This is a genomic window from Romboutsia sedimentorum, assembly GCF_030131845.1.
GTDB lineage: Bacteria > Bacillota > Clostridia > Peptostreptococcales > Peptostreptococcaceae > Romboutsia_D > Romboutsia_D sedimentorum.
This window is the reverse complement of record NZ_JASKYM010000007.1, coordinates 1-57,671: the sequence shown is the minus strand read 5'-3', so window position 1 is coordinate 57,671 and position 57,671 is coordinate 1. Positions and strand designations below refer to the sequence as shown.

Below are 57,671 nucleotides of genomic sequence, written 5' to 3'. Positions count from 1 at the left end.
GGTCTTGGTATAGCAGCTTTAGTAATATCTATAGGATATGCAATAGGAATATTTGCATGTGGTATGTTTACTAACTGGAATGAAGTATTATCATCAGATACTGTTAATATGGCAAATGTAGCTTATGTAGTGGTTCAAAACTTAGGATTCCAAATAGGGCAAGCGTTAAATATGTCTCAAGATGCAGCTATAACAATGGGTGCATGGTTTGCTAGATTTGCTGGTTTATCAATGTTTGCTGCATTAACTGGTGCATTCTTTACATTAGCATATTCTCCACTTAAAACATTAATACAAGGTTCTCCAAAAGAAGTTTGGCCAGGAAAAATGGGAGAAATAAAAAATGGAATGCCTTTAAATGCTATGAAAGTGCAAGCTGTAATAGTTTCACTTATGATAGGAGGAATAGCACTTGGTGGTGATAACGCAAAGGAATTCTTTAAATTATTAGTTCTTATGACTAATGTTGCTATGACAATACCATATATGTTCTTATCAGCAGCGTTCCCTATATTTAAGAAAAAACAATTAGCAGGGAAATTAGAAACACCATTTATGGTATATAAATCTCAAAAACTATCTACTATTGTAGCTATAATAGTTACTTTATTTATAGGATTTGCAAATGTATTTACTATAATAGAGCCAGCTTTAAATGGAGATGTGCCTCAAACTATAAAACTAGCGGCAGGACCAATTGTATTCGGTTCAATAGCTTTAATATTATACACAATATATGAAAACAAATATGTAAATAAAAAAGATACAAAACAAAACATTGGTGCATAAGAATATTAAGTATTCACCATTTATATAAAGAAAGAACCATTTTTATGAAAATAAAAATGGTTCTTTTTTATTCCTAGTTATGAATATGGCACTAGATATAGCTTAGAATTATAATATTAAAAATACTAAAAAAGATTAAAAAATAAACATTAAATTAAAAATAACTATTTTTGTTCGTGTAAAAGTAGTTATTTTTTTTATTTGCTTTAAAAAAGAAACTTTTTTAGGCATAATTTAATATTGTTTTAATTTATTTTAATGAATAAATTAAAATTGTACTTGTAAAAATACGTATATTAATATACAATTTAATTATAAAGTTCGTAAATATAAAAAAATAAAAATAATTTTAAAATTTAAATATATGAAAATAAGGAGGCAAAATATGAAAATTGCAGTAATTATGGGATCTAAGTCAGATTATCCTAAACTAGAGTCAGGAATAGAACTTTTAGAAACGTTCGGAATTGAAGTCGTAGCTAGAGCATTATCGGCACACAGAACACCAAATCAATTAAGTGCTTTTATAAAAGAAATAGAACAAGACACAGATGTAATAATAGCAGCAGCAGGAAAAGCCGCACATTTACCAGGTGTTATAGCAGCGCAAACATTAATACCAGTAGTAGGGTTACCTATAAAATCATCAACATTAGATGGATTAGATTCACTTCTTTCAATAGTTCAAATGCCACCAGGCATACCAGTAGCAACTGTAACAATAGATTCGGGACTAAATGCAGCACTAATGGCAAGTCAAATAATGAGTATTAAATATCCAAAAATAAAAGAACATTTAATAGCGTACAGAAAAGAAATGGAAGAAAAAGTAATAGAAGATGATAAAAACTTAAGGGGGTAATAATTATGTTACTATATGAAGGAAAAGCTAAGCAAGTATATTCTACAGAGAAAGAAAACGAGTATATCGTATATTTTAAAGACGATGCAACAGCGTTTAATGGAGAAAAGAAAGCACAAATATCTTCAAAAGGTATATTAAATAATAAAATATCTACAATAATGTTTGAAATGTTACACGAAAAACAAATAAAAACACATTTCATAAAAAGCTTATCAGAAAGAAAGATGCTAGTTAAAAAAGTTGAGATATTACCACTAGAAGTAATAGTGAGAAACATAACAGCGGGGTCATTTTGTAAAAGAGTAGGAATAGAAGAAGGTATAGTTTTAGATGAACCTATATTTGAAATCTGTTACAAAAATGATGATTACGGAGATCCAATGTTAAATGATGACCATGCAGTAGCTATGAAATTAGCAAATAGAGATGAATTACAATTCTTAAGAAATGAAACCCTAAAAATAAATGATTTAATGAAAGAATTTTTCCTAAAAATGAATTTAAAGTTAGTAGATTTTAAATTAGAATTTGGAAAAGATAGCAAAGGAAATATAATCTTAGCAGATGAAATATCTCCAGACACTTGTAGACTTTGGGACGTTGATACTAATGAAAAGCTAGATAAAGATAGATTTAGAAGGAATTTAGGAGATCTTGTAGCAGGATACGAAGAAGTTCTTGCTAGAATGAATAATAAGTAAGGGGGATTTTTATGTGCGGGATTGTAGGCATTTATTCAGATAAAGATATGTCAAAAGAATTATATTACTCTTTATACTCTATACAACATAGAGGTCAAGAAAGTTGCGGAATGGCTATATCAGATGGTGAAAACATAAACTACAAAAAAGATATGGGCTTAGTTGGAGACGTATTTAAAGAAAATGAATTATCATCTTTAAAAGGAAATATGGGAATCGGGCATGTTAGATACTCTACGGCTGGAGGAAGTCACTTAGCTAATTGCCAACCTTTGGTAGGAAGATGTAGAAAAAGAAAATTAGCCCTAGCTCATAATGGGAACTTAGTAAATGCAAATTACTTAAGAGATATGCTAGAAGAAGACGGATATATGTTTCAAGCAAATTCTGACACAGAAGTGATTTTATATATATTAGCTAGATATTACAAAGGTGATATCGTAGAAAGCTTAAAAATAACTATGGACTATATAAAAGGAGCATATTCTCTTGTAATAATGGGAGAAGATGAATTGGTTGCGGTTAGAGACCCTAATGGATTTAGACCTTTAATATTAGGTAAAAAAGGAAACGAGTATATTGTAGCTTCAGAAACTTGTGCAATAGATATACTTGGTGGAGAAGTTATAAGAGATGTAGAACCAGGAGAAATAATAGTTATAAAAGATGGAGAAATGAAATCTTATTTATACTCTGAAAACTACAAATCAGTTAAAAGAAGTTGTATATTTGAACATATTTACTTTGCTAGAAATGATGCAACAATAGATAATGTTAATGCATATGACTTTAGAGTTAAATGTGGAGAAATGTTGGCTAAAAATGATGACACTAAAGCAGATATAGTAGTTCCAGTTCCAGATTCGGGGTGGGCAGGAGCAATCGGATATGCTAATTTAGCAAATATACCAATTAGAGAAGGTCTTGTAAAAAACAGATACGTAGGAAGAACATTTATAAAACCAACACAAGAAGAAAGAGAAATTGGAGTTAAAATTAAATTAAATCCTCTATCAAGTGTAGTAAAAGGAAAAAGTATTGTTTTAGTAGATGATTCAATAGTTAGAGGAACTACTTCAAAACTAATAATAAAATCTTTAAGAGATGCAGGAGCGGGTGAAATTCATCTTAGAATAACATCACCTCCAGTAAAATATTCTTGCTACTATGGAATAGATACGCCACGTCGATCTAATTTAATAGCTTCAGAGAACAGCGTAGAAGAAATTAGAGAATATATAGGTTGTGACAGTTTAGAGTTTTTAGATATAGAGGCAATGATAGAAGCTACAGAAAATAAAGCTACTTTCTGTAAAGCTTGTTTTGACGGAGATTATCCAGTTAAGAAAATTGATAAGGAGGAACCACTTTCATGTTAACATACAAACAATCAGGTGTAGATATAGACGAGGGAAACAGAGCGGTAGATCTTATAAAAGGAAAAATAAAGTCTACTTACGATAACAACGTAATAGGAGATTTAGGAAACTTTAGTGGTTTATATAGCTTAAAGGATTTTGTAGGTATGCAAGAACCAGTTTTACTTTCATCTACTGATGGAGTTGGTACAAAATTAAAACTAGCTCAGATGATGGATAAACACGATACAGTAGGAATAGATTTAGTGGCAATGTGTGTAAATGATTTAATATGCCAAGGAGCTAAGCCTTTATTCTTCTTAGATTATATAGCGACAGGAAAGTTAGTTGCAGAGCAAGTAGAACAAATCGTTGGTGGCATAGCTGATGGATGTAAAATGGCAGGATGTGCATTAATAGGCGGAGAAACTGCTGAAATGCCAGGAATGTACAGTGATGATGAATATGATTTAGCAGGTTTCTCAGTTGGGATAGCAGATAGAGAAAAAATAGTTTCTGGAAAAAATGTTAAAAGTGGAGATACATTAATAGGCATTCAATCAAGTGGGATACACAGTAATGGATTCTCATTTATAAGAAAAATATTCTTAGATACTTATGATTATAAATTAGACCAATATATAGATGAACTTAAAATGACTTTAGGAGAAGCACTTTTAACTCCTACAAAAATATATATAAAATTAGTTTTAGATGTAATTAAGAATCATGAAATAAAAGCAATAGCTCATATAACTGGTGGTGGTGTTATAGAAAATATAAGTAGAGTTATACCAAAAGGTTTAGGAATAGATATAAAGAAAGATTCTTGGGAAAAACCAGCTATATTTAAAATGATAGAAAACTTCAACTCAATAGATGAAAGAGAACTTCATAAGAGTTTTAACATGGGAGTTGGATTAGTTTTAATAGTAGACAAAGAAAAAGCTCAAGATGTTGTTGATTATATAAATACTACTGATGAAAATGCTTATATCATAGGTGAAGTGGTAGACAATCATGATGGAGTAAATTTATGCTAAACATTGGAGTTTTAGTATCTGGTGGGGGGACAAATTTACAAACTATCATAGATGAAACTAAACTTGGTAAAATTCAAGGCACTATTAAAGTAGTAATTTCAAATAAAGAAAAAGCGTATGGACTGCAAAGAGCAATAGATAATGATATAAAAGCTGTTTATGAAACTGATGAAGACAATATAATAGAAATTCTTAAAGAAAACAATATAGATGTAGTAGTACTTGCAGGTTATTTAAAAATAATAAGTCCTAAATTTGTAAATGAATTTAAAAACAAAATAATAAATATTCATCCATCATTGATACCTTCGTTTTGTGGAGAAGGGTATTATGGTCAAAAGGTACATCAAGGAGTTCTTGATTATGGAGCGAAGATAACTGGAGCAACTGTACATTTTGTAGATGAGGGAGCAGATACAGGACCTATAATAATGCAAGAATGTGTATATGTTGATAATAATGATGATGTAGAATCATTATCAAAAAAAGTATTAGAAGTAGAACATAGAATTTTAAAGAAAAGTATAAAACTATTTTGTGAAAATAAATTAAGTATTCTTGGTAGGAGGGTTTTTATAAATGAGTAAAAGAGCATTGATAAGTGTTACAGATAAAAGTGGAGTGGTAGAGTTTGCTAGAGAATTAAACAATCTAGGGTATGAAGTTATATCTACAGGAAATACATTTAAGACACTAAAAGAAAATGGGATAGATGCAATAACTATTGATGAGGTTACAAAATTCCCAGAAATGCTAGACGGAAGAGTTAAGACATTAAACCCATACATACATGGAGGAATACTTTACAAAAGAGATGACAAATCTCATGTTGATACTGTAAATGAATATAAAATTGGTTCGATAGATTTAGTAGTAGTTAATTTATATGACTTTGAAGGAACTTTAAAAAGTGGGAAAGCTCACGAAATAATGATAGAAAACATAGACATCGGTGGACCATCAATGATACGTTCTGCAGCTAAAAACTATAAAGATGTATCTGTTATAGTAGATATAGCTGATTATGATATGATAATAGAAAAATTAAAAACTAATACATTAACATTAGAAGATAGAAAAAATCTAGCGTATAAAGCTTTTTCAACTACAGCGAGATACGACTCACTTATATCTACTTACTTTGCAGGTGAAGTAGGAGATAATTATCCAGACATACTTAATTTAACTTTCCAAAAAGAACAAACTTTAAGATATGGAGAAAATCCACATCAAAATGGAATTTTATATAGCCAACCAAATGCTAAAAACCCAATATTAAATTACGAACAATTAAATGGAAAAGAACTTTCTTTCAACAACTTAAATGATTTACACGGATGTTTAGAAGTAATGAGAGAATTCAAAGATAGCAAAGAAGTAGTTTCAGTAGCTATAAAACACACTAATCCATGTGGTGTTGGATTAGGAAAAGATACTTTTGAAGCATACAGCAAATGTTATGAAGCTGATAAAGTTTCAATATTTGGTGGAATAGTAGGTATAACATCTACAGTAGATGAAGAAACTGCAAAAATGATGAGTGAAATATTCTTAGAAATAGTAGTAGCTTATGATTATACACAAGAAGCATTAGAAATATTAAAGAAAAAGAAAAACTTAAGAGTATTAAAACTTGCTAAGATAGAAAAAAGCTTACAACCATATGATATGAAATATATTGATGGAAAATTATTAGTTCAAGATAAAAACAATTCATTAGTAGAGAAATGTGAAGTAGTAACTAAGGTTAGACCTAGTGAAGAGCAACTTAAAGATATGGAATTTGGTATGAAGGTAGTTAAAAATATGAAATCAAATGCTATAGCAATAGTTAAAGATGGTAAAACATTAGCATTAGGTTGTGGTCAAACTTCAAGAATTTGGGCATTAAAAAACGCTTTAGAAAATAATAAAGATAAAGATTTCAAAGGATCAGTATTAGCATCAGATGCATTCTTCCCATTCAGTGACTGTATAGAATTAGCACATGAATATAAAATAGAGGCAGTAGTTCAACCAGGTGGTTCTATAAATGATAAAGATTCAATAGAAGCTTGTGATAAATCTGAAATGTCTATGGTGGTTACAGGTATAAGACACTTCAAACACTAGGAGGCAAATTATGAAAATATTGATTATAGGTGGAGGTGGCAGAGAACATGCCATCGCTTGGAAATTAAATAACGAAATTAATGTGAAAAAAATATACTGTGCTCCAGGAAATGTGGGAATTTCACAAATAGCAGAGTGTTTAAATATAAATGATAGCGACATAGAAAAATTACTACAATTTGCAAAAAAAGAAAATATAGACTTAACTATAGTGGGACCAGAGGTTCCACTTGTTAAGGGAATTGTAGATGAATTTGAAAAACATGGTCTTAAAATATTTGGACCAAATAAAGAATGTTCAAAGTTAGAAGGAAGTAAGGCTTATTGTAAAGAGTTTATGATAAGACATGATATACCAACAGCTAAATACAAAGAATATACAAATCTAGATATTGCAATAAGTGAAATAGATAGTTTTGGATACCCGCTAGTAATAAAAGCGGATGGATTAGCAGCTGGGAAAGGTGTAGTAATACCTCAAAATAGGGAAGAAGCTATATCTACATTAAAAGAAATGATGAGCGATAAAAAATTTGGAAGCGCTGGAGATAAAATAGTTATAGAAGAATTTTTAGTTGGAGTAGAAACTTCTATATTAGCATTTGTAGATAATGACACAATAATTCCTATGGTAAGTGCAAAAGACCATAAAAAAGTATACAACAATGAACAAGGTCCAAATACAGGAGGAATGGGAACTTTCTCTCCTAGTGAAGTATATACAGATGAGTTAGCTAAAGAAATAGAACAAACTGTATTAGCTAAGACCTTAGAAGGTTTCAAAGAAGATAAATTAAATTATAAAGGTATATTGTTTGTAGGACTTATGATAACTGAATATGGACCAAAAGTACTTGAGTACAATGTAAGATTTGGAGATCCTGAAACTCAATCAGTTTTATTTAGATTAGAAACTGATTTATATAAAATAATAGAAGCTATATTAGAAAATAGATTAAAAGACATAGAAATAAAATACAAAAAAGAAGAAGCTGTTTGCGTAATGCTTACATCTGGAGGATATCCAGAAGATTACGAAAAAGGAAAAGTAATTAGTGGACTTGAAAACTTAGATAAAGATATAGTAGTATTTCACAGCGCAACTAAAGCATTGGAAAACAACCTAGTAACTAATGGTGGAAGAGTCTTAGGAATTAGTGCAAAAGGTGATAATGTAGAGGATGCAGCTAAAAAAGTATATGAAAATATTAAAAAGATAAACTTTGAAGGAATGCATTATAGAACTGATATCAAAATTGGAAACTAAATTTTCTAAAAGGGAGACAAAAAATGCTAAATACTATAAATTCAGAGTCACGTGTAAAAAGAATATTAGTAGAAAAAAGACAAGGATTTGATCTTGAAGCTACAGCTTTAAAAAAAGATTTAATAGACAGCTTACACATAAATAATATAGAAGAGATAAGAATTTTAAATAGATATGATATAGAGGGAATCGAAGAAGATGTATATAACAATGCATGTAGAACAATATTCTCAGAACCTAATTTAGATGTCGTTTATCATGAAACATTACCTGTTTCAGATAGTAATGAAACTAAAGAAAGAATATTTGCCATAGAGTACTTACCTGGTCAATATGACCAAAGAGGAGACTGGGCATGTCAATGTATTCAAATAGTAAATCAAGGCATAAGGCCTATAATAAATACAGCAAAGGTTTATATATTAAGTGGAAATATAAGTGATGAAAGCTTTGAACAAATAAAAAAATACTGTATAAATCCAGTTGATAGCAAAGAAGCTTCTTTAGAAAAGCCAGAAACTTTAAAAATGGCAACTGAAATACCAACTACAGTAAAAACATTAGATGGATTTATAGACTTAAGTATAGATGAGATGAAAGAGTTTTTAAGTAATGAAGGACTAGCTATGACATTAGGTGACTTAGAGCATGTTCAAGGTTATTTTAAAAATACTGAAAAAAGAAACCCAACTATAACAGAAATAAAAGTTTTAGATACTTACTGGTCAGATCATTGTAGACATACTACTTTTATGACAGCTATAGAAGATGTAAAAATAGAAGAAGGAAAGTATACTGATATAATTAAAGATACATATAATATGTATTTAAATTCAAGAAGTAAGGTATATGTAGATAAACAAAAAGATATATGCTTAATGGATATAGCAACTATAGCTATGAAAGAATTAAGAAAAGATGGAAAATTAGAAGACTTAGACGTAAGTGAAGAAATAAATGCATGTAGTATAAATGTAGATGTTGAAATAGATGGAAAAAAAGTAGAATACTTAGTAATGTTTAAAAATGAAACACATAATCATCCAACTGAGATAGAGCCATTTGGAGGCGCAGCTACTTGTTTAGGTGGAGCTATAAGAGATCCACTATCAGGAAGAAGCTATGTATATCAAGCAATGCGTGTTACAGGAAGTGCAGACCCTAGAACTACATTAGAAGACACACTACCTGGTAAGCTTATGCAAAGAAAGATAACTCGTGATGCAGCTAATGGATACAGTTCATATGGAAATCAAATTGGATTAACAACAGGTCAAGTTGCAGAAGTTTATGATGAAGACTTTGTTGCCAAAAGAATGGAAATAGGAGCAGTTATAGGAGCAGCACCAAAGGAAAATGTAGTTAGGGAAGTTCCAAAAGAAGGTGACATAGTAGTTCTTCTTGGAGGAAAAACAGGAAGAGATGGATGTGGAGGAGCAACTGGTTCTTCAAAAGAACATAGTGAAAAATCTTTACTTACTTGTAGTGCTGAAGTACAAAAAGGAGATGCCCCTAACGAAAGAAAAATTCAAAGATTCTTTAGAGAAAAGCAAGTAGCGGGGATGATAAAAAGATGTAATGATTTTGGAGCTGGTGGAGTTTGTGTTGCTATAGGTGAAGTTGCAGATAGTTTAGATATAAACTTAGATTTAGTACCTAAGAAATATGATGGACTTGATGGAACTGAGATTGCAATATCAGAATCACAAGAACGTATGGCAGTAGTTATAGAATCACACAACAAAGATAAATTTATAGACTTAGCAAGAGAAGAAAACTTAGAAGCAACTCATGTAGCAACAGTAACGGACACTGGATATATGAGAATGTTTTGGAATGACAAAGCTATAGGTAACTTACAAAGAGAATTTATAGAAACTAGTGGTGTTAAACAAACTACTAAAATTCATGTAGATAAAGTTGAAGAAAAAGCATGTGAAGTAGAATCTGATATTAATATAAAAGATAAATTTATAAATATGTTATCTGACTTAAATGTATGTTCACAAAAAGGATTAGTAGAAAAATTTGATAATACAATAGGTGCTAGTACTGTACTTATGCCATTTGGTGGTAAATATCAAGCAACAGCAACTCAAGGTATGGTAGCTAAAATACCTGTACTTGGTGGAGAAACTAATACTTCTACAATAATGACTTATGGATATAATCCTAAGATAGGAAAGTGGAGTCCATTCCACGGTGCATTATATGCAGTAGTAGAATCTGTGTGTAAAGCTGTGGCAATTGGGGGTAACTTTAGTAATATAAGACTTACATTACAAGAGTATTTTGAAAAGCTTGGGGATAACCCAACTAAATGGGGTAAACCATTTGCAGCTCTTTTAGGTGCATATTACGCTCAAAATAAATTAGAAATACCTGCAATAGGTGGTAAAGATAGTATGTCTGGAACATTTAAGGATATAGATGTACCACCAACATTAGTATCATTCGCTGTGGATACTGTGGATGCAAAATATGTAATTTCACCAGAGTTTAAAAATACTAATTCAACAGTTGTTATGTTATGCACAGACAGATTAGAAAATGATGTTCTAGACTTTGATATATTAAAGAAAAACCTAGATAAAGTTACTAAACTTATACACAATAAGCAAGTGTTATCAACATATGCACTAGGATTTGGTGGAGTATGTGAAGCTATAAGCAAGATGGCATTTGGTAATAAAATAGGATTTGAATTTAATAATGTAGAATGTGATTTATTTAAAGCTAATTATGGGAATATAGTAATGGAATTAGATAATAATGATTTAAGCATATTAGATGGATATAATTATATAGTGCTTGGAAAGACAACAGAAAAGCAAAGTATAGTAGTAGAAAATGAAGAAATAGCTTTAGAGCAATTATACAAAGCTCATTGTGAAACTTTAGAATCAGTATTCCCAACAAAAGCTAATGAAATTAAAGATAAAATAGAAACTATAAACTTTATAGCTCAAGGAGAAACTAAAAAATCTTCTATAAGCATAGCTAAGCCAAGAGTATTCGTACCAGCATTCCCAGGTACAAACTGTGAATATGATTGTGCAAATGCATTTAAAAAAGCTGGTGCTCAGGCTAATATAAAAGTATTTAAAAACTTAACATATAAAGATATAGAAGACTCTATAGATAGCATAGTAAAAGAGATACAAAAGTCTCAAATAATAATGTTACCAGGTGGATTTAGTGCAGGAGATGAGCCAGATGGTTCGGCTAAGTTTATTGCTACTGTATTTAGAAATCCAAAGGTAGCAGAGGCTGTACAAGAATTTTTAACTAAGCAAGATGGATTGATGCTAGGTATTTGTAATGGATTCCAAGCTCTTATAAAACTTGGATTAGTTCCATACGGTGAGATAAGGGATACAGATGAAAATGCACCAACTCTTACTTACAATAATATAGGAAGACATCAATCTAAAATTATAAAAACAAGAATAGCATCAAATAAATCTCCTTGGTTAGCTGGTACACAAGTAGGAGACACTCATAGTATAGCTATATCTCATGGAGAAGGTAAATTTGTTGCTAACAAAGAAGTTATTAAACAGTTAATCGAAAACGGCCAAATAGCTACTCAATATGTAGATTTTGATAATAATCCTACTTATGATATAGAGTTTAACCCTAATGGTTCATATTATGGAGTTGAAGGTATAACAAGTATAGATGGTAGAATATTTGGTAAGATGGGTCACTCTGAAAGAGTTGGAGAACATGTTATAAAAAATATTTTAGGTGAAAAAGATCAAAAGATATTTGAAAGCGGAATTAATTATTTTAGATAATATTAAAAGTTTATAATAATAGTGAATTGATAATATCAATTCACTATTATTTTTTAGAATGCTGAAAATTATTCCATATCAGTAGGTTCCCCAAAAAATTCATAATTTATATTTTTTTTATCTACACCGAGATTTATTAATGACTTATTTAAACTCTTCATAAATATAGGTGGGCCACAGAAGTAAAACTCACTATTTAAAGGTACGTTTTTTGATATCCAATCTTCTGTTATGTACCCTGTAAAATCATAATCTTTACCATTGATATCACCTTTAAGTGGATTACTGTAAAATACAATATTTTTAATATTACTAATTTCACTTAGTTTATCAAGGTCATATCTAAAAGCATGTTGTGTACTATTTTGAACAGCCTGTATAAAATATATCTCTCTATTGATTTTTTTATTAATTGATAATTTATATACCATAGACAGTAAAGGCGTTATCCCGATTCCACCTGAAATTAACACAATTGGATTACTTTTATTTTCTTTTAATGTAAACAATCCACATGGAGCCATAGCATCTATCTTATCTCCAATATTTAAATTCTCATGTAAATAAGTGCTTATAAGTCCATTTTGTATTTTCTTTACACTTATCCTATAGATTGATTCATTAGGAGCCATAGATAAGCTATAAGTCCTAAGTTCATCTTTATACTTTGCATCATCAGTTTTTATCTTAAAAGGCAAATACTGACCAGGTTCGTGTATTGGAAGTTTGCTATCATCTACTGATTTAAAGTAAAAAGATACTATATCATCACATTCTTTTACCCTATCAACTAATACTAATTCTTTAAACCCTATCCATTTACTATTCATTTTATACCCCCGTTAATATTTTATAATTTTCTTTTATCTATAATATGTATGTCAAAAAAATGATTTTATTTTGAAAAAGACACCGTTTATAATGATGTCTTTTTCTTACTAATTTTGGATGTACTATTTTATTGTTTGATATTTATTTTGTATGTGATTAATATAAGTAATCATTACTAGTATTAATAGTAACTATTATAATTATATTGTCAATGAATTTTTATGATTATACTTATTATATACTGCATATAGATATAATAAAAAATTTAGTATGGAAGATTGCAACTATATTTATACTTCGTGTATCTAATGTACGTAATGATGATTAATCTTCAATATTTTACTGTTACACAAATTGCAATAATATAGTATTAAAATAAAAAAATTATAAATCTAAATAAAAAATTAGCACTCGATACTTGACACTGCTAACAAAAATGTTACAATAATAATTACTAAGGGATAGTATAAAAAACTAATTTATAACAAGGAGGAGAAAATAAAATGAATCAAAAAGGAAGCATATCAATACATACTGAAAATATTTTTCCAATAATAAAGAAATGGTTGTACTCTGATAAAGATATATTCATCAGAGAACTTATAAGTAATGGGTGTGATGCAGTAAACAAACACAAAAAACTAATTTCATTAGGAGAAATACCAGGGGATAAAAACGAAGAATATAAAATAAATGTATATATAGATAAAGAAAATTCAACACTTGTATTTGAAGACAATGGTATAGGTATGAGTGAAGAAGAGGTAAATAAATATATAAATCAAGTTGCTTTCTCTGGAGCTGAAGATTTCTTCAATGAATACAAAGACAAAATGAATGAGGAAAATGATATAATAGGTCACTTTGGATTAGGATTCTATTCTTCTTTCATGGTATCTAAAAAAGTTCAAATAGATACATTATCTTATAAAGAAGATGCCAAACCAGTAAGATGGATAAGTGAAGGTGGTACAGAATACGAAATAAGTGAAAGTGATAATAAGACTACAAGAGGAACTACTATTACATTATTTTTAGAAGATGATAGTAAGGAATTTTTAGAAGAATTTACAGTAAGAAATATAATAGATAAATATTGTTCATTCTTGCCAGTAGATATTTATTTAAATAGCAATGAAGAAGTACAAAAAGAAAACGAAGAATCTGAAAGCGAAGATAATGAAGTAAAAGAAGTTACTCCTATAAATGATACAAATCCATTATGGTTAAAATCACCAAAGGATTGTACTGATGAGGAATATAAGGAATTTTACAGAAAAGTATTTAAAACATTTGATGAACCACTATTCTGGATACATTTAAATGTAGACTATCCATTTAATTTAAAAGGAATATTATACTTCCCTAAATTAAACAATGAATTTGAACTTGTAGAAGGAAAAGTTAAACTATACAACAACCAAGTATTTATAGCAGATAATATAAAAGAAGTTGTACCAGAATTTTTACTATTACTAAAAGGGGTAATAGATTGCCCAGATTTACCTTTAAATGTTTCAAGAAGTTTCTTACAAAATGATAAAGATGTAAGTAAAATATCTAAGCACATAGTTAAGAAAGTAGCAGATAAATTAAAATCATTATTTAAAAATGAAAGAGAAAATTATGAAAAATTCTGGGATGATATACAAGTATTTATTAAGTTTGGATGCTTAAAAGATGAAGGATTCTATGATAAAGTAAAAGATATAATATTATTTAAAACTATAAACTCAGAATATGTAACACTTAATGACTACTTAGAAAAATGTAAAGAAAAGCATGAAAACAAAGTATTCTATGCAAGTAATGAAGAACAACAATCTCAGTATATAAAATTATTTAAAGACTATGATTTAGATGCTGTAGTATTAGATGCTACGATAGACAACCATTTTATATCAATGATAGAATTTAAAAATCAAGGAGTTAATTTTAATAGAATAGATGCTGATTTATCAGAAGTGTTAAAGGATAAAGAAAGTAAAGAAAATACAGAAGAAAAAGCTGACATAGAAAACTTATTTAAAAACTCAGTAGGTGAGAGAATAAAGACTTACTCTGTAGAGAGCTTAAAAAGTGAAGATACATCTGCTATAATTTTAGTTTCAGAACAATCAAGAAGAATGTCTGAAATGAAATCACAATTTGTAGGAATGAATCTTGGAATGAGCTTTGAAGAAGAAAAAACTTTAGTTGTAAATGACAATAGTCCTATAATTAAAAAACTACTTTCTTTAAAAGACGATGAGAATAAAAAAGAACAAGTATCATTAATTTGTAATCAAATAGTAGACATAGCATTATTATCTAACAAAGAGCTAGATCCTACAGAGTTAGATGATTTTATAAAAAGAAATAATCAACTTATGAATATGATAATATCATTATAGAAAAATCCCCTTTTGGGGATTTTTTACTTTATAAGAAATAAAAATACTATATAATATATTTAGAGACAAAAGGATATTTAAAAGGGGTAACTATTTAGGGGGGATAAATTATGAGTTTTAAAAAAATGAGGAATAAGTGCTTAGCCATGTCACTTACCGTGGTTTTGCTTGGGGGAAATATTTTATTAGTTAATGCTAATGAAAGTATAAATAGCAATAAGGACGCTATTGAAGTAAAAAATATAAATCAGGAATCAAAGGTTAAAATAAGTGAAATAAAAAATAACATAATAATGGAAGATGAATCAAAAGAAGAAAAAGCACTAAATAGAGAATTCTTAAATGAAGTAAGTTACATAGAAGAGAAAGATGGAAAATTAAATTTAAATCTAAATTTTAACAGTAAAATAGATGAAAAAGACAACTTACAAATATTTATAAATGATAAAGAAGTAAAATATGAAACAATATTAAATGAATTAGATAAAGAAAAAACTAGTATAAAATTTGAGATTTCAACAGTAAAAGACAAAGTTACTGTAAAAAGAAATATAGATGAAACAAACGTACCAACTAAGTTTGACGTAGATTTATTGGAAGAAACAATTAAAGAAGAAAATATAAATACATTACCAAATAACCAAAAGGAAGAACAAATAATAAAACCAGCAAAGCAAAATAATGAAAATCAAGTAGAAAAACCTAATGAAAATCAATTAGAGGCTAAAAATAGCACTACTCAAAATGGTAAGCTAAGTGAAGTAGAAAATATAATAATATCTAATGATGCTTTGGTAGAATCAATGGCAAGAGAATCTTTGGGTAAAATAAGTTATATAGAAGAAATTGATGGTAAAACATATGCACAATTAGAATTTGTAAACAGCTTAACTAAAGATAAAGAAATGAATATATTGGTAAATGGAAATCCTGTATCTTACAATACATTATCTAAAGATGTAGACAATGGAAAAATGATAATTAAATATGAAATTCCAAATATAGATGCAAAAACTACTATAAAATGTAGTGTAGATACTTTCGCAGGTGATGTTAAGCAAATTGAATATGATGTAATGTTCAAGAAAGATACTTTAAAGTTTATTAAAGATATAACTTCAATTTCTACAAATAATGTAGATAATTCATTAAATAAGAGTATTAGAGTACCTCGAAGTAATGCAACAATACAGACACCATCATCGGATGGAAAAGTAAGTTCTATAAAAAATAAAGTAAGCTCTTCTAATAAAGAATTTGAAAATATAGGGAATGTGCAATTAAATGAGACAACATACATAGAAGAAATTAATGATAAGACTTATGCTATATTTGATTTTATTGAAGGTGTAGATTCAAACTCAAATATGAGAATAACTGTAAATGATAAACCAGTATCACATGAAGTACTTTCAACGCATTTTGCAAAAGGAAAGATGAGAATTAAATTTGAAATACCAAACTTAGATGCAGATATAGAAGTTAAAAATTATTTAGATTTTAAAAAATCAGATATTAACTATGATGTAGAACTACTAGAAAACACACTAAAAGAGGAACAAGAATCATCAACAACAGAAAAGTCAAATACAACATCACCAAGCATAACAAAACCAAAACTTCCACAAACGGGTATTGGAATAGATGGAGGAATGATAACTGTATTAGGAACATCTATGATAGGAGCTGGATTAGTTTTAACTAAAAAAAAGGATGAATAATTATTACAATGAAAAATAAATATAGAAAAATAATTGGAATAACTCTTATAGTAGTAGGGTGTATTACAGTAGGAATTAGAGTTGGTGGAAAAATTTTATTTGAAAGTGAAAGTAAAAAAGAAGTATATGAATTTTTAGAAAATGACATAGTTAAAAACAATGTATCAAAAGTTAATGATGAAAACATTAGTGTTAAGGAAGTATACAAGAATACAGATGCAGATGATAAAATTGGTGTTATTGAAATACCAGACTTAGGAATACAACATATAATAGTTGAAGGTACTTCAGAGAAACAAATTAAAAAAAATGTAGGTCACTTTGAAAACACAGCTATGCCTGGAGAATATGGAAATTTTTGTTTAGCAGGTCATAGAAATAATTTATACAATGAAGTATTCAAAGGTCTAGCAGATGTTGAAATAGGAACAGAAATAATAATAAAGGCATTAAATGGAGAATTTAGATACAAAATTTATAAAAAAGAAGTAATAGAACCTGAAAATATTAATGTATTAAATCAAGACTTATCAAGGAAAGAAATGACCATGATTACATGTACGAAAGATAGTAAAAAAAGAGTTTGTGTTAAAGCTAGATTAATTTAAATAATAAAACTAGGCAATTAAGCTCTGACTTCGATATTATTAACCTAATTCCAAAAACTTTCGTGTGCAGTTCTAAATCCTAGTACTTTCCTAGGTCTATGACTCATTATTATTAACTCCTTATGATTGTGTTTGTGTGAGAACTACATTTTATCATAAGTTAATTGTAATGAGTCTTTGTGTTGCATTTAATTATACAATCTAAGTTATAAAATATTAATTACCGTAAAAAATGAATATATATATATATATACTTGTATTGAGAAGATAATTAATATATTCTTATAAATAAAAAACTAAAGGAGTAAAATCAGTGAAAAAAGTACTTATTATAGAAGACTCGAAAGTAATAAGAGATGAACTAAACTTACTACTAACAAGAGATGGATATCAAGTGATAGCCCCAGATTCATTTTACAATATTATAGAATACATATTAGAACAAAACTCACATTTAATACTTCTAGACATCAATCTACCAGTGTATGATGGGTACTATATATGTAGAGAAATAAGAAAACACTCAAAAGTACCAATAATAATAGTTACAAGTAGAGATAGCGAAATGGATGAGCTAATGAGCATGAACTTAGGAGCAGATGACTTTGTAACTAAACCATACAACACACAAATTCTGCTTGCTAGAATAAATTCATTACTTAAAAGAACCTACATAGACATGAAAGCTAGCGATATATTAACTTACAACGATTTAAAACTAAATCCATTAGAAGGAAATATAGAAGCTAATGGCAAGATATTAGAATTAAGTAAAAATGAACTAAAAATACTATCATACCTAATAAAGAATAAAGGAAACATAGTATCCAGAGATAAACTTATGAACTACATGTGGAACTCAGATGTTTTTGTAGACGATAACACCTTATCAGTAAATGTAAATAGATTAAGAAAAAAACTAGAAGAACTAGATCTAAATGACTACATAGAAACCAAAAGAGGCATGGGGTACATAATGAGATGAGGCTTATAGATTATTTAAAAGATAGACATTTATTTATAGGAATAAACATTATACTATTTCTATTAATAGCAATTCTAATGGGAATTGTACGAATAGGATTTGGGATAATTCTATTAGTTTTTGTAATATGGTTTAGTCCAATTGTTGTATATATAACAATAGAATATATAAAATTTAAAAATTACTTAAATGAACTAATAAACCTAAATGAACAACTAGATAGAAAATACTTAATATCAGAAGTAATAATAGAACCAAATTTCATAGAGGGAAAAATAATAAATAATATACTAAAAGACACTAATAGGGATATGCAAGAACACGTAAAATACTATAAAAATATGCAAAAAGAGTATCAAGAATATGTAGAAACATGGGTACACGAAATAAAAACACCAATAGCATCAACAATGCTAATTATAGAAAACAATGAAGACATAATACCAAACAATATGAAATATGAACTGAGAAAAGTAGAAGACTACGTAGAACAAGCACTGTACTACTCAAGAAGTAATGAAGTAAGTCAAGACTATATAGTAAAAAGATTTAACCTAGAACAAACAGTAAGAAAAGTAATAAAAAGAAATGCCAGTGATTTTATAAATAAGAAAATAGCCATAGATATAGAAAACATAAAAGGAGAGATATATAGTGACCCTAAATGGGTAGAATTTATTATAAATCAGATAATAGGAAACTCAATAAAATACTTAACAACACAAAATCCTAAAGTAACAATATATACAACAGAAAATGAAAACAATACAATACTAATAATAAAAGACAACGGAGTAGGAATAAATGAAAAAGATTTAAAAAAAGTATTTGAAAAAGGATTTACAGGAGCAAATGGAAGAATATACGCAAAATCAACAGGAATAGGACTATATCTATGCCAAAAACTTTGTAAAAAACTAGGACTACGCATAAAATTAACATCAAAAGAAAACGAAGGAACAGAAGTAAAAATAATATTTCCACTTATAAAAATCACAAAGTAAATTAACTTTGTGATTTTTATAATAGAGAACCTTTTTGCCAACTTAAATATTGATAGTATTATACTTAGCTTAGAGTGTTATCATAGATGTGGCTGTATATCTTACGAAAGTGTAATATAACTGTAAGATATATCAATACTATAATTCTTCAATTTGGATTAGAATACACATATAACAACAAAATTGGAGGATAATTTAAAAATGAAAAATATACTAAATGTTAAAAGTATAGAGAAGTACTATGGGAATAAAGGAAACATGACAAAAGCAATAGATAACATAAGCTTTAGCGTAGAAGAAGGTGAATTCGTAGGAATAATGGGACCGAGTGGTAGTGGGAAAACAACATTACTAAACTGTATTTCTACAATAGATACTGTATCAACAGGAAACATAATAATAAATGATAAAGATATAACAAAACTGAAGTCAAAAGCACTAGATAACTTTAGACAAAATGAATTAGGATTTATATTCCAAGATTTCAACTTACTAGATACTTTAACAGCATATGAAAATATAGCATTAGCACTTACAATAAAAGGTGAAAAAATACCCCAAATAGATTCAAAAATAAAAGAAGTGGCAAAGTACTTAGAAATAGAGCAAGTACTACAAAAATACCCATATCAAATGTCAGGTGGACAAAAGCAAAGAGTAGCATCAGCTAGAGCGATAGTAACAGAGCCATCTTTAGTATTAGCAGATGAACCAACAGGAGCATTAGATTCAAAATCATCTAGACTACTACTTGAAAGATTTGAAATGTTAAACCAAGATTTAAAAACTACCATTCTTATGGTTACACATGATGCTTTCACAGCTAGTTATGCTCATAGAATTCTATTTATAAAAGATGGTAAAATATTTACAGAATTAGTAAGAGGTAAAGATAGCAGAAAAGAGTTTTTCAATAGAATAATGGAAGTGGTAACACTACTTGGGGGTGACGACAACGATGTATTCTAAGATAGCATTTGGTAATGTAAAAAAGAGTTTTAAAGATTATAGTATATACTTCTTAACTCTAACATTAGCAGTTTGTGTATTTTACAGCTTTAACTCTATAGAATCACAAAAGGCTATATTAGAAATGAGTGAAAGTGACTCTTCAAACTTGGAAATGATGATGGGTTTAATATCAACGATTTCAGTATTTGTAAGTTTTATACTAGGTGGACTTATAGTATATGCCAACAACTTCTTAATAAAAAAACGTAAAAAAGAACTAGGTGTATACATGACTTTAGGTATGGGAAAAGGAAAAATATCTACAATATTATTAATAGAGACTCTAATAGTAGGAGCCATATCTTTAGTAAGTGGATTAGCATTAGGATTAATACTATCTCAAGGACTTTCAGTGGTTACAAGTAAGTTGTTTGAAGTTGCTATGACTGAATATCAATTTATAATATCATTTAGCGCTATTGGAAAGACAATATTATATTTCAGTATAATATTTGTAATAGTTATGATATTAAACACTGTTATAATATCAAGATATAAAATAATAGATTTATTAACATCGGGAAGAAAAAATGAAAGTATAAAAATAAAGAATTCTTTAGTATATGTATTAATATTTATAGTTGCAGTTTTAAGCTTAGGGGTTGCGTATAAATTAGTTATAGAAGCGGGATTAGATACTTCTAATCCGAAATTCAAGATATCTATATTACTAGGAGTGATAGGGACAGTATTAGTATTCTTTAGCTTAGCTGGATTTGGACTAAACTTAATACAAAAGAGCAAAAATATATACTTTAAAGACCTTAATATATTTATTCTTAGACAAATTAATAGTAAGATAAATACAAACTTCTTATCTATGTCTGTAATATGTTTAATGTTATTTTTAACTATGGGAATATTATCAACTGGGCTAAGCTTTAAGGATGCTTTGCAAAAAGGGATAGAAAATACAACTCCATTTGATGCAAGTGCTTCAATGTACTTATCTGAAGAAAACAAAATAAAAAGTATAGAGGAGTCTTTTAATAATATAGGTTTTAAGTTTGATGATAATGAAAAGTATGTATATTTCTTCGAATATACAATAGATGCAAAACTTAAAGACATATTTGCTAAAAATATAAAAGATGAACAAAGAAAAAAATTAAAAAAATATGAACAATTTAGCCCTGGTGTAATAACAATATCAGAGTACAATGAAATAAGAAAATTATATGGCGAAGGGCCAATAACCTTAGATTCTAATGAAGTATTATTTACATCTACTAAAAATATTATAATAGATACAGTAAATGATATTTTAAAGTATAATGATAAATTAAACTTAGGAAATAAAGAATATACAATAAAGAATAAAGAAGTTATAACTGATGCAATGCGTACATCAGGTTATAGTGATAATATATTTAGTATGATAGTAAATGATGACGTTATAAAAGGCAAAAACCCTAGTGCATCATATTTGAATATAAATTATGATCCAACTAAAAAAGAAGAAACAGAGAAAAAATATGTAAACTTATTTAGACGCTTTATAGACAGAGAACTTGATTTTGATGAAGCTGGTTTTATAGTTGTAGAGACAAAGGATGAAGCAATTGCTCGCACCAAGGGAATGACTACAACAGTTTTATTTGTAGGAATATATTTAGGAATAGTATTCTTAATATCTAGCATGGCAGTATTATCATTACAACAACTATCAGAGGCAAGTGACAGTGCAGATAGATATAAGTCACTAAAGAGAATTGGTGCTAATGATAAGATGATAAATAAAACAATATTTATTCAAACTCTGATATACTTTACACTACCATTAGTGTTAGCATTTATACACTCTATAGTGGGTATAAAAGTAGTAAATGAATTTATAATAATGTATGGAAAACCAGATATAGGTTCATCTGCATTAATGACAGCAGGAATATTTATAGTTGTATATTTAGGGTATTTTTATGCAACGTATACAGGATATAAGAATATAGTTAAAAATTCATAATATCAGATAAATAATAGTTGGATGATTTTATAAAAAGAAATAATCAACTTATCAATATCATTATAATATAAACAAAGTTACCCACTTTTCTATTAAATAGTAGAATAGTGGGTTTTATTTTATAAAATATTAATTAAAACTATTGACTCTAACATTGTGCTATAGATTATCATTAATTTAGGCGGTGGATAATATGTATATGATAAATGAAGTTTCAAAAATAACAGGTGTTAGCGTTAGAATGTTACATCATTATGATAAGATAGAACTTTTAGTTCCAAGCAAAAGAACTGAGTCAAATTATAGAATGTATAATGATGAAGATATTTCAAGGCTATATCAAATACTAATTTTCAAAGAACTAGAATTTCCACTTCAAAAGATAAAACAAATATTAGATGATAAAAATTTTGATAAAGAAGAAGCACTAAAAGTTCAGCGTAAACTTATATTTGAAAAGAAAAAGAGACTAGACAAAATAATAGATTCAATAGATGAAACTATTGAAAATTTAGGAGGAACTATGAGTAATAAAAACTTTAAAGCATTTGATTATGAAGAGATAAAAAATCACCAAGAGAAATATAAAGATGAAACAGAAAAAAGATATAGAAATAGTGGTGCATATAAAGAAAGCCAAGAGAAAACATCTAATTATTCAAAAAATGATTGGGAAAATATAATGGGAGAGGCAAGCAGTATATATGAGGAACTAGCGAAACTTATGGATAAAAGTCCAAAAGACGAAAAAGTTCAAGAACTAGTTGAGAAATGGAGAAACCATATAAATAACAATTTTTATGATTGTAAAATAGAAATATTTAGAGGATTAGCTTTAATGTACGTTGCAGATGAAAGATTTACTAAGCATATTGATAGGTATGGTGAAGGACTAGCACAATTTTTAGGTGATGCTATGAACATTTACTGCGATAACAACTCAAAATAATAATAAATTATGTCACGCAAACGTGAATTTAAAATTTGATTTTGTGTCACGTTTGCGTGACAAATACACAACTCTTCATAACAATATATTTGCAATTTTAGCACTAGGACTTACTATAATAAGTATAATTGAATACAGTAAAAATAAGACTGGTGTAAGTAAGTTATTGCTAGTTATCTTAGCAATAATATTAATACCATTAGGTATATTTACAGAAGGTGGACTAGTCGTTTTGCCATTTATATTGATAACATATTCATTTAGAGGAAATACTAAGAAGCAAATAATAGGATATATGATATTCTCAATACTTTTATTTACAACTAGTTATAATCAGTATCCTACAGTAAAAGAAACTATAGATATGTTAATGTTCAATGGTGAAAGAGGTATGAACAATAAGTTAAGTAAATATTTATTTTACGTATTTTATCCATTGCACTTATGGTTGTTAGCAATAGTTGAGTTTTATATTAATAAATAAAAATAGATAAAAAACCTGTAACTTAAGTATTCAAGTTACAGGTTTTTTTTTACCTTTCCAAAATGTAAGGCTTTGTAAGACAAATCGATTAGAGAAAATATGAAGTTAATTTATAATTTAATAATAGTATAGAAGCTTTTGGTGGATATACTATTATTAAATTATAAATTGTAGATAAGAAGGTGGTGATGAAAGTAAGGTGAAAATAATGATTTTATTTCAATGATATTTGCGTTATAGGACTTATATAGCGTTTTATAAAAAATTAGATTTATGAAGGAGAAAATAATATGGCAAAAAGTGATTTTTTTAAATTCGAAAATAAAGATGTAGATTTCCCGTTTTATAATGATGATAACTTTAATTTTACAGGTCTACAAAGTCTGTTTCTTATCATTATATCAATAGGTGCTCCTATATTGTTACAGCTAGGATCTAAGTTTATACCTGACTTTATAGAACCTTTTATAGACATAGTTTTACCGTTAGGAGCATTTATGCTTGTAGTTAAATCAGATTGGACTAAACTGTTCAAAAAAGTTCGTTTCAAAGATGTATTATTAGCTTTTGGAGTCCTTGTAGTTAACTTAATAGTTAGTGGAATAGTTGGGATTATAGTACTTAAATTTATAGGTGCAGAAGCGAATCCTGCAGCAAAAGCGATGCAAGCAAACACTATGTTTGAAAATATAATATTCTTTTTAAAAATAGTTCCGATGCTTATTGGAGAAGAATTAATGACAATTATTCCATTTTTAGTTATATTAACATTTGCTAGTAAGAAATTAAAACTTTCTAGAAAGACGTCAATAATTATATCATGGGTTGTAACTGCCGTTATATTTGGACTTCTTCATTTACCAACTTATAATTGGAATCTTGCGCAATCTTTATTAATAATTGGGTCAGCTAGATTAGTTCTTACATTTGCATATATTAAAACAAAAAATATTTGGGTTTCTTCAATGGCTCATATATTAAATGACTGGACTCTTTTCGCTCCACATTTATTTTTATAATAATTAAAATTTAATAAATAATATTAATAGACTAAACCTCTTAAAATAGATATAGGATAAAAGTACCTATAAAATCTATTTTAAGGGGTTATTTGTATATGATTAAAAATAGATTTATAACATACCCTAAAATACATATACTAAAGTATGATGACTTTTATTACCACAAATAGTAATTACTTTATACTGTAATAGTATTATAATTTTATTATTATTTATAGTATTATAAAGGTATAAATAAAAAAGCTATAGGATGTGAAAAATAGAAATGAATAAAATTTTAGTAATAGAAGATGATATAAAGTTACAAAAATATATTAAAGAATATCTAAGTGCATATGATTTTGAGGTAAGTATAATAGAAGATTTTGATGATGTTATTGGACAAGTTGAGCGATTTAATCCTCAAATAATATTATTGGATATAAATCTTCCGAAATTTGATGGATTTTATTTCTTGAAATTAATAAGAAAAAGTTACAAAACACCAGTTATAATACTTTCGGCAAGAAGTTATGAAGGTGAACAAATAAGAGGTATGGAACTTGGTGCAGATGATTATATGACTAAGCCTTTTAGTGTAGGAATATTATTAGCAAAAATAAATGCGGTATTAAGAAGAGTAAATAACACTATTGAAAGTGACGATATTACTTGCGGAAAATTAGTGTTATTTGATGAAAGTATGAAACTACAATATGAAGATACTATTTTAAATTTAACTAAAAATGAATATAAGATTTTGAAAATATTATTAAAAAACATAGGTAATGTAGTTAGTAGAGAAGACTTATTAGAAGCTCTATGGGATGATACAATTTTTGTAGATGATAATACATTGACAGTGAACATAACTAGAGTGAAAAAAAGGTTAAATGAGCTGGGATTAGAAAATATTATTACTACAAAAAGAGGAGTAGGTTATGTCTTTAATGAAATATGCGAGTAAGATTATAAAATCCAAAAAAAGATTTTTAATTACATATTTATTAAATAGTACTATTCTCATATTATTTTATTATTTACTTTATGATAGTAATGAAATTATATATCCTGCATCGATAAGTATATTTATATTAGTTATATATATATTTATTGAAGGATTTAGATTTTACAAATTTGAGCAAATTCTTAACGATGCTAAGAACAGTTCTAATTTGAAATTAAACAGTGATGATATTACTGAACATATGGTATTAAGTATAATCAATAAAATACATGTAGGGTATAACAATAAGATATATAAAATGAAAAATGAATTTAAAGATAGAAACATATTGTTTTCACAGTGGATTCATAATATGAAAACTTCAATTACAGTAATAGACTTAGCGAGTGAAAGATGTAGTTTAGATGAAAAATCAAGAGTATATGTACAAGATATAATGGAAGAAAATGATAAGTTAAAAAAGAACTTAGAAGAATGTTTGAATGTTTTAAGATTAGATGAATTTGCAACAGATTACATACCTGAGAGAGTTAATCTAAGTGAAATTGTATCAAATGTAGTAAACCTAAAAAAAAGAGATTTTATATATAAAGGTATATACCCTAAAGTTGATATTGATACTAATAAAGAAATATACACAGATAAAAAATGGTGTAGTTATATAATAGAACAAGTAATATCAAATTCAATAAAATACTCTATACCTAATGAAAATAAAAAAATTTATATATCTATGTGTGAAAATGCAGAGGAAACAATTTTAAGTATAAGGGATGAAGGAATAGGAATAAGTGCAGAAGATATACCAAGAGTATTTGACCCATTTTTCACAGGGTATAATGGTCGAATCGATAGAAATGCAACGGGTATAGGTTTGTATATGGTAAAGTATATTTCTCAAAAAATCGGTCACAAAATAAGCATAAATTCAAAAATAGGGGAATGGACAGAGTTTAAAATAACATTCCTTTCTAAAATGTAAGGTTTTGTAAGGTAAATGCATTTGTAGTTGTGTATTTACCTTTTATAATACTTAAATAGAGTATACTAGGAAGGACAATTTTAATGGAAATAATAAAAATAGATAATGTGGTTAAAGTTTACAATGCTTATAAAGATGCTAAGGAAGCTATGGCATTAGATGGGATAAATATAAATATTAAAGATGGAGATTTTGTTGGGATAATGGGTCCAAGTGGAAGTGGAAAAACCACACTTTTAAATATGTTATCAGGTGTAGACAAGCCGACTTCTGGAGAAATTATAATAAAAGATCAAAGTATTAATGACATGAGCAAAGATAAACTAGCATTGTTTAGAAGAAAAAATATTGGATATATATTTCAAGATTTTAATTTGCTAGATAGTTTAACATTAAAAGAAAATATTGCAATACCACTTATATTAGACAAACTAAATCCAAATGATGTGGAAAATAGGGTAAAAGAGCTTATGAAATTATTTGATATATATGATTTAGCAAATAAATATCCATACAATGTATCAGGAGGACAAAAACAAAAGGTGGCTGTTGCTAGAGCTCTAGTAAATAATCCGAGTGTTATTTTTGCGGATGAACCTACAGGAAATTTGGACTCAAAGTCAACTAGCAACATAATGAATATTATATCAAATATAAATAAAGAAATTAAAAGTACAGTACTTATGGTTACACACGATCCTTTTGCTGCATCTTTTTGTAATAGGATTGTTTTTATTAAAGATGGAAAAGTTAAAATGGAAATAGCATCTTCTGGAAATAGAAAAGATTTTTTTGACAGGATATTAGAAGTTCAAAGTGTTATAGGAGGAGAATAATGAATTTTTCAACTATTATACGCAAAAATTTAATTCACAACTTAAAGAAATATTTATCTATGTACTTTATAAATACAGTAGTTGTAGCAATGTTGTTTATGTATGGAAGTTTGATATTTAATTCTACTGTAATAAACCAAAAATTGAAAACATCTTTATATTCAAATATACATATTGCACTTTTAGGACTAATATTATTTTCAGTGGTGTTTATAACATATAGCAATTTCTCGTTTTTAAAATATAGAGGAAAAGAATTTGGTATTTATTTTACATTAGGGATGACCAGTAAGGATTTGAGCAAGCTTCTATTTGCTGAAAATTTAAGTGTTTTATTACTTTCTATAGTATCAGGGATAATAAGTGGTAGTATATTTTCCAGGTTGTTTTACATGGGAATTAATAAAATATTAGTAAGCAATCCTGTTAAATTTGAGTTAAGCATTGAAAGCCTTTTATTAACTCTTTGTATATTCGTAATAATATTTTTATGTAATAATATTTTTAGTATTATATATATAAAAAAATTATTGATAATAGATTTATTTAAATGTCAAAGTAAAAAAGAAGCTAGTAAAAATAATGTAATATTGGGTTTCATAGCTATACCAGTGCTTATAATTTCTTCATATTGTTTTCCAAAAGTATTGTTATATTATGATTCTTACATAAAAATATATTATGAATCTATTTTAATTGTACTAATGTTAATATGTATTTATGTGAGTATTGGTAGCAGTTTAGATATTATCAAATTTATAATTAAAAAATTTCCTCAAACATATAATAATAATATTTTAGTTTTATCAAGCTTATACCATAGATTTTTAGGCTTTAAAAGTACTATATATATAGTTTCTATATTAATAGCAGGAGCTGTATTTTTTTCGGGGATTACGTATTCTATATATGTAATGACACGTTCTGAAATAGATGTAAGAAATCCTTATGATATATTATTTATTGAAAGTGATAAATTTAATAAGGTTAAAAAAAATGAGATTATAGATTTGATAAAGAGTAGTGGTAGTAAAATACAAAAATATAGTGGGTTTGAATATATAGATATATTAGAATATAGATATAAAAATGGAAAATTAAATTTATGGAGAGATAATTCAAGTATAATTAGCGAAAGTAATTATAATAGACATATGAATAGCAAGCTAGATATAAAAAAAGGTGAAGCTGTTAATGTATCTTCTTTGAAGCAAGAATATAAATTTGATTTTCCGGACACTGTATTGGCAATAGATAAAGATAAAAAAATATTAAAACTTAAAAAAAGTAAAATAAAAGAAGTTGAAGAACCATTCACAAATGTTTGGTTATCTAGTGAATTTTACTCTGGAAATGCATTTGTTTTAAATGATGATGACTACAATATAATAAAGAATGATGCAAGTAAAAGTAAAATAAAAAAACAACATTTGATAAAGGGAGATATAAATGAAACAACATTTAATCTGCTATTATCAAAATTAAGAGACATCAATAAACTAGATAAATCTTATTGGAGAGAAGCTGTTATTGATTCAAATATGATTGGTGATAAAAGAGGAGTAAAAGAAGCTTATAAGCCTATATATAAAAAACAACAAATTAATTTAGAGATAGAAAATAATGCAATGGCATTTTTCACTATGGGATTTATAGGAATATTATTTACAGTTACTTCGGGAATAGTTTTATACTATAAGGTTTTATCTGATATTGAAGATGATACACAGAGACTGATTTCATTAAATAGAATAGGAATTACAGATAAGGAGATTATTAATATAATTACTAAAGAAATGGCAATTACTTTTACTTTGCCTATGCTTGTAGGTGGAGGAATAGGATTTTATTTATTATATATAGTAAATTCTATTAGTCCAAGAGTAGAAGCTTTAATGGAAAAGTGTGTTCTTATATTTTTAATTTATTTATTAATTTATGTTGTATTATACTTAATTAGCAGAAAGAAGTATATATTTGAAATTAAAAATAGAATTTAAATAAACTAGGACTCTTGGTAATTCAAGGGTCTTTTAACATGTATATAAATATGATATAGTTTCTCTAAAAGAGAGTATATAAAATAGTATGGGGTTGATAAGTTGAAAAAAATTATAATAGGGAGAGCAAAAATGGGGAATATTTTACTTTTAGAAGATGATAAATCACTAAATCGAGGGATAAGTTTTAAATTAAAAAAAGAAGGTTACAACGTAAATACAGCTTTTAATATAAAACAAGCAAAAGAAATTTTTGAAAATAATGATATAAACTTAATAATTTCAGATGTAGGGCTTCCGGATGGAAATGGATTTGAATTTTGTGAAGAAATAAGAAAAAGTAGCAATGTACATATAATAATGCTAACAGCTCTAGATCAAGAAATAGATGTAGTAACTGGATATGATATTGGAGCAGATGATTATATAACAAAGCCATTTAGCTTAATAGTATTAATATCAAAGATAAATGCATTTATGAGAAGAATAGAAAACTCTAGCATAGAAAATTTAATTTCGTGTGGTAGCTTAAGTTTAAATTACTCAGAAAATAAATTAAAAAAAGAAAATGAAGATATAATACTGAGTAAAAACGAAACTAAATTATTAAAATATTTAATGGAAAACTCATGCCAAATAGTAACTAAAGAGCAACTCACGAAAGCTCTTTGGGATATAGATGGAAACTTTGTTGATGAAAATACTGTAGCTGTAAACATAAGAAGGCTTAGACAAAAAGTAGAAAATAATCCATCTACTCCAGATTATATAAAAAATATAAGAGGTGTGGGATACACTTTTGAAAAGAGGTGTACCAAAAAATGATAAATATAATAAAGAAAGAGCCATTATTTAAAAAACAAGTATTTTTTATTTTAATAAGTACAATCATCATGTTTGGTATATTTACAAGTTTTCAGTATAAGAACCTAACTAATATATATTTACAACAAAATGAAATAAATAAAAGACTAGTAGGTGCATTGGTAACAATACACCCAGAATCAGAAGTTGATATAGTAAAAGCTATATATAGTCCAGAAAAGAGTTACTCAAAGTTAGGAGAAAAAACTTTAGACAAATTTGGATATAATAAAAGTTATAGCATGAATGAAAATGTAAATTTTGAAAAATATTTGAATTATTTCCTGGTAAATAATTTGATAGTTTTTGTGGTATTACTTTTTTTAGTGATGTTTATAGTATTAAATTCAATAAAATACATATTTAATAAATTATTAAAGGTAAATAGGGACATAGAGAAGATAATAAATGATGACTATAGCCTTGAAGAAGATTTTAAAGAAGAAGGAATTTTTTGTAGGATTTATTCGGATTTAAATAAATTATCTAGAAGTTTAAATTTAAAAGTAAACAATCTTGATAAAGAAAAAGAAGAAATAAAAGAATTAGTAACTGATATATCACATCAATTAAAAACTCCTCTAGCATCATTGAAATTATACAATACATTATTACTAGAAGAAGATATGGATGAAGAAGATAGAATAGAATTTTTACAAACTAATGAAATGTCTATAAATAAATTACACAATTTGATAGATTCACTAGTTAATATATCTAGATTGGAAACTAGTATGATAAGCATTAAAAAGGAAAATAAAAGTATAAAAAACACATTAAATAAAGCAATAAATAGTGTGAAAGTAAAAGCGAGTCAAAAACATATAAATATAAATCTAGTAGATTTTGAAGATGAATATATACCTCATGATTCAAAGTGGACAGAGGAATGTATTTTTAACATATTAGAAAATGGAGTTAAATATAGCGATGAGAATAAAGATATAAATGTATCTATTGAAAAAACTATTAACTTTTTTAAAATTAATATAAAAGATAATGGTATTGGTATACATAAAAATGAATTTAATAATATATTTAAACGATTTTATAGAAGTGAAGAAGTAGCACAAGTAGAAGGTTCAGGGGTTGGGCTTTATTTAAGTAGAAAAATATTAGAAAGACAAGGTGGAAATATTATAGTATCTTCAAAAAAAGGGCAAGGTAGTAAATTTTCCTTATTCCTTACAAGAGTGTAAGACGTGATGTAAGCGTTTTGTAAGACTTAAAATGTATTATTAAATTATAAATAATACAAAGACAAGGGGAAAATAAAAATGAGTATATTAAAAACTACAAGTTTAAAAAAATATTATGGTTGTGATGAAAGCTTAGTAAAAGCAATAGACAATACTAACATAGACATAAAAGAAGGGGAATTTGTAGCAATAGTAGGTAAATCTGGTTCTGGAAAAAGCACATTATTACATATGATAGGTGGACTTGATAGACCAACAGAGGGAAAAGTGTTTATAGATAAAAGTGATATATTTTCATTAAAAGATGAGCAACTTGCGATATTTAGAAGAAGAAAAATAGGATTTATATTCCAATATTACAACTTAATACCATCGCTTAATGTATGGGAGAATATAGTGCTTCCTATAGGTCTTGATAATAAAAATGTAGATAATAAATTTGTAGATGATATAGTTACAGCACTCGGACTACAAAGTAAAAAACAATCTCTACCTAATACCCTATCAGGTGGTCAACAACAAAGAGTAGCAATAGCAAGAGCTTTAGCGAGTAGACCTTCTATAATTTTAGCAGATGAGCCAACTGGAAACTTAGATTCTAAAACTTCTGATGAAGTTATGAGCTTATTAAAAACTATGATAAAAAAATATAATCAGACTTTAGTTATGATAACTCATGATGAAACTATAGCACAAATGGCTGATAGAGTAATATATATTGAAGATGGTAAGGTGGTAAGAGGTGGTGTTATAAATGATTAATACTACTAAAATAGCTAAAAATAATTTAAAGCAAAATAAATCAAAGAGTATATTAATTATTATAACAATATTATTATCAACAACTTTGTTAGCGGCAGTGGGAATGACTTGTGTGGACTGTAGCTACCAAAATAAACAAAGGACTATAAAATACTGTGGAACTCAACATGGTGTTTACACAAAAATAGATGAAAAAAAATAGGAAGAGATAAAAGCTCATGCAGATATTGAAAATACAGGAATAATAAATGGATTAGGAATCAAAGAGTATGAAGATGAAACTAAAATAGGTATATCATATATAGACGATAAAGCTAGTGAATTTAATAATATGAAAATTATACAAGGAAGAGCACCAAGTAGTAGAAATGAAATAATGATAGATGAGATTGGTTTAGAAAAATTAGGATATGAAAAAAAGATAAATCAAAAAATAAAGATAGACTATGAAGATAATACAAAAAAAGGTATCACAAGTTCTGAGTTTATAGTTAGTGGAATTATGGAAACTAGTGAAATGGCTAAGGTTAAAAAGATGTTTCCTGGTGTTGTTTCAAAAGAATATATGACATCAACAAGAGATATGAGTAAAGAAAATTTCAATGTATTTTTTAAGATTAAAGGTGTAGATAATTTATCAGGTGAAGAAATAACCGCTAAAATAGAAAAAATAGCAAAAGACTTAGAAATACCTAAGGGTAGCGTTGGAGTAAATGAAGATTACATAAATACATTAAAACCAGATAATGAAGTTATGATGTGGGGAGGAATAATAAGTATAGTAGTTATATTATCTAGTATATTAGTTATTTATAATATATTTTATCTTTCGATAGTAACTAAAGTACAAGAGTTTGGAAAACTTAGAGCAATAGGAGCAACTAAAAGTCAAATAAAGTCTATTGTCCTTAAAGAAGGAATGATGTTATCACTAATAGCAATACCTGTAGGAATTGCTTTAGGATATATCATAAATGAATTTATATTAGGAATGATATTTATAACAGATGCTAGTATATCTAAGTTGCCAATATCAATAGGAGTAGCTTTGATAAGCTTTATAACTGTATTTATATCATTATTAAAGCCTATGAAGGTGGCATCTAAAGTTTCTATAATAGATGCAATTAGATATAACGGTGAAGGAAATTGTAGTGATAAAAGTAGAAAAGGGTATGAAAATATAAATTTAAAAAGACTTTCTTATGCTAACTTAAAAAGAAATAAAAAGCGTACATATGTAACTATATTATCATTATCATTAAGTGGGATAATATTTATAGTTATGGCAAGTGTGATGAATAGTATGGATGCAGAAACGATGGCTAGAGAGAACTTCCCATATGATATACAGATAGATTTAGCTGGATACACTTTGGGAGATGATGATAGCCCTAGTACTGAAATTAATATACTACAAACAAAAAATCCTTTAGGTAAAGATTTTAGAAATCAACTACTAAATATAGATGGAGTTACAAAAATAGAAAACTCTAAAGAATTAAAGGTAGAAACGAAAGACTATGAAACAGAATATAAATACCATAATTTAAGTAGTGTAAATGAAAATGATTTAGAAAATATGCAGTTGTATTTAGAAGATGGAAAAATAGACCTAGAAAAGTTAAAATCAGGAGAAGAAGTAATTATAAGTCAAGTTGAATTTGCAAAAGAAACGGGAGTAAAAGTAGGAGATAAAATAACTTTAACTATATATGATGGAAATAAAAAAATAGATAAAGAATTTAAAGTTCAAGCTATAACATCGGCGTATGGAACATTTGTAATTCATGATGATGCTTTTGAAAAAATAGTAGATGTTGATTCTACAAATAAAATTGGAATTTATGTAGATGAAAATAAATATGATGAAATAAAAGCTTATATTAAAAATTTAGATAAATCAAATGGATATATAGAATCTATTTATATAGATGAGCAACTAAAATCTTATGAATTAATTATTGATGCAACTAAAGTAATAGGATATAGCTTAGTAAGTGTAATAGGTGTAATAGGTTTTATGAATTTAATAAACTCTATGATAAGCAGTATAATAACTAGAAAAAAAGAATTAGGTATGTTGCAAGCAATAGGGTTAACTGATAAACAATTAGTTAAGATGTTAAATATAGAAGCTATGTTTTATACAGGAGTTATGTTAGTTGCTTCTCTAACATTGGGGACTGGGTTAGGGTATATAGCAGTTCAAGCATGTAGAAAAGCTGGTATGTCATATGCAGTTTATACTTTCCCTATAGTTCAAGCCAGCATTATGATAGTGTGCGTAGTGATTACTCAATTATTATTAACTTACTTAATAAGTAAAAACTTTAATAAAGAATCATTAATTGATAGAGTTAGATATAGTGAATAAAAAGATAGAATAGTTAAAAATAATGATAAAAGGAGTTATCCAAAAGATAGGATAACTCTTTTTATAGTAGTGAAATTAGTCAATTAACATAAAATCTATATGTAAAAAACCTTCTTTTACACCATCTACTTGAACTTCTCTAAGTAGGCATTTTTTTATATCACCATTTAAATTTAACTCTACTACATCATGACTTTCACCAGATTCTATCATTCTAGCAAAGTCAGTTTTATATATTTCTATAGGGATACTGTTTTCTAATTTAGAACTATAAATTACAGCAGGTATATAACCTCTAGCTCTAACTAGTTTAGTTTTTTCGTTTAAATCTCTACTAACTACATTTAACATAATAAATTATTCCTTTCGTATACATAATTATTTCAAGATTACTTATCTTTAATTAATAATATTTTATAAAAGATAAAATTATTACTTTTAAATTAGTGTGGAAATAAGAAAAACACTATTTTATAATAATAGTAAGGTTAAAATACGATAGTGGGGAAAATCTATATGATAAATAGTTCAGAAAAGTTTGTTATAGATAATATTCCTTTTCCAATATGGATAAAGGATTTGGATGAAAAATTGATATTTGTTAATAAAGAGTTTGTTAGAATACATAAGACTAATATCAATGAAGAATTTAATATAGAAGAAGACGTATGTGCTAAATGTTTAATGTTTGAAGTTTGTAAAATTAAAGTAAAAGAAGTTATCAAAAATAATAAAATGTGTATGTTTGATATTGAATCAGAAAATAGAATTAAGAATTGCTATATCAATCCGTTCTTTGATGAAAATGACAATTTATTAGGAGTAATAGGTGTGATAATAGATATAACACCTATTAAAGAAAAACAAACAAAGCTTGAAGAAAGAGAAAATATACTAACAACTATAATAGACACACTGCCAGAATATATTTTCTATAAAGATAAAAATTCTAGATATGTAGGTTATAACAAAAAATGGAGTGAACATTACAAAGAACTTGGAATTTTAAATATGGTAGGTAAAAATGACTTTGAGTTAGGCGTTTTATCAAAAGAAGAAGCTAAAAATTTCATGGAACAAGACAAAGAAATAATGAAAACTAAACAAATGAAAACTAGTGAGCGCAGAATTATAGATGAAAATGGAAGAGAACGCATAGAAGAAACAAGAAAGGTTCCTGTTATAAATGAAAATGGAGAGGTTTGGGGAATCGTAGGTTTATCGAGTGATGTTACAGAGAGAACAGAACTTAAAGAAAAATTAATAAAGCTAAGTTATACTGACAGTTTGACAGACGTATATAATAGAGCATATTTTGAAGAGAAAAAAGAAGAGTTTAACGAAGAACAATATCTTCCAATAGGAATTATTATGGGAGATGTTAATGGGTTAAAAGTTATAAACGATACTTTTGGACATTTAGAAGGAGATAGGCTATTAAAAAATATGGCAAAAATTCTTAAAAATGGAGTTTCAAAAGAAGACTTCATATTTAGATGGGGTGGAGATGAATTTATAATACTAATGCCAAACTGTAATGAGTCTAAATGTGAAAAAGTTATTTCTAATATAATGAGTGAATGTAAAAAATCAGATTTTAACTTAATTGATATAAGTATTTCGCTAGGTTCATCTATAAAAGATTCTTTAGACGGAGATATATATATAAATTTAAAAGAAGCAGAAGAAAAATTATATAGACAGAAATTCCTTCAAGAAAAAAGCATAAGAAGTTCTATTATATTTTCATTAATTCAGTCCTTACATGAAAAAAATGTTGAGACGAATGAACATACTAAAAGACTAGTAAAATATGCTATTAAAATAGGTGAAAAGTTAGGGTTTACAACTGCACAATTAGATGAAGTTATATTAGTTACAAAGCTCCATGATATAGGTAAAATTGGTATCAGTGAAGAAATACTTTTAAAGCCCGAAAAATTAAGTGAATTAGAGTTTAGAGAAATAAAAACACATACTGAAAAAGGCTATAGGATATTAAATGCATCTGGAGAATTATCTCATATAGCTAGGGGAATACTAACTCACCATGAAAGGTATGATGGTGCAGGATATCCACTTGGACTGAAAGGTGAAGAAATACCTATAATGGCTAGAATAGTAAATATTGTAGATTCATATGATGCAATGACTAATTACCGAGGTTATAATGAGGTGAAAACTAAGGAAGGTGCAATAGAAGAAATAATAAGATGCAAAAGTACTCAGTTTGATCCTGAGATAGCAGATGTATTTATAGATATATTAAGAAATGAATAGTATATAAAAAATTCACTTTCTAATAATTAAAATATTATAAATATATACTTATATCGTTACCGATAAATGATAAACTTATAGGGTACAATAAATTTATTTAAAAGGGGATAATTTAATGGAAAAATCAAAAGTTTATTTTACTGATTTATACTCAGATTCAGAAAGTCGTAATGTACTAAGCAATGTAAGAAGGTTATTTGATAAAGCAGGGTTTAAAGATTTAATAGATGATAATCAGCAAGTAGCTATAAAACTTCATTTTGGAGAAAAGGGAAATACTACATATATGAGTCCTGTTGCAGTAAGACAGATAGTTGATAAAGTTAAAGAATCTGGTGGTAAGCCATTTTTAACAGACACTAACACATTATATACAGGAAGTAGAACAAATTCAGTAGACCATATTACAACAGCAATAGAAAATGGGTTTGCTTATTCAGTTGTTAATGCACCGATAATAATAGCTGATGGATTATATAGTAGAAATAACGTTGATGTAGAAATAAATAAAAAACATTTTGATAAAGTTAAGATAGGTGGAGAAATTTATAACTCTTCATCAATGATAGTAATGAGTCACTTTAAAGGACATGGAATGGCAGGTTTTGGTGGGGTACTTAAAAATTTAGCTATGGGATGTGCAACTGCTGCTGGAAAGCAAATGCAACATTCAGATGTAAAGCCAACTATAGACGAAGAAACTTGTATAGGATGTAGTAAATGTGTAAAGTCTTGTCCTACAAATGCTATATCTATTGTAAACAAAAAAGCAGTAATAGACCATGAAGTTTGTTATGGATGTGGGGAATGTCCGATAGTTTGTCCAACTAGAGCGGTAAATGTTCAATGGGATACTGATGAAGATATATTTATAGAAAAAATGGCTGAGTTTGCATATGGAGCAGTGGCTAACAAAAAGGATAAAGTAGGGTATATGACTTTTGTGATGAATGTAACTCCACTTTGTGATTGTGCACCTTGGTCAGGAAGACCGATAGCTCATGATATTGGTATATTAGCATCAAAAGACCCAATAGCTCTAGAGCAAGCTTGTTATGATTTAGTATGTAAAGAAATGGGCCATGATGTATTTAAACATGCTCATCCAAATACTAATTCTACAAGAATAATAGATTATGCTTGTGAAATGGGTATGGGAAGTAAAGAATATGAATTAATTAAAATATAGTATAGTACTAGATTCCTTTAAATTTATATATACTTTATTAATATGATTTATAATCAATTATTGGAGGAGTATAAATGAAAATGTATTTAAGAAAAAAAGGATATAAAAAAGGAAGTACAAATAATATTCCTAATGTAATAGCATTTACTATGATTAAAAATTTCTTGAGTGATAAAAGTTATGAAGATATGAGAAAAGATTATTTTATTAATAACTTAAATTCTAAACAAGTTAATAAAGCTATGAAAGATGTAAAAGATTTGTTTAAAGACTATAAGGGATTAGATGTAGTTACAATGGAAAATCCAGAAGGAAATATAACTAAATTTATATTATAAAATAAATAAAAACACTCTTGCAAACTATAAATTGTAAGAGTGTTTTTGCTATATAGGTAAACCTAAAAATATAAAATAGTTGACTAAAATAAAACATATAATTACAATGATAAATATAGATAATAACAATATAAAATTAGATAGAGGTAAACAATATGATAAAAAAATTAGTAGAAGATATTAAAAATGGATACTTAATAAATAAAAAAGAAGCATTTGAACTTTTAAAATATGATGTAAAAACATTAGGACAATATGCTAATGAAATAAGAGAGTATTTCATGGGAAATAAGTTCGACTTATGTTGTATAGTGAATGGAAAGAGTGGAAAATGTAGCGAAGATTGTAAATTCTGCGCACAGTCAGCTTATCATAACACTAATGTAGAAGTATATGATTTATTAAGCGAAGAAGAGTTTTTAAAAGATGCTAAGTATCACCACGACAAAGAAGTTAAAAGATACTCAATAGTTACATCTGGAAGAAAATTAAATAAGAACGAATTGCAAGAAATATGCAAATCATATAAAGCAATAAATAATGAAGTAGGAATAAAAACTTGTGCATCACATGGGCTATTAAGTGAAGAGGACTTAATTAGCCTAAAAAAAGTAGGAGTAAAAAGGTATCATAATAACCTAGAGACTTCGAGAAATTATTTTTCAAAGATATGCAGTACTCATACATACGATGATAAGATAAAAACAATAAAAGAGGCGCAAAATTCAGGGCTTGAAGTTTGTAGTGGAGGAATAATGGGTCTTGGAGAAAGTGAAGAAGATAGAATAGATATGGCATTTGAATTAAGAAATTTAAATATAAAATCAATACCATTAAATGTGCTTAATTCTATTGAAGGAACTCCCATGGAAAATATGAGAGGTATAACAGAAGAAGAATTTTTAAAAGCTTTAGCTATATTCAGATTTATAAATCCAAATAGTCAAATAAGATTAGCTGGAGGAAGAACACTCTTAACTAAATATGGAATATTAGCATTTAAAGGTGGAGCAAATGCGACTATAACTGGAGATATGCTCACAACTTGTGGGAATAAAATAGTTGATGATGTGAAAATGATAAAAGAGTTAGGATTTGAGATATAAAAAAATTTTAAATGCATGGTAAACCTATAAAAATAAATAGGTTTACTTAAAAAGGAGAGCATTATGGGAAAGGGAATTTTTATAATAGGAACAGACACAGATGTTGGAAAGACATTTGTAACAGCAGGTTTAATATATAAGCTAAAAGAAAATGGGTACAATACGATTGCATTTAAGCCGATTCAAAGTGGTGGAATTTTAAGTGCTGATAAAAAAACGTTAATTCCACCAGATATTAAATATATAAAAGAAATATGTGATATAGAAGATGAGTATTCCAATATGAATACATATTGTTTAAAAGAAGAAGTATCACCACATTTAGCAGCAAGAATAGAAGATAGAAATATTTCAAAAGAAAAGATAATAAATCATTATAAAAGTTTATTAGATAATTATGATTATGTAATTGTTGAAGGTGCAGGAGGTATTGTAGTTCCTTTGATTAATAATGATTATTTTATATATGACTTGATAAAAGATTTAAATCTTGATGTATTGATTGTAGCTAAAGCTGGAGTAGGAACTATAAATCACACGACACTTACAGCTGAGTTTTTAAAACAAAAGAATATAAAGTCAAAAGGAATTGTTATAAATCAATATAATGATAAATTTTATGAAAAAGATAATATAAAAGTAATATCTAAATTAACGAAACTAGATATTGTACATAAAATCAAAAATATAGAAAATCCTACAGTAGAAAATATCAAAAGTGAGTACAGAGACTTAGATTTAGAAAAAATCTTAAATTTATTTAATTAAAAAGGAGATAAAGCTATGAGTATGAAAAAACTACAAGAAAAAGATTTAAAGTATGTATGGCATCCATGTTCTCAAATGAAAGATTATGAAAAATTCCCACCTATAGTAATTGAAAAAGGAAAAGGGGTATTTTTAGAGGACATAGAAGGAAAAAAATACTTAGATGCAGTTTCATCTTGGTGGGTAAATTTATTTGGACATTCAAATCAAAGAATAAGTGATGCTCTATACAATCAAGCTAATTCTTTAGAACATGTAATATTTGCAAACTTTACTCATAAACCAGCAATAGAGCTTTGCGAAAGAATAGTATCTTTAACTCCAGATAGATTGCAAAAGGTATTCTTTGGTGATAATGGATCATCTGCTATAGAGATAGCTTTAAAACTTAGTTTTCAATATCATCAACAAATAGGAAAAACTAAAAAAACTAGATTTGTAAATATTTCAGATGCATATCATGGTGAAACTATAGGGGCTTTATCTATGGGGGATGTAGATTTATATAGTAAAGTATATAAACCAATACTTTTAGATTCTGAAAAGGTAGATGGTCCAGACTGTTTTAGATGTAAATACAATAAGGAGCGAAATACTTGTAATGCTGAGTGTTTCATAAATATGGAAGAAAAAATTAAACAAATACATCAAGAAGTAAGCGCAATAATAATAGAGCCATTAGTACAGTGTGCAGCAGGTATGAAAATATATTCTCCTAAATACTTAGTTAAGTTAAGAGAGCTTTGTGATAAATATGATATAAATATGATTGCTGATGAAATAGCAGTTGGATTTGGGAGAACGGGAAAGATGTTTGCGTGTGAACATGCAGATATTTCACCGGATATAATGTGCTTATCAAAGGGACTCACAGCTGGGTATATGCCACTTTCATTAGTATTAATGAGTAATAAAATATATGATGCATTTTATGATGAGTATGATACAATGAAAGCTTTTTTACATAGCCACAGTTACTCTGGAAATCCACTTGGGTGTAGTATAGCAGTGGAAACGTTAAATATATTTGAAGATGAAGACGTGATAAATAAAAATAAAATAAAAAGTGAATACCTAAGAAATAAAGTAGAAAGCGTACTAAAAGAAATACCTAATGTTGGTGAATATAGACAAATAGGCATGATTGGTGCTATTGAATTAGTAAAAGATAAAAATACTAAAGAACCTATTGATTATGAAAAAAGGGTGGGATATAACATATACCAAAAAGCTCTGAAAAAAGGTGTTTTACTAAGAGCACTAGGAAACATAGTTTACTTTATGCCACCATATGTAATAACTGAAGAAGAAATAGACTTTATGGTAGACGTGGCAAAAGATAGCATTATAGAATATTTTAATGAAAATAAATTGTAGATAAGGAATAAGTTTATGAATACTAAAATTAGAGAGATAACATTAGTCTCATTACTAGCAGTTATAATTGCAATATCTGGTACTTTCAAACTTCCAGGTATAATACCAGGAACAGAATTTCAAATGTCTGCACCAATAGCAATAGGTATATGTGCAACATTTGGGTTTAAAAGATATATAACAGCAGGGATAGTAGCTAGCTTTATAAATTTAATTATGGGAACTCACACGATATTAAATGTAATTGTAGCTATGGTGTTTAGGATAGTTGCAGGAAGTACAATAAGCTATTTAGGGACAGGAATTATAATTGTATCACTAGCTGGTCCTCTGGGAACTTTTGTAGGAAGAATAGTAATGTCATATATAGTTGGAACGCCATTAAAGGTATTAGTAATAGCATCATTACCAGGTATGGTTTATACAATGATATCTTCGTATTTCACTTATAAAGTAATAGAAAAAATAGTAAAAAACACACCATATAAGAATTTTATTAAATTTGTAAAAGTAGGATGATTAATATATGAAATTATATAGTATAAAGATGAGGTCCTCAAAAGATCATAATCATATATCTGGGGCTGAAAATATAATTAATGAAGGTGATTTAGAAAAAGGTGTTAATTTATTGGTAAAACGGGCATTATCTCATTGTAAGGGAAGTGCTGATTCTATAAATATAAAAATTGAAGAAATAATAAAAGAAGAGATAGACATAATAGAGCCTCTACAAGTCACAACTGTTGATGTAGATAATTATGAACAAGGATTAAAGGGAGTAAGAATTGTATTAAATAACTTAGGAATAGAAAATGAAAAGATAGATAAAATATTAAATTTATTTATAGATACAAAAGGTATGAGAGGAGCTATATTACTAGATATTCATACTATGAAGAGACTAGAGTACGATAAAAATAGAGGGATTAGAGCTACATATATAGATTTTCAAAATAGTGAAATTAATCATTTAAGTAAAGAAAAGAAATATAATTCTCATTTTATAGAAGCATTAGCTCTTGCTAGCAAGGTTATAAATTCTCCTTATATAATAGGGGAGATATGCTGTTCTGATGATGTAGATTATACAGCTGGATATATAGCTTGTAAAAAATATGGATATATTAGATTTAATCATTTAAAAAAATATGGAGATATAAACGGTGGAAGAATATTTTTATATGATTCATCTATTGATAATTTAGATAAATGCATAAATTATATTGAAAATAAAAAAGTTCTTATAAAAGATGATATAAAGCTTAATAAAAATTTATCTTATGAAGAACTTAAAATGATAAACAAGAAGGGCTGAATTTCAGCCCTTTTTATTTTAAATAAAAATAAAAAAGGGAGATAATTATGTTAGATATAAACAATAAACTACAAGAAATTAAAGATAATAATTTATATAGAGAAATTAGATATTTAAGTAAACCTCAAGATAAAATTACAGTAATAGATGGGAAAAAGGTGCTTTTAATGTCATCAAATAATTATCTAGGACTTTGTAATAATAACAAAGTAAAGCAAGCATCAATAGATGCAATAAATAAATATGGATTAGGATCAGGTGGTTCTAGGTTAACTACAGGAAGTTATGACTTACACAAAGAATTAGAAGAAAAAATAGCAAAGTTTAAAAACTGTGAGGGTGCATTAATATTTAATAATGGGTATATGGCTAATCTAGGAGTTATTTCTGCAATATGTGATGAAGAATACTATATATTTAGTGATGAATTAAATCATGCAAGTATAATAGATGGATGTAAATTATCTAAAGGTAAAATAGTTATATATAAGCATAATGATGTTAATGATTTGAAGGAAAAAGTTAAAGCTAATAAATTTAAAAAAGGAATTATAGTTACGGATAGTGTATTTAGCATGGATGGTGATATTGCTAATATACCAGAGATTGTTAAAATAGCTAAAGAATATAATTTACTTACTTTAGTAGATGATGCACATGCCACAGGGGTTATAGGTAAATTAGGAAAAGGAAGTAGTGAGTATTTTAATTGTGATATAGATATAACAGTAGGAACACTAAGTAAGGCAATCGGCAGCGAAGGTGGATTTGTATGTGGAAATAAAAATGTTATAGATTTTTTGAAAAATAGGTCAAGAAGCTTTATATTTTCAACAGCGCTATCTCCGGTAGTAATAAGTGGAGCTATATCAAGTTTTGATATAATTCAAAATGACAATAGTCTAATTTTAAAACTTCAAAATAATATAGAGTATTTATGTAGAGGATTAAGATTAATTGGATATGAAGTTGATAGTAAAAGCCCTATTATACCTATAATGATAGGTGAAGAAGATAAGGCACTTAAATTTAGTAAAAGTTTATTAGATGAAGGAATATATATACCGGCTATAAGGTATCCAACTGTAAAAAAAGGATATGCAATTCTTAGAATAACCGTGATGGCAACCCATGATTATGAAGACCTTGACTTTGTAATAAACAAAATAAATGAAGTTAAAAATAAAACTATGTAGAGTAGACTTAAAATAAAAGTGGTAAAATATGATTATAGAAAATGGTATAATATATATATAAACCTAGGTTCAGTAGGTAAAAAAACACAAAAGAATGTTTATCAAAAGATATATTTGAGATTAAAGAATGTTTTGTTGAGTTTATAACTCTTTAAATTACATCATAATATAAAGAGATTAGTAAATTTGAAAATTATAATAAGAAGGGATAAAATATGTTTGGTTATGTTAAAATAAACAAAATGGATTTAACATTTAGGGAATACGAACATTACAGAGGTTATTATTGTGGTTTATGTAAATATCTAAAAGATAATCATGGTGAAATATCAAGACTGTCTTTAAATTACGATATAACATTTTTAATACTAGTATTAACAGCGATATATAGACCTGAATCTAAAGTTATTGAAGAAGGATGTATAGCTAATCCGTTTAAGAAGAAAAAGAAAACAATAAATGAAATAACAGAATATGCAGCAAGTATGAATGTTCTTTTAACTTATTATAAATTAGAAGATAACTTAAAGGATGATAAGGGCATAAAGGATAAATTAGCATATAATATATATAAGAGTAAATTAAAATTAGCATACGAAAAGTATCCTAAAAAAGCTCAAGTTATAAAGGAACAACTAGATATATTGTATAATCTAGAAATAGAAAAAAATACAAATATAGATTTAGTATCAAATACATTTGGGAAGCTTATGGCAGAAATATTTGCATATAAACAAGATGAATTTGAAAAAGATTTAAGACAAATAGGTTTCAATGTAGGAAAGTATATATATTTACTTGATGCATATGAAGATTTAGATAAGGACTATGAAAAAGGAAGTTATAATCCTTTCATAGAATACATAGACAAAAGAGAAGAGCTAAAAATAAGAGCAGATAAACTAATAAGTATGTCTTTAGGAATGTTAGGTAGAGGGATTGATAACTTAAATTTAGAGATGAATACAGGTATAATAGAGAATATTGTTTATTCGGGAGTTTACCTTAGATATCAAAATATTTTAGAAAAAGGGTGTGAAAGTAATGTACAGCAACACATATAACAATGAAAGTTTTATAAATGTAAGAAAGTTTATTGCAAATAACGAGTTTGAAAAGGCTTATAACTTTTTAAAAAGTATAGGTGATAAGTGTTCAACATGGTACTATCTAAACGGCATTTCTTCTATGAATATAGGATATTATGAAGAAGGCGAAGAAAGTATAAAAAAAGCTAACACAATGGAACCTCAAAATATGGAGTACAAAAAAGCACTAGAAAGTTACAATTTTTATAGAGATGATTACAGAGACAGATCAAACAGATACAATAGAAGAAGACGTTCAGACTTAGGTGGATGTTGTTGCTGTTGTTGTGACGATTGCTGCTGTGGAGATGATTGTTGTGAAAATTGCACTAAATTATGGTGTTTAGATTCATGTTGTGAATGTTTTGGTGGGGACCTAGTAAGTTGTTGCTAGGAGGTTATCGTGAGTAAAAAAGTAGCCTATGGAGGCATTTTATTAGCAGTAAATATAATAATATTATTACTTTTAAATATAATACCTATGAATACTATGTTTCTTATGGGATTGGCATCACTTCCCATATCTATAGTTATAATGGATTTGGGACTTAAAAGTGGGATTGCTTTTTATATGGGTTCTACGATTTTAAGTTTTATGGTTATGACAAATAAAGCTCAATGGGTTTTATATATATTAACTTTTGGATTATATGGAATAGTGAAATATATAATAGAGCAAGATAGGCGGATATATATTGAATATGTATTAAAATTAATATTTGCTAATGCTGCAATTTGTATATCATATTTAATTTTAAAGTCTTTTGTACAGATACCTATAAATATATTTTTAATATTAGCTTTTGAGGTAGTATTTTTAATCTATGACTATGTATATACAGTATTTATAGGATATTACAATGAAAAATTAAGAAAAATAACTAAAAACATATAACTAAAATGCTATATATCTTAAAAATAAGATATATAGCATTTTTAGATTATAGAGATATTATAATATTAAGGTTAATTTAAGATTAATATATAAAAATAAAGGTGGAGGTGTGATTTTATGAAGTTACTTGTAGTAGAAGATAATATAGTGCTAGGAGAAACTATATATGAAGGATTAAGTAGTAATTTTAAGGTAGACATAGTTATTAATGGAGAGGATGCTTTATTTGATATAGAAAAAAATATTTATGATATGATTATTTTAGACATAATGCTTCCAGATATAAGTGGAATGGAAATACTTGAAAGAATCAGAAAGAAAAACATAAAAACACCAGTAATAATGTTAACGGCAAAAGAGGCTTTAGATGATAAGGTTGGAGCTTTTACAATAGGGGCAAGTGATTATATAACAAAGCCTTTTTATATGGAAGAATTAATAGCGAGGATATATGCAATTCTTAGAACTAATGGTACTATATGTACCCAAAATATAATTAAATTTAATGAGTTATGTCTAAGTTTAGATATAAAAAAAGCATATATAAAGGATATTGAACTGCAGATAGAAAATAAACAATTTAACATTTTGGAGTATTTTCTTTTAAACAAAGGAATTGTTTTACTTAAAGAACAGATTTACGATAGAATTTGGGGAATTGATTGTGAGATACCAATAGAGATAGTAGAAGTTCATATAAGTAAGCTTAGAAAGCAACTAGGAGAATATGGATATAATAAATATATAAAAACTAGAAGAGGCATAGGATATATATTTGATGATAAATAAAAATATTTTAGATAAAACCAAAAAAAAATTAATAATACTAAATACACTGGTAGTAGGCGTGTTGTTTTTAATATTTTCTATGTTTATATATGGATACTTTTATAATTTAACATATAAGGAAGTAGATAAAGGTTTATATAGGCAGTTTGATATGATTACAAAAAAAACTAAGGAAGAATTTAGATATCCTATAAAATCTGGGAATATGGCAATAGGTCCACAAGGACATATTACTTATATATTAAAAAATGGAAAAGTAGTATATGGATATGAAAATGATAGGGCAAATTATATAAGGCCTTATGAATATTATGACAAAGTAAAAAATGGTATAACCTCTTATAAATATGGAGGACATAATTTTAGAGAACTAAAACAAACTCAAGGAGAATACACCTTAGAAATTATAAAAGTAGTTGATGTAGAAGTAGGATTATTAAAGCAGTTAGTTTTTGTTTTACTTATTGGAATGATGCTATCTTTAGGTGTTGTTTATTTAACTAGTAGGTTTTTAACTCAAAAATCATTAGAACCAATAGAGGCATCTTGGGAAAATCAGGTTCTATTTGTTCAAGATGCTTCTCATGAACTAAGAACTCCTCTTGCAATAATATTTTCCAAGATTGAAGGAATTATAAAAAGGCCTGAGAGTACAGTTGATGATGAAATGAAAAACTTAACAATAGTTATGAAAGAAGCTAGAAGATTGAGGAAATTAGTATCTGATTTATTAAAACTAACTAAGGAAGATGCTATAGTTACTATCAACAAATCAACCTTTAACTTAGAAGAGTTAGTAAAAGAAATTTTAGTGGATTATAGAGATATAGCAAGTCTTCAGGATAAGGTTGTAAATTTTAATAGTAAATTAAGAAATATTAATATTTACTGTGATAGAGAAAAAATAAAACAACTTTTAATAATATTAATTGATAATGCAATAAAATATACAAATCCAGAAGGTAGAATAGATGTTATTTTAAGTGAAAGCATGCATTCTATAAATATCATAATAAAGGATAATGGTATAGGAATAAAAGAAGATGAGATAAAAAATATTTTTAATAGGTTTTATAGAAGCAATTCTTTAAGAGGTAAAGATATAGAAGGTTCAGGCGTAGGGCTTTCAATAGCTAAAACAATAATATCTAATTTAAGAGGAAACATTGAAGTTGAATCTAAAATAAGAGAAGGTACAAGCTTTTATGTAAACATACCAAAATAAAAATTTCAAACCTTAAGGTTTATTTAAGGTAGTGCATATATTATTTAAACATAAAATAATAGGAAGGAATGATAATATTGAATTTTGTGTTTAGAGCACTAAAATCATTAAAGGAAAGAAAGGGAAAGACATTTATAATATTTGCCATAATGTTTACAGCTTGTATAGTTATATTAGCAAGTTTTAGTATACAATCCGCAACAGAGGCAGCTGCTGTGTTGGCAAGGCAAAAATTAGGAGCTAAAGTTTCACTTGTTGTTGATCATGAAAAGCTAATGGAAAGTCAAATGAAAGAGCAACAAGACTCGCAATCAGGACAAAGATTAAGATTAGAAAAACCATCTATACCGCTAGAGTATTTAGACAAATTAAAGGACTCAGAGTATATAAAAAACTATTTAGTAAGTAGTACTACATCTGCAAATGTAGATGGAGTAACTCCAGTTGGAAATGAGGATGAAGATAGTAATTTAACTAATGATAATATGAAAATGCCAATGGAAATGAATAGTGGTGACTTTACAATAAAGGGAGTTAATAACTTTAATAATGAAGATAAAGTAAATTCATCTCAAATGACTGTGGTAGATGGAAAAGCTATAACTGATAAAGATCTAAATACTAATGTAGTTATGGTGGATGAAACACTTGCGAAAGAAAATTCTTTAAAAGTAGGAGATGAGATAAATATTACATCAACTTCAAATAACAGTGATGAAGATAACACTACCACAACAGCTAAAATATTAGGAATATATAAATATAGTAGTTCGATTGATGAAGATGCTTATAGATTTACAGCTATGTTGCCATATAATCAAATATATGCACCATACACATTAGCAAATAAATTAAAAGGAGCTACAAGTACAGCTGACAGTATAGAATTTAATTTGCAAGATCCAATAGATGTAGATAAGTTCATAAAAGAAGGGCAAAAAACATCTATAGATTTTGATAAATATAAGTTAGATGGAGGAGATCAAGCTTATAAAACTATGATGGGACCTATAGAAAATGTAGCTACATTTTCTAAGACGATGGTAACTGTAGTGGGTATATTTGCAGGAGTGATATTATCTCTAGTAATTATGTTATCAATAAAGGATAGAGTTAATGAAATCGGAATAATTATGGCTCTAGGAGAAAAAAGAGTTAAGATAATAGCTCAATTTTTATCAGAGATTATAATAGTGTTGTCAGTTGCTATTTGTATATCATCAGCGTTTGGTAATACAATAAGCAATGTGGTAGGTGACATTCTTATACAAAATGAAATATCTACACAACAAGAAACGACTATGGGAACACCTTCTTTCTCACAAGGGCAAGGAAGTCATCAAGGAAGAGGAGGTCCATCTATGTCTAAAGGCATGGGCGGATTTGGATCAGATAGAGAAGCAAATGTTGAGGTTATGGATGAACTTAATATAAAAACTAAAGTAAGCGATATTGGAAATATGTCATTGTGGTCACTTTTAATTGCGATAGTAGCGACTATAATTCCAGCTTCTTTTATAATGAGATTTAACCCAAAAACTATTTTAAGTAAACATAATTAAGGAGAAGTGTTATGGAAAATATTATATTAAGCTTTGAGAATGTATCGTATTCATATGAACAAAATAAAAATATATTAGATGACATTGATATAGATTTTGAAAAGGGTAAATTTTATACAATAATAGGAGAATCTGGATCGGGTAAAACTACTTTTATATCTCTTGCAGCAGGATTAGATATTCAAACGGAAGGAAACATTTTATACAAAAGCAAAAGTATAAAAGAAATGGGACTAGAGAAGTTTCGAAACAAAGATATGTCTATAATATTTCAAGGATATAATTTATTAAATTATATGAGTGCCTTAGAAAATATAACATCAGCAATGTCAATTAAAGGAATAAAAACTGAAGCTAATAACGAAATAGCTATAAAGATGCTTTATAGAGTAGGATTAAAAAAAAATCAGATTTATCAAAAGGTGTTAACTCTTAGCGGAGGCCAACAGCAAAGAGTAGCAATAGCAAGAGCCTTATGCTGTGAAAGTGATTTAATAATAGCTGATGAACCGACGGGGAATTTAGATGAAGAAACTTCAAAAGAGATAATAAATATATTTAAAGAAATAGTAAAAGAAGATAAGAAGACTATTATAATGGTTACTCACAATAAAGAAATAGCTATGGTATCTGATAAAATATATTTGATGAAGGATAAGAAACTAAATGAATTAAACATCAAATAAAAAGGAGTCGTATCAAGATTTTAAAGTAATAATTTATAGTAATTTTTAAAGGTTATGATTATAAAATCATAACCTTTTGTTGTTTATTTTTAATATGAAATATTAAATTTATATATCTAGAATATCTACATTTGATGATAAAGAATAAACTATGTCTTTTCTTTCAACAATTATCTTAGTACATTTCGATATTTTTTCATCATTAGCGATATGGTTTATAAGTTCCTTTGTAGGGTTTATAGCTATAGGGTTACCAACTCTTCTTAGCATATTTATATCACCATTAGTGTCTCCATATGCAAAAGATGTTGATAAATCAACATTATACTTTTTAACAAATTCATCTATGGCAGTATTTTTGCTAGAAGAATCCCACATAGGAATTACTGTACCATTAAAAATTTCATTTTCAAATACATAGTCACTACCTATAAAATCTGTAACATTATACTTACTAGCCATCTTCTCAACTAAGAAGTTAGGGCTACCAGATATAAATATTACTATATGATTGTTATCTAAGTGCCACTTTATTCTTGAACGAGTATATTTATAAACTCTATCAGATTTAAGTTTTATAACTTGATCACTAGTAAAGTCTATACAAGTTTTATCAAGACCGATTAAAGAACTTACATATAGTTCACACACATCGTCTAGGTAATCATCATAATTTCCCTGTCTTTTATCCCAATCCATGAAAGTATCTCTTGCATGTTCATACCAAGCTTTTTGGTCGATTATATCATATTTAATTAATTTCTTAAAATGTTCAACCATAAGAGAGTCTCTATAAAGAGTACCGTCTATATCAAAAAAAGCTGCTGTTTTTTTCATAAATATCACCTCGATTAAGCATTTATTATATTATATAGTATATTCAATAGAAGTTGTGAAAATATATTAAATAATTAAAAAAAAATTATGTTAAATTGATTTATAATATAATGTATACTTAATTTGAAAATAATAATTATATTAGAACATATTAAATAAGATATTATATATAAAGTACGCATAAAAAAAGGATGTGATTTTATGAAATTCAACTTTGCTAAAGTAACAAACTCAAGACTTATGGGAAGCATGGGACTTTTAATAAATTGGGAAAATGATAAAGAAAATATATATCAATACTTTTTGCTAGATTCAGAAGGACTAGGATTAGCTGATTATGTAAGTTTAAAAAATCCTACAAAAGATGAAGCTTATAGAGAAGAAGAAAGACTAATGGGAGGTTTAGGTGCTGATAGAATTAGAATATCAGAAGAGGAGGCCCTACTATTAGTAAATTACTATGGAAATAAAAATGAATATTATGAAAAACCACTTCCAGGGAATGTAGGAGAATATATAGATATAATTAAAAATTATAAACCTAAAATTACAATAGAAGAAATTTATCCAAAAATATGTAAAAAGATAACTGAAGAAATTGAATTTATAAATTATATGACAATGAGATTTATAGCATGGGATAGAGAAAGCTTAAAATATTTCTCAGGTAGTGAAGAACTTTCTAATATGCATATTACTAATATAAATGGAACATTTTTAAAAAATACAGTAACTAAAAAGGGTAAAAATAAATTTATAAGTGAAGCTATATATGAAGATAACGATGGATATTATATATCTAAGATAGCCTTTAATATATCTAAGGATAATGATAATGATAGTTTTAAAATAAATTCAATGTTAGCAACAGAAAAAGAACCTATGTATGACTTTGAGGTATTTGATGAAATATCAAAACCAGAAGTAGTAAGCATATATGAATTAGATAATAATGAGGAATTTTTAGAGAAGTTTTATATAGATAATCCGTTTTTATTAAGATGTAATATGGAAACGGGAGTATTCTTTACTAGATTTAATTTTAATAATAATCATGTTAAAAAAGAAGTATATGTTATCAATAATGATATGAGAGCTATATATTATGTACTTTCAGATAAATTGTTTGTTGGAACATATAGTGACAATGATAGAAAATATATAAATAAAATATTACAATGCAACTATAAGGAACATATAAAACTTAAAGAGGAATTATATTTTGAAGAAAATGTTTTATATGATTTTGTTGAATCAGAGTCAAATGATTTTGAGGATTTCTTAAATTAAATAAAAAAATAAAGCCACGACATAAAAGTCTGTGGCTTTATTTTGTATTTATAATATTGGGGGAATATTATGAGGAATACATTTATTAGTGTAGACAAATATTATAATTTTATAACACTTTTTACAAAAAAAGTTACATTTCTTCCTCGTCAAATTCTTCCATATTTATTTGGGGCATACCTGGCATCATCATATAAGGATACATCATACCCGGAGGCATCATAGGCATCATGCCGTTATTCATCATATTTTGCATACCCGGCATACATTGCATCATCATACCAGGGGGCATCATCATACCTGGCATCATAGGCATCATACCTTGCATACCTTGAGGCATCATAGGCATACCTGGCATTTGATTTTGCATAATCATTTCATCTTCCATATCATCAAAATCAAATTCATCATCTTCCATTTGTTTTTGTCCCATCACAGGATTATACATATAAGGATTCATATAAGTCATATAACCGCCCATTGTCATATTGGGATCCATTTGGTATTCAGGATTGTTAGATCCATTACCTAAATAAGCATTGGAATACATCATAGGATCTATATAAGGCATAGGGTATATATAATTAGGATCCATATCATCACTTTGTTTATTTGAGAACATATTAAAACTCATATTAAATCATCCCTCCTAAGAATACTTAACCATCTATAATAATTACTCTAATAATATATATATTAGAAAAAATAGTATTATGTGCATTTTATTAAAAATTACATAAAAGTAGTTGCAAAAAAGAATATACAAGCATATAATGAAACGTATGAATAACTATTCATATATTTCATTAATAAATTGAAATGTCACGTTAGCGTGAATTATATTATAAAAATATTTATTAAAAAATAGATTAAATTAATTGTGGAGGTGCTATATATGAAAGAAGATTTAAATGTATGTGATTGTAAAGAAATTCATGAAGAAGTAGTGGTTGAGGCTAAAAACAAGATGCCTCAAGAAGAAATGCTATATGATTTAGCTGAGTTGTTTAAAGTATTTGGTGACACGACAAGAATAAAGATTTTATATGCATTATTTTCAAATGAGATGTGTGTATGTGATATAGCAAATTTACTTGGAATGACACATTCAGCAATATCTCATCAGTTAAGAGTATTAAAGCAAGCTAGATTAGTTAAGTTTAGAAAAGAAGGAAAAGTAGTTTTTTATTCATTAGATGATAGTCATATAAGCCAAATTTTTGATTGTGGATTAAATCATATTCAAGAAACTTATAAAAGATAGGGGGTAAATATTATGAGTAGTGCTAGTTTAATAAAAAAAGAGATCATACTAGGGGGATTAAACTGTGCGCATTGTGCAGAAGTAATTAATGAAAAGGTATCAAAATTAGAAGATATAGAATCTGCTAATTTAAACTTTATAAACAAAAAATTAACTTTAAACATAATAGACTCTTCAGATGAAGAATTAGTTATGAAAAAAGTTATAGATATAATAAATTCAACAGAGCCTGGACTAGATATAGAAGTTTTAGAAAATGCAGCAATGATTAAAAGAGATATAATTTTAAATGGATTAAATTGTGCACACTGTGCAGAAGTTATAAGTGAAAAAGTATCTAAGTTAGATGGAATACAGTTATCGAATTTAAATTTTATAAATAAGAAATTAAGTATACAAATAAAAAAATCTGAAAATGAAAAAGAAATAATAGAAAAGGTAATAGGTATAATAAATGATACAGAGCCTGGACTAGACATACAAATAAATAATGAAAATACCAAAATAAATAAAGACATAAAAAAAGAAGCTAAAAGTGATATAGATAAAAAAGATTTAGCTAAGTTAATAATTGGGTCGATTGTGTATATATTTGGTATATATCAAACTGCAACAGGATTTGAAAATCAATTTAGCGATTTACTATTTATAGTAGCTTATATAATAGTAGGTGGAGAAGTACTATTAAAGGCTATAAAAAATATTATAAAAGGTCGTATGTTTGATGAAAACTTCTTAATGTCAGTAGCAACAGTAGGGGCATTAGCAATAGGTGAGTTCCCAGAAGCAGTTGGAGTTATGTTGTTTTATCAAATAGGAGAGTTCTTACAAGGAATGGCAGTTGGTAAATCAAGAAAATCAATAAGTGCTCTTATGGAAATAAGACCAGATTACGCAAACTTAAAAGTGGGTTCACAGATAAAAGTTATTTCGCCAGAAGAAGTAAGTGTAGGGGATGTAATAGTAGTAAAACCAGGTGAAAAAGTACCTTTAGATGGAGTAGTATTAGATGGAATGTCAATGGTTGATACTTCAGCTCTTACAGGAGAATCTGTGCTTAGGGAAGTTTCAAAAGGAGACGCTATATTATCTGGAGTAATAAACAAAAACGCATTATTAACTATAAAAGTAAGTAAAGAATTTAGTGAATCAACAGTGGCTAAAATATTAGACCTTGTTGAAAATGCAAGTAGCAAGAAATCTAAAACAGAAAACTTTATAACTAAGTTTTCAAAATACTATACTCCGATTGTAGTTATATCTGCTTTATTAATAGCAGTAATACCTCCAATTATAATACCAGATGCTTTATTTAGTGATTGGTTATATAGAGGTTTAATATTCTTAGTAGTTTCTTGTCCTTGTGCATTAGTATTATCTATACCACTTAGTTTCTTTAGTGGAATAGGATTTGCATCTAAAAACGGGATTTTAATAAAGGGAAGTAATTATTTAGAAGCTTTAAGAAGTGTAGATACAGTAGTATTTGATAAAACAGGAACTCTTACTAAGGGAGTATTTAAAGTAACTAAAGTAAATCCAGTGGGTATATCAGAAGATAAACTATTAGAATATGCTGCATTTGCTGAAGCTAACTCTAATCATCCTATAGCTAAATCGATATTAAGCTACTATGATGAAAAAATCGATTTAGATAAGATAGCAAGTTATGAAGAAATAGCAGCTTATGGGATTAAAATAAGCTACAACAATGAACATATATTAGCTGGAAATGAAAAACTAATGAAAAAAGAGAATATATTCTATTCTCAAGCTAAAGAAGTTGGAACAGTAGTTTATATAGCCGTGAATCAAGTTTATAGAGGATATATAGTAATATCAGATGAAATAAAAGATGACAGTATAGAAGCTATAAAACAATTAAAATCTATAGGAATAAAAGAAATTGTTATGCTAACAGGAGATAACGATAAAGTTGCAAGTAGTATAGCAAAAGAATTGGGAGTAGATAAAGTATATTCAAATTTACTTCCTGGTGATAAAGTAGAAAAACTAGAAGAGATATATAAAGGGAAGTCTGAAAAAGAAAAAGTTATATTTGTTGGAGATGGAATAAATGATGCACCAGTTTTAGCTCGTGCAGATGTAGGTATAGCGATGGGAGCTTTAGGATCTGATGCAGCAATAGAAGCTGCAGATGTAGTTCTTATGACAGATGAACCAATCAAAATAGCTAAAGCAATACAAATAGCAAGTAAGACTAATAAGATAGTATGGCAAAATATAGTATTTGCCCTAGGCGTTAAGATAATAGTTTTAATATTAGGTGCAGGTGGAATTGCTACTATGTGGGAAGCTATATTTGCAGATGTGGGAGTTGCTTTAATAGCAGTTTTAAATGCTATGAGAGCTATGAAAGAATAGTAATATAAAAAAAGGAAGTATCTTAAAATGATTTTTATCATTTATTAAAGATACTTCCTTTAATTTTGTACTCTTATTATATTACATACTTAAATACACAGAAAAAGTGAGTTAAAGTACCTAGCATAATGAAAACGTGGAAAATTTCATGAAAACCAAGATATTTTGATTTTAAAAACTCTGGTTTAGTTGCATAAATTAAAGCACCTATCGTATAAAATACTCCACCACCGATAAGTAGGGCTATACCTTGTAAAGAAAGAGCTTTATATAATGGAACTATTAAGAAAATTGAAATCCATCCCATTGCAACATATATAACTGTAGAAATCCATCTAGGACAGTTAAACCAAATTAATTTAAAGCATACTCCGGCAACTGCAGCCATAAATATTATTCCGAATAATATCCATCCAGTTGCACCATTTAATGCTATTAAACAAAATGGAGTATATGAACCAGCTATTAAAACAAATATCATAGCGTGGTCTAATCTTCTTAAGAAGCTTATAACTTTGTCGCTAGAAACTACCAAATGATAAGTTGCAGAAGCTGCATATAAAAGAATCATACTTAACCCAAATATAATCACAGCTGTTAGTGATATAGTAGAATGGTCATTCAATGTTGTTTTTATTACTAATGCTAATAATCCAATAAAAGATAAAACTGCACCTGCAAGATGTGTAAATCCGTTTATTGGTTCTCTAAGATAATTGTTCATAAAAAACCTCCTCGATTATATAGATAATATTATTTAAAATATATATACATCAATGTACATATTAATATACTTACCATAAATTTGAACGTTTAATAAAATATTTATAGTATATTAATATTATACTCTATATTAATGTAGTATATATGTTTTTGATTATAAAAATTAAAGAATAAAATATTCCTAGAAAAATTTGAATATACGTTTATAATACAACAAATATGATAAGGAATAATGATATAAATTGTAGATAAAGTAGTAGTTTTACTTTAGTTATAATATATGAAATAATAAATTTATAAAAAAACTTATAAAAAAGTATTGACGATATATATTTGTGGTGGTATAGTTATACTTGTCCTTAAGAAAAGGGCAAACGAAATTGAAAATGAACTTTGAAAATTAAACAGTAGGTTAATTTATAGAATTTGAAACAAACGAAACATAAAGCCAGATATATAACAGTATCTGAGCCCTAGATAAAC

Annotated in this window: 52 protein-coding genes (1 of these 52 running past the window's edge); 47 read left to right on the top strand and 5 right to left on the bottom strand. The window is 27.3% G+C overall.

Going from position 1 to position 57,671, the window contains the following annotated elements:
* The 9 genes from yjeM to QOZ84_RS12365 all read left to right on the top strand — a co-directional run.
* A protein-coding gene (yjeM, locus tag QOZ84_RS12405; protein ID WP_284133282.1) for a glutamate/gamma-aminobutyrate family transporter YjeM crosses the window boundary here: on the top strand, positions 1 to 789 show its 3' portion. Its footprint begins 750 nt before the window's first position; only the last 789 of its 1,539 coding nucleotides appear in the window; its start codon lies off the left edge, out of view; its stop codon occupies positions 787 to 789.
* 385 nt (positions 790 to 1,174) lie between these two features.
* Positions 1,175 to 1,651, top strand: a complete 477-nt coding sequence (purE, locus tag QOZ84_RS12400) for a 5-(carboxyamino)imidazole ribonucleotide mutase (RefSeq protein WP_284133281.1) — start codon at positions 1,175 to 1,177, stop codon at positions 1,649 to 1,651.
* Between the two features lie 5 nt (positions 1,652 to 1,656).
* The gene (purC, locus tag QOZ84_RS12395; RefSeq protein ID WP_284133280.1) at positions 1,657 to 2,355 is read left to right on the top strand and encodes a phosphoribosylaminoimidazolesuccinocarboxamide synthase; all 699 of its coding nucleotides are present in this window, start codon (positions 1,657 to 1,659) and stop codon (positions 2,353 to 2,355) included.
* An 11-nt stretch (positions 2,356 to 2,366) separates the two neighbouring features.
* A complete protein-coding gene (gene purF / locus QOZ84_RS12390) occupies positions 2,367 to 3,734 on the top strand; it encodes an amidophosphoribosyltransferase (protein WP_284133279.1) in 1,368 nt (455 codons plus the stop codon).
* On the top strand, positions 3,728 to 4,756 hold the full coding sequence (gene purM, locus QOZ84_RS12385; protein WP_284133278.1) for a phosphoribosylformylglycinamidine cyclo-ligase: 1,029 nt from the start codon (positions 3,728 to 3,730) through the stop codon (positions 4,754 to 4,756). The genes purF and purM overlap by 7 nt, the downstream gene beginning before the upstream one ends.
* Positions 4,750 to 5,343 (top strand): phosphoribosylglycinamide formyltransferase, encoded by a 594-nt coding sequence (purN, locus tag QOZ84_RS12380; protein WP_284133277.1) that lies wholly within the window; start codon positions 4,750 to 4,752, stop codon positions 5,341 to 5,343. Before purM ends, purN begins: the two co-directional genes overlap by 7 nt.
* On the top strand, positions 5,336 to 6,868 hold the full coding sequence (gene purH / locus QOZ84_RS12375; protein ID WP_284133276.1) for a bifunctional phosphoribosylaminoimidazolecarboxamide formyltransferase/IMP cyclohydrolase: 1,533 nt from the start codon (positions 5,336 to 5,338) through the stop codon (positions 6,866 to 6,868). Before purN ends, purH begins: the two co-directional genes overlap by 8 nt.
* A gap of 10 nt (positions 6,869 to 6,878) precedes the next feature.
* Positions 6,879 to 8,135, top strand: coding sequence for a phosphoribosylamine--glycine ligase (purD, locus tag QOZ84_RS12370; RefSeq protein ID WP_284133275.1), 1,257 nt, complete (start codon positions 6,879 to 6,881; stop codon positions 8,133 to 8,135).
* Between the two features lie 23 nt (positions 8,136 to 8,158).
* On the top strand, positions 8,159 to 11,935 hold the full coding sequence (locus QOZ84_RS12365; protein ID WP_284133274.1) for a phosphoribosylformylglycinamidine synthase: 3,777 nt from the start codon (positions 8,159 to 8,161) through the stop codon (positions 11,933 to 11,935).
* Positions 11,936 to 12,003: 68 nt separating this feature from the next.
* Here the strand turns inward: QOZ84_RS12365 and QOZ84_RS12360 are convergent, their stop codons facing one another.
* Positions 12,004 to 12,765, bottom strand: a complete 762-nt coding sequence (locus QOZ84_RS12360) for an FAD-binding oxidoreductase (protein WP_284133273.1) — start codon at positions 12,763 to 12,765, stop codon at positions 12,004 to 12,006.
* 504 nt (positions 12,766 to 13,269) lie between these two features.
* Between QOZ84_RS12360 and htpG the strand changes: the two genes are divergently transcribed.
* The 19 genes from htpG (at position 13,270) to QOZ84_RS12265 (ending at position 34,872) form a co-directional block, all read left to right on the top strand.
* Complete coding sequence (htpG, locus tag QOZ84_RS12355) at positions 13,270 to 15,159, top strand: molecular chaperone HtpG (protein ID WP_284133272.1); 1,890 nt, start codon at positions 13,270 to 13,272, stop codon at positions 15,157 to 15,159.
* 110 nt (positions 15,160 to 15,269) lie between these two features.
* On the top strand, positions 15,270 to 16,880 hold the full coding sequence (locus QOZ84_RS12350) for an NEAT domain-containing protein (RefSeq protein ID WP_284133271.1): 1,611 nt from the start codon (positions 15,270 to 15,272) through the stop codon (positions 16,878 to 16,880).
* An 8-nt stretch (positions 16,881 to 16,888) separates the two neighbouring features.
* Positions 16,889 to 17,488, top strand: a complete 600-nt coding sequence (locus QOZ84_RS12345) for a class D sortase (RefSeq protein WP_284133270.1) — start codon at positions 16,889 to 16,891, stop codon at positions 17,486 to 17,488.
* A gap of 313 nt (positions 17,489 to 17,801) precedes the next feature.
* Positions 17,802 to 18,473 carry a response regulator transcription factor gene (locus QOZ84_RS12340; RefSeq protein WP_284133269.1) on the top strand — a complete coding sequence of 224 codons (672 nt, stop codon included), beginning with the start codon at positions 17,802 to 17,804 and terminating at the stop codon, positions 18,471 to 18,473.
* The gene (locus tag QOZ84_RS12335; RefSeq protein WP_284133268.1) at positions 18,470 to 19,477 is read left to right on the top strand and encodes a sensor histidine kinase; all 1,008 of its coding nucleotides are present in this window, start codon (positions 18,470 to 18,472) and stop codon (positions 19,475 to 19,477) included. The genes QOZ84_RS12340 and QOZ84_RS12335 overlap by 4 nt, the downstream gene beginning before the upstream one ends.
* A 201-nt stretch (positions 19,478 to 19,678) precedes the next feature.
* Entirely contained in the window at positions 19,679 to 20,446 is a 768-nt protein-coding gene (locus QOZ84_RS12330; RefSeq protein WP_284133267.1) for an ABC transporter ATP-binding protein, read from the top strand.
* Positions 20,436 to 22,451 carry an ABC transporter permease gene (locus tag QOZ84_RS12325; protein ID WP_284133266.1) on the top strand — a complete coding sequence of 672 codons (2,016 nt, stop codon included), beginning with the start codon at positions 20,436 to 20,438 and terminating at the stop codon, positions 22,449 to 22,451. Before QOZ84_RS12330 ends, QOZ84_RS12325 begins: the two co-directional genes overlap by 11 nt.
* A gap of 193 nt (positions 22,452 to 22,644) precedes the next feature.
* Positions 22,645 to 23,400, top strand: a complete 756-nt coding sequence (locus tag QOZ84_RS12320) for a MerR family transcriptional regulator (RefSeq protein ID WP_284133265.1) — start codon at positions 22,645 to 22,647, stop codon at positions 23,398 to 23,400.
* A 43-nt stretch (positions 23,401 to 23,443) separates the two neighbouring features.
* On the top strand, positions 23,444 to 23,884 hold the full coding sequence (locus QOZ84_RS12315; protein WP_284133264.1) for a TraX family protein: 441 nt from the start codon (positions 23,444 to 23,446) through the stop codon (positions 23,882 to 23,884).
* 290 nt (positions 23,885 to 24,174) lie between these two features.
* On the top strand, positions 24,175 to 24,903 hold the full coding sequence (locus tag QOZ84_RS12310) for a CPBP family intramembrane glutamic endopeptidase (protein ID WP_284133263.1): 729 nt from the start codon (positions 24,175 to 24,177) through the stop codon (positions 24,901 to 24,903).
* Between the two features lie 268 nt (positions 24,904 to 25,171).
* The gene (locus QOZ84_RS12305; protein WP_284133262.1) at positions 25,172 to 25,852 is read left to right on the top strand and encodes a response regulator transcription factor; all 681 of its coding nucleotides are present in this window, start codon (positions 25,172 to 25,174) and stop codon (positions 25,850 to 25,852) included.
* The gene (locus tag QOZ84_RS12300; protein WP_284133261.1) at positions 25,827 to 26,834 is read left to right on the top strand and encodes a sensor histidine kinase; all 1,008 of its coding nucleotides are present in this window, start codon (positions 25,827 to 25,829) and stop codon (positions 26,832 to 26,834) included. The genes QOZ84_RS12305 and QOZ84_RS12300 overlap by 26 nt, the downstream gene beginning before the upstream one ends.
* Positions 26,835 to 26,917: 83 nt before the next feature.
* Positions 26,918 to 27,670, top strand: coding sequence for an ABC transporter ATP-binding protein (locus tag QOZ84_RS12295; RefSeq protein ID WP_284133260.1), 753 nt, complete (start codon positions 26,918 to 26,920; stop codon positions 27,668 to 27,670).
* Entirely contained in the window at positions 27,670 to 29,670 is a 2,001-nt protein-coding gene (locus tag QOZ84_RS12290; RefSeq protein WP_284133259.1) for an FtsX-like permease family protein, read from the top strand. Before QOZ84_RS12295 ends, QOZ84_RS12290 begins: the two co-directional genes overlap by 1 nt.
* Before the next feature lie 132 nt (positions 29,671 to 29,802).
* Positions 29,803 to 30,495: a response regulator transcription factor gene (locus QOZ84_RS12285; RefSeq protein WP_284133258.1), complete on the top strand. Its 693-nt coding sequence runs from the start codon at positions 29,803 to 29,805 to the stop codon at positions 30,493 to 30,495.
* On the top strand, positions 30,492 to 31,733 hold the full coding sequence (locus QOZ84_RS12280; RefSeq protein WP_284133257.1) for a sensor histidine kinase: 1,242 nt from the start codon (positions 30,492 to 30,494) through the stop codon (positions 31,731 to 31,733). The genes QOZ84_RS12285 and QOZ84_RS12280 overlap by 4 nt, the downstream gene beginning before the upstream one ends.
* A 78-nt stretch (positions 31,734 to 31,811) precedes the next feature.
* Entirely contained in the window at positions 31,812 to 32,495 is a 684-nt protein-coding gene (locus QOZ84_RS12275; protein ID WP_284133256.1) for an ABC transporter ATP-binding protein, read from the top strand.
* Positions 32,488 to 32,697: a hypothetical protein gene (locus QOZ84_RS12270; RefSeq protein WP_284133255.1), complete on the top strand. Its 210-nt coding sequence runs from the start codon at positions 32,488 to 32,490 to the stop codon at positions 32,695 to 32,697. Before QOZ84_RS12275 ends, QOZ84_RS12270 begins: the two co-directional genes overlap by 8 nt.
* A 129-nt stretch (positions 32,698 to 32,826) precedes the next feature.
* Positions 32,827 to 34,872: an ABC transporter permease gene (locus tag QOZ84_RS12265; RefSeq protein WP_284133254.1), complete on the top strand. Its 2,046-nt coding sequence runs from the start codon at positions 32,827 to 32,829 to the stop codon at positions 34,870 to 34,872.
* A gap of 75 nt (positions 34,873 to 34,947) precedes the next feature.
* On the opposite strand, the gene QOZ84_RS12260 is transcribed toward QOZ84_RS12265, so the two are convergent.
* Entirely contained in the window at positions 34,948 to 35,223 is a 276-nt protein-coding gene (locus QOZ84_RS12260) for a hypothetical protein (protein WP_284133253.1), read from the bottom strand.
* 165 nt (positions 35,224 to 35,388) lie between these two features.
* Between QOZ84_RS12260 and QOZ84_RS12255 the strand changes: the two genes are divergently transcribed.
* The 16 genes from QOZ84_RS12255 to QOZ84_RS12180 all read left to right on the top strand — a co-directional run bounded on the left by QOZ84_RS12255 (position 35,389) and on the right by QOZ84_RS12180 (position 50,689).
* Positions 35,389 to 37,152 carry a sensor domain-containing diguanylate cyclase/phosphohydrolase gene (locus QOZ84_RS12255; protein ID WP_284133252.1) on the top strand — a complete coding sequence of 588 codons (1,764 nt, stop codon included), beginning with the start codon at positions 35,389 to 35,391 and terminating at the stop codon, positions 37,150 to 37,152.
* Positions 37,153 to 37,267: 115 nt separating this feature from the next.
* Complete coding sequence (locus QOZ84_RS12250) at positions 37,268 to 38,341, top strand: DUF362 domain-containing protein (protein WP_284133251.1); 1,074 nt, start codon at positions 37,268 to 37,270, stop codon at positions 38,339 to 38,341.
* Positions 38,342 to 38,415: 74 nt separating this feature from the next.
* Positions 38,416 to 38,679, top strand: coding sequence for a hypothetical protein (locus QOZ84_RS12245; RefSeq protein ID WP_284133250.1), 264 nt, complete (start codon positions 38,416 to 38,418; stop codon positions 38,677 to 38,679).
* 155 nt (positions 38,680 to 38,834) lie between these two features.
* The gene (gene bioB / locus QOZ84_RS12240) at positions 38,835 to 39,785 is read left to right on the top strand and encodes a biotin synthase BioB (protein ID WP_284133249.1); all 951 of its coding nucleotides are present in this window, start codon (positions 38,835 to 38,837) and stop codon (positions 39,783 to 39,785) included.
* A gap of 63 nt (positions 39,786 to 39,848) precedes the next feature.
* Positions 39,849 to 40,553, top strand: a complete 705-nt coding sequence (gene bioD / locus QOZ84_RS12235) for a dethiobiotin synthase (protein WP_284133248.1) — start codon at positions 39,849 to 39,851, stop codon at positions 40,551 to 40,553.
* Positions 40,554 to 40,568: 15 nt separating this feature from the next.
* On the top strand, positions 40,569 to 41,930 hold the full coding sequence (gene bioA / locus QOZ84_RS12230) for an adenosylmethionine--8-amino-7-oxononanoate transaminase (RefSeq protein WP_331496578.1): 1,362 nt from the start codon (positions 40,569 to 40,571) through the stop codon (positions 41,928 to 41,930).
* Between the two features lie 15 nt (positions 41,931 to 41,945).
* Positions 41,946 to 42,449 (top strand): hypothetical protein, encoded by a 504-nt coding sequence (locus QOZ84_RS12225; protein ID WP_284133247.1) that lies wholly within the window; start codon positions 41,946 to 41,948, stop codon positions 42,447 to 42,449.
* Between the two features lie 7 nt (positions 42,450 to 42,456).
* Entirely contained in the window at positions 42,457 to 43,248 is a 792-nt protein-coding gene (locus QOZ84_RS12220; protein ID WP_284133246.1) for a 6-carboxyhexanoate--CoA ligase, read from the top strand.
* Between the two features lie 47 nt (positions 43,249 to 43,295).
* Complete coding sequence (bioF, locus tag QOZ84_RS12215; RefSeq protein WP_284133245.1) at positions 43,296 to 44,444, top strand: 8-amino-7-oxononanoate synthase; 1,149 nt, start codon at positions 43,296 to 43,298, stop codon at positions 44,442 to 44,444.
* A 215-nt stretch (positions 44,445 to 44,659) separates the two neighbouring features.
* Complete coding sequence (locus QOZ84_RS12210) at positions 44,660 to 45,508, top strand: DUF5685 family protein (RefSeq protein WP_284133244.1); 849 nt, start codon at positions 44,660 to 44,662, stop codon at positions 45,506 to 45,508.
* Positions 45,489 to 45,926, top strand: a complete 438-nt coding sequence (locus QOZ84_RS12205; protein ID WP_026900005.1) for a hypothetical protein — start codon at positions 45,489 to 45,491, stop codon at positions 45,924 to 45,926. Before QOZ84_RS12210 ends, QOZ84_RS12205 begins: the two co-directional genes overlap by 20 nt.
* A gap of 9 nt (positions 45,927 to 45,935) precedes the next feature.
* Entirely contained in the window at positions 45,936 to 46,427 is a 492-nt protein-coding gene (locus QOZ84_RS12200) for a hypothetical protein (RefSeq protein WP_284133243.1), read from the top strand.
* Positions 46,428 to 46,544: 117 nt separating this feature from the next.
* The gene (locus QOZ84_RS12195) at positions 46,545 to 47,216 is read left to right on the top strand and encodes a response regulator transcription factor (protein ID WP_284133242.1); all 672 of its coding nucleotides are present in this window, start codon (positions 46,545 to 46,547) and stop codon (positions 47,214 to 47,216) included.
* Positions 47,206 to 48,441 carry a sensor histidine kinase gene (locus QOZ84_RS12190; RefSeq protein WP_284133241.1) on the top strand — a complete coding sequence of 412 codons (1,236 nt, stop codon included), beginning with the start codon at positions 47,206 to 47,208 and terminating at the stop codon, positions 48,439 to 48,441. The genes QOZ84_RS12195 and QOZ84_RS12190 overlap by 11 nt, the downstream gene beginning before the upstream one ends.
* A 68-nt stretch (positions 48,442 to 48,509) precedes the next feature.
* Complete coding sequence (locus QOZ84_RS12185; protein WP_284133240.1) at positions 48,510 to 50,003, top strand: ABC transporter permease; 1,494 nt, start codon at positions 48,510 to 48,512, stop codon at positions 50,001 to 50,003.
* 11 nt (positions 50,004 to 50,014) lie between these two features.
* Positions 50,015 to 50,689 carry an ABC transporter ATP-binding protein gene (locus QOZ84_RS12180; protein WP_284133239.1) on the top strand — a complete coding sequence of 225 codons (675 nt, stop codon included), beginning with the start codon at positions 50,015 to 50,017 and terminating at the stop codon, positions 50,687 to 50,689.
* Between the two features lie 108 nt (positions 50,690 to 50,797).
* On the opposite strand, the gene QOZ84_RS12175 is transcribed toward QOZ84_RS12180, so the two are convergent.
* A complete protein-coding gene (locus QOZ84_RS12175) occupies positions 50,798 to 51,526 on the bottom strand; it encodes an HAD family hydrolase (protein WP_284133238.1) in 729 nt (242 codons plus the stop codon).
* A 201-nt stretch (positions 51,527 to 51,727) separates the two neighbouring features.
* Between QOZ84_RS12175 and QOZ84_RS12170 the strand changes: the two genes are divergently transcribed.
* On the top strand, positions 51,728 to 52,816 hold the full coding sequence (locus QOZ84_RS12170) for a hypothetical protein (protein WP_284133237.1): 1,089 nt from the start codon (positions 51,728 to 51,730) through the stop codon (positions 52,814 to 52,816).
* Between the two features lie 133 nt (positions 52,817 to 52,949).
* Here the strand turns inward: QOZ84_RS12170 and QOZ84_RS12165 are convergent, their stop codons facing one another.
* Complete coding sequence (locus QOZ84_RS12165) at positions 52,950 to 53,450, bottom strand: hypothetical protein (RefSeq protein WP_284133236.1); 501 nt, start codon at positions 53,448 to 53,450, stop codon at positions 52,950 to 52,952.
* Between the two features lie 261 nt (positions 53,451 to 53,711).
* On the opposite strand from QOZ84_RS12165, the gene QOZ84_RS12160 reads away from it, so the two are divergent.
* Both QOZ84_RS12160 and QOZ84_RS12155 read left to right on the top strand, forming a co-directional pair.
* The gene (locus QOZ84_RS12160; RefSeq protein WP_284133235.1) at positions 53,712 to 54,080 is read left to right on the top strand and encodes an ArsR/SmtB family transcription factor; all 369 of its coding nucleotides are present in this window, start codon (positions 53,712 to 53,714) and stop codon (positions 54,078 to 54,080) included.
* A 12-nt stretch (positions 54,081 to 54,092) separates the two neighbouring features.
* Positions 54,093 to 56,465, top strand: a complete 2,373-nt coding sequence (locus tag QOZ84_RS12155; RefSeq protein ID WP_284133234.1) for a heavy metal translocating P-type ATPase — start codon at positions 54,093 to 54,095, stop codon at positions 56,463 to 56,465.
* A 76-nt stretch (positions 56,466 to 56,541) separates the two neighbouring features.
* Here QOZ84_RS12155 and trhA read toward each other — a convergent pair whose 3' ends face one another.
* Positions 56,542 to 57,189 (bottom strand): PAQR family membrane homeostasis protein TrhA, encoded by a 648-nt coding sequence (gene trhA, locus QOZ84_RS12150; RefSeq protein WP_284133233.1) that lies wholly within the window; start codon positions 57,187 to 57,189, stop codon positions 56,542 to 56,544.
* Positions 57,190 to 57,671: the final 482 nt, after the last annotated feature.

Coding starts and splice junctions, on each gene's coding strand:
- QOZ84_RS12180 (WP_284133239.1), top strand. CDS start 50,015: ATGGAAAATATTATATTAAGCTTTGAGAATGTATCGTATTCATATGAA.
- QOZ84_RS12220 (WP_284133246.1), top strand. CDS start 42,457: ATGAAATTATATAGTATAAAGATGAGGTCCTCAAAAGATCATAATCAT.
- QOZ84_RS12260 (WP_284133253.1), bottom strand. CDS start 35,223: ATGTTAAATGTAGTTAGTAGAGATTTAAACGAAAAAACTAAACTAGTT.
- QOZ84_RS12330 (WP_284133267.1), top strand. CDS start 19,679: ATGAAAAATATACTAAATGTTAAAAGTATAGAGAAGTACTATGGGAAT.
- QOZ84_RS12310 (WP_284133263.1), top strand. CDS start 24,175: ATGGCAAAAAGTGATTTTTTTAAATTCGAAAATAAAGATGTAGATTTC.
- trhA (WP_284133233.1), bottom strand. CDS start 57,189: ATGAACAATTATCTTAGAGAACCAATAAACGGATTTACACATCTTGCA.
- QOZ84_RS12190 (WP_284133241.1), top strand. CDS start 47,206: ATGATAAATAAAAATATTTTAGATAAAACCAAAAAAAAATTAATAATA.
- bioF (WP_284133245.1), top strand. CDS start 43,296: ATGTTAGATATAAACAATAAACTACAAGAAATTAAAGATAATAATTTA.
- purH (WP_284133276.1), top strand. CDS start 5,336: ATGAGTAAAAGAGCATTGATAAGTGTTACAGATAAAAGTGGAGTGGTA.
- QOZ84_RS12205 (WP_026900005.1), top strand. CDS start 45,489: ATGTACAGCAACACATATAACAATGAAAGTTTTATAAATGTAAGAAAG.
- QOZ84_RS12160 (WP_284133235.1), top strand. CDS start 53,712: ATGAAAGAAGATTTAAATGTATGTGATTGTAAAGAAATTCATGAAGAA.
- bioA (WP_331496578.1), top strand. CDS start 40,569: ATGAGTATGAAAAAACTACAAGAAAAAGATTTAAAGTATGTATGGCAT.
- QOZ84_RS12295 (WP_284133260.1), top strand. CDS start 26,918: ATGGAAATAATAAAAATAGATAATGTGGTTAAAGTTTACAATGCTTAT.
- QOZ84_RS12250 (WP_284133251.1), top strand. CDS start 37,268: ATGGAAAAATCAAAAGTTTATTTTACTGATTTATACTCAGATTCAGAA.
- QOZ84_RS12210 (WP_284133244.1), top strand. CDS start 44,660: ATGTTTGGTTATGTTAAAATAAACAAAATGGATTTAACATTTAGGGAA.
- QOZ84_RS12195 (WP_284133242.1), top strand. CDS start 46,545: ATGAAGTTACTTGTAGTAGAAGATAATATAGTGCTAGGAGAAACTATA.
- purM (WP_284133278.1), top strand. CDS start 3,728: ATGTTAACATACAAACAATCAGGTGTAGATATAGACGAGGGAAACAGA.
- QOZ84_RS12280 (WP_284133257.1), top strand. CDS start 30,492: ATGATAAATATAATAAAGAAAGAGCCATTATTTAAAAAACAAGTATTT.
- QOZ84_RS12265 (WP_284133254.1), top strand. CDS start 32,827: ATGAAAATTATACAAGGAAGAGCACCAAGTAGTAGAAATGAAATAATG.
- QOZ84_RS12325 (WP_284133266.1), top strand. CDS start 20,436: ATGTATTCTAAGATAGCATTTGGTAATGTAAAAAAGAGTTTTAAAGAT.
- purE (WP_284133281.1), top strand. CDS start 1,175: ATGAAAATTGCAGTAATTATGGGATCTAAGTCAGATTATCCTAAACTA.
- QOZ84_RS12165 (WP_284133236.1), bottom strand. CDS start 53,450: ATGAGTTTTAATATGTTCTCAAATAAACAAAGTGATGATATGGATCCT.
- QOZ84_RS12290 (WP_284133259.1), top strand. CDS start 27,670: ATGAATTTTTCAACTATTATACGCAAAAATTTAATTCACAACTTAAAG.
- QOZ84_RS12185 (WP_284133240.1), top strand. CDS start 48,510: ATGATAATATTGAATTTTGTGTTTAGAGCACTAAAATCATTAAAGGAA.
- QOZ84_RS12360 (WP_284133273.1), bottom strand. CDS start 12,765: ATGAATAGTAAATGGATAGGGTTTAAAGAATTAGTATTAGTTGATAGG.
- QOZ84_RS12305 (WP_284133262.1), top strand. CDS start 25,172: ATGAATAAAATTTTAGTAATAGAAGATGATATAAAGTTACAAAAATAT.
- QOZ84_RS12170 (WP_284133237.1), top strand. CDS start 51,728: ATGAAATTCAACTTTGCTAAAGTAACAAACTCAAGACTTATGGGAAGC.
- QOZ84_RS12285 (WP_284133258.1), top strand. CDS start 29,803: ATGGGGAATATTTTACTTTTAGAAGATGATAAATCACTAAATCGAGGG.
- htpG (WP_284133272.1), top strand. CDS start 13,270: ATGAATCAAAAAGGAAGCATATCAATACATACTGAAAATATTTTTCCA.
- QOZ84_RS12365 (WP_284133274.1), top strand. CDS start 8,159: ATGCTAAATACTATAAATTCAGAGTCACGTGTAAAAAGAATATTAGTA.
- purN (WP_284133277.1), top strand. CDS start 4,750: ATGCTAAACATTGGAGTTTTAGTATCTGGTGGGGGGACAAATTTACAA.
- QOZ84_RS12275 (WP_284133256.1), top strand. CDS start 31,812: ATGAGTATATTAAAAACTACAAGTTTAAAAAAATATTATGGTTGTGAT.
- bioD (WP_284133248.1), top strand. CDS start 39,849: ATGGGAAAGGGAATTTTTATAATAGGAACAGACACAGATGTTGGAAAG.
- QOZ84_RS12245 (WP_284133250.1), top strand. CDS start 38,416: ATGAAAATGTATTTAAGAAAAAAAGGATATAAAAAAGGAAGTACAAAT.
- QOZ84_RS12300 (WP_284133261.1), top strand. CDS start 25,827: ATGTCTTTAATGAAATATGCGAGTAAGATTATAAAATCCAAAAAAAGA.
- QOZ84_RS12175 (WP_284133238.1), bottom strand. CDS start 51,526: ATGAAAAAAACAGCAGCTTTTTTTGATATAGACGGTACTCTTTATAGA.
- QOZ84_RS12225 (WP_284133247.1), top strand. CDS start 41,946: ATGAATACTAAAATTAGAGAGATAACATTAGTCTCATTACTAGCAGTT.
- QOZ84_RS12335 (WP_284133268.1), top strand. CDS start 18,470: ATGAGGCTTATAGATTATTTAAAAGATAGACATTTATTTATAGGAATA.
- bioB (WP_284133249.1), top strand. CDS start 38,835: ATGATAAAAAAATTAGTAGAAGATATTAAAAATGGATACTTAATAAAT.
- QOZ84_RS12320 (WP_284133265.1), top strand. CDS start 22,645: ATGTATATGATAAATGAAGTTTCAAAAATAACAGGTGTTAGCGTTAGA.
- QOZ84_RS12350 (WP_284133271.1), top strand. CDS start 15,270: ATGAGTTTTAAAAAAATGAGGAATAAGTGCTTAGCCATGTCACTTACC.
- purC (WP_284133280.1), top strand. CDS start 1,657: ATGTTACTATATGAAGGAAAAGCTAAGCAAGTATATTCTACAGAGAAA.
- QOZ84_RS12155 (WP_284133234.1), top strand. CDS start 54,093: ATGAGTAGTGCTAGTTTAATAAAAAAAGAGATCATACTAGGGGGATTA.
- QOZ84_RS12270 (WP_284133255.1), top strand. CDS start 32,488: ATGATTAATACTACTAAAATAGCTAAAAATAATTTAAAGCAAAATAAA.
- purD (WP_284133275.1), top strand. CDS start 6,879: ATGAAAATATTGATTATAGGTGGAGGTGGCAGAGAACATGCCATCGCT.
- QOZ84_RS12255 (WP_284133252.1), top strand. CDS start 35,389: ATGATAAATAGTTCAGAAAAGTTTGTTATAGATAATATTCCTTTTCCA.
- QOZ84_RS12345 (WP_284133270.1), top strand. CDS start 16,889: ATGAAAAATAAATATAGAAAAATAATTGGAATAACTCTTATAGTAGTA.
- purF (WP_284133279.1), top strand. CDS start 2,367: ATGTGCGGGATTGTAGGCATTTATTCAGATAAAGATATGTCAAAAGAA.